A 51,779-nucleotide genomic window follows, 5' to 3' on the forward strand; every position below is an offset into this window, starting at 1 on the left:
TACATGAACTGTGTTAAATTCCAAATTAATTTGGAATTTAACACAGTTCATGTACTTAGGAAGTTAACCAACAAATATTTAAAATAATGAAACGAACACTAATAATGGCAGCTATCGCTTTCGCACCGGGAGTGGTAATAATAACACTCGAAAGAAATACCGATGAAGATCTAGCAATGATCGAAGTGTATCAGGGAAGCAATGTCGTGACTGCGATCATCGCTTCGCCAGGTGATACAATAACTAAGGGTTCCTACACAATTATTTACCACATAAAAAAACAATCATGGAACCATATTACGCTTGCATGATAGATTGACTCGTCTTGATAAAGATGAATATGCCATATTCACTGAGATCGATTGGGATTATTCTACATACCATCCATAACGTTTGTTACAATAAAGGAATGAGTAGTATATTCGGCAAACCAAACTAAAATATTATGGGATTTTTGAAGAATTTATTTACGGTGGATCACAAAAAAAATGTTGAAGCATGCAAGAAGGATGTTGACAATCGTCAAAATATGTATGACTGGGCCAAAAGTGTATTAGATTCTAGAAAGCGGACTCCTGGAAATGTAACCGGTATTGCCGATTCGAAAAAGAAAGTACAAGAATATAAAAAACAGTTGGATATTGCTAAAGGGAAGCTTAAGGAGGCTAAAGAAAAAATGAAAAATTCGAAGTAATACTCAGTCCTAACGTACGTCGTTAGGACTTTTTTAATGGTTTTTATTGACCAATTATCGGCTGTAGCTTATCCCGTAGACGATATTCGATATAGGGTAGAATTGTTTTTGAATGCTTCGAACTAAGCGTCATCACCTGAACACGAATCTTTATTCCAAAAATCGTTTTTCGGGATTTTAGCTTCATGCCAAATGAAGCGCGTTCTGAAGGTTGATCGTAGTGCTGTTTAATCCTCGCATACAAATTTTGGCTTTTCCCTAAATACATCGGTATCCATCCTTCGTGAAATAGGACATTGTCCTGCTGAATAGCACGATGATAGTTGCATCGTTTCGCCTTTATTCCCGGTGTCCATACGACATTGTCTCGCCCGGTCCAAAATTTGGAAAATTTACCAATGTCTTCTTTTACGCACCCCCAGGCTTTATGGTTATCAGGAAGTTTCATGCTGTAGTAATATATACCAGGCGTCCTGGGTAGATTTATAAAGGCCTCGTCGCAATCATCCGATAGATCGAACTCGATCGTATAATTTTGGTCAAATTTTGCACTATCAACTAGCGAATCTAGTTCGCTAAAAGCCTGATTAAATAATTCTTAACATCTTTCTGAAACCATAAATAAGTAGTTTAATAATTGTTGAATGCAAGTATAGGTATTTGTACAGATTTTTTTTATAAAAATCTCGGCACCATAAACGATTGGACACAATGGACACTTGGACATAGTAATTATTATATGTTATTGATTATCTTCATGTTATACACTTTTTACAATGCAATTTTTGTCATGAACTTAGAAATAATTACATATAAACGGTTTTAACCGTTTTGCTCCGCTTTTTATTAATCTTTTTTACAATAAGAAATGTAAAAAAGGGAGCATTATATCGCACGCCTTCTTCTAACATCTTATTGATTGTCCTGATAAACTTTAATTGATACTGGACCTAAAAGACCAGCACTGTGTAGGGGGCTATCCGCTTTGTATGGGTTCACAATAGTCCAGCGTTTTCTTTGATTTTCGGGTAACTGTTGGTCTCCAATAAGACTATTCACCCATGTGTTGGTAACTTTAATAGCTATTGAGTTAGACTGCTCATTGCGAAAATCTGTAATGTCTATTTCATACGGATCAGTCCATACCGAACCTACCTGGGAACCGTTAACAGAGCCGCTTGCAATTGCTATCGCATTTCCTAAGCTCAGTACCCATCTTTGTTTTTTGTCATCGGTTTCAAGATTAGGAAGTTCAACTTCATATGTGGCACTTCCCGAAAAATAATTAACATCTTTGTCAGGATGTTTGGACCAATCCCATAACTGGTCAAATACCTTGGTGAAAGAAGTAGAATCTGGTTTTACAAATGTTACGTTCCACGGCCCATCTATAGGAATCGATTTGATGAGCTTGGGATAATTTCTGGCTGAAGGTGAAGCTTTTTCTTTTTGATTTTTTCTGAATATGATAAATACGCTACCTTGTTTGGGCAACTCAAGAGGGACGCTGATGGTTGTGCCATTATCGGCATATTCCGGTAAATCTCTAACCGTACCTGTGAGGGGATCCCAGGGCTTGATCCACCTAGATTAAACCAGTTACAAAAAAACAAAGGGCAATCCGAATACACGAATTGCCCAAAGTACTGTTGTTTGTAGTTTAGCTTATTTTTCGAGTACGTTTAACACGGCGCTATCATTTCCTGCGGACAGATCCACGGTAAAGACGTACGTTTTACCTGCTGAGAGCATCTTGCCTTCTAGGATTCCTAAGTTTCCCGAGTCGCGGCCATTTGATCCGTCACCTACAAATATCAGATCACTGGTAGATGTTAGCGTCTGAGCTGAATATTCTCCACCCCAGTTCTTTTGATGGAAGAACTTGAAATTGATGCTCGAGGCGTTAACAGTTTCGCCTGCCACCAGGGTAATTTGGTGCTTTTTACCACCGATCGGCGCCATCGCTAAGGCTTTCTCTGTCGTCCAGCCTACGGCATTTGTTAATGCCGGTTTACCGATTCCTTCCCCGATGATCCAAATCGCGCCACTTCCGTCCGGCTGTAGGGTAGCAAGATCATTGCCGTTCATAGGTTCGATGATAAAATATTTACGCTGCAAATCGGCGGTAATCTTATATTTTCCACTTATAGCGGCAAAAGTATACTCCTGACCTTGCTTATTAATGAAGTCCGAATCGATCCACCAGTCCGATAGATCTTCGATTCCATCGATAACCACGGGTTCCCCTTGGGTCATATTGGGCTCGGCGTAGAAAAGGTTATCGTCAATACGACTCATCACGGTCCCGTTTACCGCGTAGGCGATAATGAATGGGGAGGCCTGGAAATTAAAAGTATTAAAGGTGATGCTGTACAGTCCTGAGCTGGAGTTTGAAAATGGAATATCGGTCGTTGAGCCGAAGGCTACCGCTCCACTTTCATAACCGAAAGTCATTTCGCTGTTTTGCGCGCTTGTCTTAGGCGTTTTGATATGTCCTTTGATGGAGAAAGGGAAATCTGCCGCTACGGCGTACTGATTTCTGGCTGTTTTTTCCATTTTGTATTCCCCTTGCTCGGTGACCAAAGTGAGGTAGGGAAAATCTGGACGTGATAAGCTTATTTCGTGCGATTCCTGGGCTAGCGTCTTATTGATGTTCTGTAAGACTATTTTAATCGTTGCTACGGCATCGGGAACATCCTTTAAAAAGGGGATCCATATTTTACCGGTGTAGGTACCATTCTCTTTTGTACGGATTACGGTCTCTTGCACGAGCTCATCGGTGTAGAAGAGTTGCACTTTTACGGTTGATAGCGGCACCTGCTTATCCGATACAGCGATGTCGAAGCTGAGGCTATCGCCAAAGGAGGCTGCCGATAGATCGGACTGCAGATCAATCAGCGGGCTACCGGCAGTCTCGCTGTCGGATTTCTCACAAGCGTATAGCAAGCAGATGGCTACGAGCGAGTAGAACAATCTGAAGGTTAAAGTTTTCATAATTTTTTTCGGCGTTATTTCCATTGGTATGATGCGACAGATTTGACGGGAACATCGTAACTAAAATGATGTGTTCCATCGCTCACTGTTAGTTTTTGAACTTCGTTGGTGTTATTTAATGCTACTAGCGCATAGCTACCATCTAGGTTTTGGAATGCCGTGTATGTCAACCCGTCTGCAGCGTATCCGGTGGCGGCAATTCTTGTTGCACCTGGTTTCACGACCGCGGAAAGGTGGCCAATGATGTAGTAGTGGGAGTTGCGCGTGATGGATTTATAATCGTCGCTGTTGATATCGACGGCGCCATAACATGTTTGGCAACCGCCCGCGCGGTTGGGGCCTCTGTCGGAGTCGAGCATCAGGTTCCACACGATTACCGCGCGGCTCCAGTTGTTGATCGTGCCAAGGGCTACTTCCTGCATATCTTCCATTAGGCGCGTTGATAGGTTCTGACCATCGTTCCAGGTGCCGATGGAGGTCTCGGTGAAGATGATCTCTTTGTCGGGGCGCTGCTGGTGGATATCTAGAAGCTCGGCTCTGTCGCCACCGTAGTTGTGGTAGGCGGCGCCTGCTAGGTACTGCGCTGCTTGGGCGTTATTGTAGATGTTTATCGGATAGTCGTTTTGCGAGTCGATATCATCGTAGTTGTAGTTGTGATCAAAGGCGTATATTTTGGTGTCTAGTCCTGCTTGGCGCAGTTTAGGCCCTAGCGCTTGAGCGATAAACGCCTGCTGCTCTTGCCAGCTCATGTATAGCGATGCGGAGTTCCCTCTATTTAGGGGTTCATTTTGTGGGGTTATCGCCATCACGTGGATCCCTTGCTCGGCGAATGCCTGTAACCATTTCACAAAATAAGAACCATAGTCCTGGTAAAATTTAGGGTTTAGCTGACCGTCGGTCCACGAGTCGTGTGGCTGTAGGTCAGTCAGGTTGTTTACTTTCATCCACTTGGGGCTGGTCCAGGGCGAGCCGATGATCTGCACGTCAGGATTTATCGCTAGAATCTCTTTTAGTATAGGGATGATGTAGTTGAGCTCCTCGTCTTGCAGGGCGAAGTTACCTTCGCCTGGCGTGTCCCAACAGGTGTACTCGGAAAGCGAGAAATCCGAGCAGCCTATCGCTATGCGGATGTAGCTCATGCCGATGCCTTCGGTCTGTGAGAAGGTCTCGGTAAGAAACTGCTCACGGTCTTGCTTATTCATTTTTAAAAGGTTGTAACAGGTTGATCCTGTTATCGCTGCGCCAAATCCGTCCATCGTTTGGAAGGTCGTTGTCGGGTCGAGCGTGATGGTGTTGGGCGACATGTTTTGTTTGTCGCTAAAATCTTGGTACTGGGTAAAAAGATCGTATACCCTATTGTTGGAGGTGAGGACAATCTTCACGTCGCCATCGGTTTTTATGTTTGTGCTATCCGAGGGGGTAAAGCTATCTTGCGTACATGCGGTCGTTGCTAGTACTCCAGCTAGCAAAAAAGGTAATACCATATTTTTTCTATTTATCGTTATCATGGGGTGTATCGTATTAGTTAGTAGCCGGGATTCTGAACTATTTTAGGATTCTGATCGATTACTGTCTGCGGGATAGGGAGCCTGTAAGAAGCGCTGTTAAAAGGATATACCTGTTTTATGCGTCCGGAATCCTTGCCGTATACGGCATTCATTACGGGCTCTACTTTATCCAGACGAACCAGGTCGAACCAGCGCTGACCTTCAAAGGCTAGCTCGAGCCTTCTTTCAGTCAGTAGGGCAGTAAGCATTGACTCGGGCGAGGATTTCACGACGCTCGTTAGTGGCGGCAGCTCTACGCGTGCGCGCACGCGGTCGATAATCTGCGCAGCACCGGCCAAGTTTTGCGATGGCCCTTGTATGAGCGCTTCAGCTTTTAGCAGTAGTATATCGGCATAGCGAAGCTTGATGATACTGCTATATGCCGAGCGGAGCTTAAACATAAATGGGTAGTTGCTGCTGGGGTAGTAGTTACTCCAGCTGGTGGCGTAATAAACGATAGACTCATTCATGCGCACTGCGTCACCCTGGTCGTTGAATGCTTTTATCAGATCGCGCGAAGGGGTTATCCACTTGGCCCAGGTGAAGGAGTTGTCGTAGTTTGTCAAGTCTCTACCAAACATCCATGTCGCCCAGTTGCCGTTACCCGAAAAAAACTGCGCTTCGAGTATCGACTCGCTGGTATTGCGCATTTTGGTGTCCGTTATCGCGGCGTTCATACCGAATAGGTCGTTGTAGTCGGTTGTAAGCTCGAAACCGTCTGCGGCAAGCTCATCGGCATACTGAATAACTTTGTTATAATCACGCAGCGGCTTCTCGGCGTATACTTTGGCCAGCAGCGCTTTGGCGACAGATTTTGAAAACAGGGTTTTATCGCTAGCGCTGCTCTGGGGCGCTGTTTCGATGGCCTCCAGGCAGTCTTTCTCGATCTGCAGGTAGGCTTCCAGCTCCGTATTTTGAGCAGGGAAGTAGTCATCGTACACATCGCCTATTGTTTCGGAGGTTATGTCACCTGCGATGGTGGTAATCACGGGAATATCACCCCATATACGAACCATATCAAATAGTACCAGGGCGCGGAATATTTTGGCTTCACCCTTCATCTGCGCGCGCTCGGCGGTAGTAAGGGCGTTGTCGTCTACCGAATCGATATTTACGATTAATAGGTTTGCTTTAGCGATATCTTCCATATAGCGGTTCCAGTCGCGCAGCAGCACGGAGTTGGAGCCTTCGATGGTGTTGTTTTCAAAAGGAACGACCTCGGCGCCTGTTGTGCCGGCGTAAGCATTATCGGCGTGGGCGTCGGCTATAAGCAATAAGTCGACATACCAATGCTCCTGACGGTCGCGCATCTGGCGGTAGATGGTTTGCAGGTGGTTCTGCACGGCCGCTTTATCTTTAAAGGCGACCTGCTGACCGCTCTGGTCGACCCCTTCGGTCACGTCGGAAAAAGAATCCAGCGGATCGCGGTTTAGCGAGCAGGAGGTGACTAGTAAGACTAGACAGAGGAAGAAAAAATTATATACTGTACGTAACATGATTATTAGCTATTAAAATTCAAGATTAACACCAAACACAAAGGCTTTACTCTGGGGGTATGTACCCCAGTCGATACCTTGTACGGCACCGCTGTTACCCCACTGGTTTACTTCGGGATCCATGCCCGAATAGTCGGTGATGGTAAATAGGTTGCTGACCGAGATGTAGGGCTGCAGGCGGCCGATACCTTTGCTGCGGAGCTTCTCACCGGCGAAGTTATAGGATAGCGATATGTTCTTCACGCGCAGGTAGCTGCCATCTTCCACAAAGTAGGTGGAGTTGCGCATGGTGTAGCCCGCTTTAGGAACGTCGGTTATCTGTCCGGGTACCTGCCAGCGGTCTAGCACCCTTGTTGTCTGGTTTTTGCCATCGTACATGCCTTCGGTCTCCATGCGCGAAGCGTTAAATATATCGTTTCCTACTGATCCTTGCAGCAGCACGCTGAGGCTAAAGTTCTTGTAGGCGAAGTTATTGGTCAGCCCGAAGGTGAAGTCCGGGTTAGGGTCACCGATGTACGTACGGTCAGAAGATGATATCTTACCATCGCCACTGAGGTCTCTATACATCAGCTCGCCCGTCTCGGGGTTTACGCCATCGGATATGTAACCGTAAAAGCCGCTCATGGAGCGTCCCGGCTCATTGCGCACGACCTGCTCGTTGACCAGGTCGCTGGTGTAGGCATCCATGTATATCTGCTGGAGCTCGAGGCTCTCTAGGCGGTTGCGGTTCAGTGAGATATTAAACTCGGTATCCCAGAGGAACCCTTTGGTGAGGTTTTTGGAGCTGATGGAGGCCTCGAAGCCTTTATTTATCATGGCTCCTTCGTTGCGCGTGATGCTGCTCGCTGCTGCGGCGCCCGCTGGGAGCGATACGAACATGAGCATATCGCGCGTGCGTTTGTGGTAATAGTCGAGCGCGAGGGTCAGGCGGTTATTAAAACCAGTGAAGTCGACGCCGAAGTTGGTTTGCGTGGTGGTCTCCCAGCGCAGGTCTGTGGTGCGAAGGTTGGCTTGCGATATTGTAGGCAGGGCATTCTCCTGATCGGTTTTAAACCACTCTACGCGCGATATGTTGTACAGCTGCAGGTAGGCGTAATCACCTATTCCGGATTGGTTTCCTGTTTGTCCCCATCCTCCGCGAATTTTAAGGTCATTTATCCAGGAAACGTCATTTAGGAACTCTTCGGATGATAGGCGCCATGCGGCCGACATGGAGGGGAATACACCCCAGCGGTGATCGGGATGTATTTTTGAGGATCCGTCACTACGCAGGTTCGCTGTAAATAGGTAGCGGCCGTCGTAGTTGTAGGCGGCTCGAGCAAAGTAAGACATGATGCTCCACTGCGAGGCGCCAGAGCCCGTTCCGTCCCAGGAGATCTTATTGGCCGCATTTAAGGTGCGGATCAAATCGCTCGCATAGTGCGATCCATAGATATAGTTGTTGGTATATTTAGAGTCTGTCCAAGATGATCCGGCCATCGCCTCGATGCCGTGCAGACCAAAGTTATTCGTGTAGGTCAGCACGTTATCAAAGGTGAGCACGGTATTCATGCTACGCGTGTCGGATGCCTCACCGCGCTGGTTTCTACCCCAGGAGGTGGAAGTTGGATCGAGGAAGGTGGTGTTCACCGCGTTGCGCCGGTCCATGGTGAATGATGATTTGAACGATAGCTCAGGAAGTAGCGTGAATAGGGCACTTCCGGAGGCTAACAGGCGGTTTTCCTTATTCCTGTTGTTTGCGCTGCGCGCCATGTTTTCCAGCGGGCTGGTGATATTCACGCCGTAGAAGTTCGCATTATACTGATTGGGGTTCATCGGATCCCATATCGGGGCAAATGTTGGGGTGTTGATGGCCGATAGCACGACACCTCCGCGGTTGGCGCCCAGTCCCGTTGTAACGCCATTATCGGTATAGTCCGAGTAGTTCACGTTGGCGTTGACGGTTACCCAGGGGCGGATCTTATTTTCGATGTTAGCCCGGAAGTTATAGCGCTTGAAGAAGGTGCTGTTTATCACGCCCAGTTCATCCACGTAGCCACCCGAGAGAAAGTATTTAAGCTTCTCGGTGCCGTCGGTGATGGATACTTGGTAGTTTTGTATACGTCCTTTCTGGTAGGTTTCTTTAAACCAGTCTGTCTGATCGGAGAGTGTTGGCGGGAGGCTCACCAGGCCTATCTCGTCTTGAAGCTCCGTATACTGCTGGGTGTTTAACACATCCACGTTGCTGGTCACCACATTCTGGGTGATCTGACTGTTGAAGCTGATCTTTCCCTTGCCAGTTGATCCCGACTTGGTGGTGATGAGCACGACTCCGTTTGCTGCGCGTGAGCCGTATATAGCGGCGGAGGAAGCGTCCTTTAGCACCTGCATGCTACTGATGTCTGTGGGTGAAAGAAAACGAATGTTGTCTACCGGTACGCCGTCCACGACGTATAGCGGATCGTTACTACCGTTGAAGGATGTCGTTCCACGCACGCGGATGGACATCTCGCTCCCTGGAGCGCCGTTGGGCTGGGTGACCGCTACACCGGCCGCTTTTCCTTGCAGCGCTTGTGCAGCGCTCGTAATCGGGCGCTCGTCGAGCTCTTCCAGTGAGACGGTGGATACTGCCGTGGTGAGATCTTTTCTTTTCACCGAGCCGTAGCCGATCACGACGATATCTTCGAGTACGTTGTCTGCGGCGGTAAGCTTGATTTCCATAGGGCCGGCGGTGATGGGCAGCGTCTGGGTGTCAAAGCCGATAAAGGATATTTGAATGCTGCTACCCTGCGGTACAGCTGGTAGCGAAAAGCTACCGCCCGCGTCCGAGTGGGAGCTGAGCGAGGTGCCGATTACGGCGACGGTGGCGCCCGCTATGGGCTCACCGGTTAGCATATCGGTGATGATTCCGCTGAGGGGAACATTTTGCTGTGCCCGTGCCGGCCAGACAAAGTAGGCCGAAAAAACGATAAAAAGAAGAATTTTGCTTCTCAACATAGAGAGTACCATAAGTGTAAAAAAATATAATTGTGGGCTTTCATATTTTAGGTTCCTAAGAAAACACCAATACAAATTTAGCAGGAAGATTAATCTTAGGCGCTCTTTTTTAATCACTCCAGGGAAAAAGTAGTTGATTATTCGTGTTAAGGATTTGTTAATTAATTCCTTAGGGGGTCGGCCTCCAGGGTAAATAGTAGTCTGTTTTGGCGGCGGGGAGTGCTATATTTTATCAAAACCGCCTATTAGTAGAACCTTCCGCTCGAAGTCTTCCTTGCTATCTAGGGCATTGTTGCGCACTTTCACGCGGTAGTTGTAAACCGTTTGCAGCGAGCAGCGCAAAAATCGGGCGATCTTTGTGGTGTCGGTGATCCCTAGTTTTATAAGCGCATAGATTCGTAGCTCGGTGTTTAGAAACTCCGCGGCGGGGGGAATAATTTTCTGCTCTACAGCGAGCAGGGCGCGAAACTCAGAGACAAAAGAGGGATAAAGGTTCAAAAAGATAACATCAAAATTCTTGTAGAGTTCGTCCAGGTCGGCTTTTAGCGTGCTATCTGTTTTCAACGCTTTTTTCAGCCCGCTGGTATCGCCATTTAGGAGCTGCTTATAGAGCGTGTTGCGGTAACTCTCATGCTTTTCAATGTAGCTTGAGCAGATCTCAAAAAACTGCGTGATGTAGATCTCTTTAATATGGCTAGCCTCTAATAGTCCAGCGTTGGAAGCTTTCAGGTCGCTGTTAAGCAGCTTTAGCTCGCCGTTTGTTTCAAAGAGTTCTTTTCGTATGCGCTTTAAGTGTTTCTTCTGCCGGTTCACTTTAATTATTCCACCTAGTAGTAATAGCGAGAGCACGCTGATGACCGAGAGCGAGAGGACCAGGAATATTTTCTCCTTGGCCTCCTTTTGCTGAAAGGAAGCATTTATTAGCGGGTAGAAGGTGGTGCTTTCAATCGTTCGGTAGCGCACGTTGGAAAAAATAGCGTCTGCCATGGCCTGCTGGATATAGAGGTAGGCGCGCTCGATGTCCCCATCTTCGTAAAAAGCGAGCGCGAGGCTTTGCAGGGAGGCGTTATCGGTGATTGATAGGTGCATATCGGTGGTGGCTGATATGCTGTAGTAGTAAATCTGCATGTCCAGCTCATCCCTGGTTTTTGCGATCACGCCCAAGTAGTAAGCAATCACGGCGCGCTCGGGCGCCCGCTCGGGCGTGCCGGTAAGCATCGCTTTAAATTTCCTTTCCGCTGCATCTACCTGCCCGTTATAGAGCATTTTTGTGGCGAGCGTTATTTGGTATTTGAGTGAGGCGGTATCGAGTACCGAAAGGAGCGAGTCGCGGTATATCTCGCTGCGCTTGAAATAGCCGCTACCATTGCTGCTTTGTCCGTAATGACTGGAGAATTCTGAGAGCGTAGAAAAGTACAGGGGCAGCAGGGCTGAATCTAGGCTCTGGCGATCGATCTGGCTGAGCAGGTTCTGGGATTCAATGTATTTACCGGCTGAGGAAAATAGTCCGGCCAGCTTTATTTGCGATTCGTTGATCCCATGACGATTGGCGGCTCTCTTTGCCAGGGTAATGTTCTTTTCCAGGTAAGCGATCGCCGAGTCGATCTGGAACTTTTCATACTCGCCGGTAATGCGTTTATTCAGTGTGTAGTGCGCCGGGTATGTTCCCCTAACTAGGGGCAAAGAGTCCTTGAGCGCTGCGATGCGTTGAAGTTTTTCAAGTTTGAAGCTTTCTTTATTTTTAAGCGTGAAATCTAGTTTTGTACGTACGGAATCTGTGTATGCATCTGCAAACCCATTGTGGTGTATTGTAATAAGCAAGATGCATATTAGTAATTTGTACATAACTGGAAATGTCGCTGAAATTCTCCTCGGATACAAAAGTATGAAATTATTAGGTATTCTTTAAAAGGGGGGAGCGTACGCCCCTGTAAGCATGCGCGCGATCATTCGGCAAAGAGCCGACTTACTAATTGTTGGAGAACGAATATTGAGATTAGTTGTGCGGAATGTCGTTTCTACTGTTCTAAGCTATTGCAATAGAAGCCTGGAGGGGCAAGGATTAAGGCGTGGGGGCAAAGCCACTTACATAGACGAAACAAATCGCCGGTTAATACGGCAAGCAAAATAGAATTTTCAGTATCCGTTTTTATTCCATCAGATGTCTAAACTTTGGGATATCGGGAAGTTAACTTTGGGATATCTGCGATTAAATTTTGGATTATCTACGGAAATAGATGATTCGTTGCAGGATAGATAAGAGCTATTATGAGCGTTTGTAATTTTCCTGCAAGTTCAAAACGGGAATAATTTCCTTTACGTACGGGATAGAAATTGTTGCAAAAACATTTTTAGCCTGTTAGCTCGTGCTAGTTGGAAGCGCGGTCTGCGCGAAGGTTTATAAATCTTCTAAAATCAAGGGTTATTGGCGAATTTAAACCTACTAGCATAAATCGAACTAATAAGATGTAAATAATTAAGACGAACCTAATTTTTAAGCGTATATTGAAAATTTAATTTTCTTATCTATCGAGATGTCAAAACGTGAAACAATTGCCATAGATATGGATGGCGTCCTTGCCAATAATATGGCCCATTATTTAGCGTATCATTTCCGTGAAACTGGAATTCGTATCACCGAAACGGAAATTCAAGGTAAACCTGAAGAGCAATGCTTCGAGGATCCAGATGCTGTATATCGGTATTTGGCTATGCCTGATTTCTTTCGTACGCTGCCCATAAATCCTGATGCTCAAGAGGTTGTGCAGCGACTAAATGATCATTTTAATGTATACATCGTATCTGCGGCGATGGAATTCCCGTGGAGCCTAGTCGAAAAATATAATTGGCTAGCCGAACATTTTCCATTTATTAGTTGGCAACAGATTGTTTTCTGTGGAGATAAAGGGATTGTCAAAGCGGATTATATGATCGATGATCATTGTTACAATCTTCAATCATTTTCAGGAAATAGCTTGCTGTTCAACTGCTACCATAATATTAATGAAACGGAGTTTGAGCGTTTAAACAGTTGGAAGGATGCCGAGCGTTATTTTTTTAGTAAAGGGTGAACTGTTTGGAATTTATATACAGCTGTGTTTTCAAAGAATTGGACAAAAAATAAAAAAATGGGGACTACTTGAGTTTATCAACAGGCCCCTTCTACTTTGTAGTTTAGACAGAGGGGCATCAATAGCTATACTTACTTCTATCGAACAGTGTATCCCTGTATTTAGCAATCCCCATATCCGGTAGTTTACTGTCAGAGGCGCGAACTTTCTGTATAAATTCGTCACATTCCCGTTCGGTTAATATCTGTCTGTATAACGCAATACACAGTATATCCATCGTAGTGATGTATGCCACTTGATATTGTTCGCAATATTTCCGGATATCTTTGAGATTACTCGATGCAATTATATGGGGATGATAGCGACAATAGGCTAGGCACGCACTTTCGCCCTTTCCTTTGGTTTTGATTAGTTGAGCGTATTCTCTGAATACATTCAGATCCTTTGCGGGGAACGGAACGATCGAAAGCGCTTTCCAGACTACCATGTTTTCCAAAATAACATTGACAGTTTTGTTTTTTCGTAGTTCCTCGTCGACACGGTCGAGCATCATCATTCTTTGGGGAAACAAGTCGATCAGTGTGGATATTCTACCGGCTTTAACAAAATGGATAATAACGTCCGAATCAAGCAATATGTGGACAACAGTTTTACTCATTTTCTGGCGGCTGTTCTGATGGGTCATAGCCTATCGTTCGCATCAATTCCAAATAATGAGACTCGGAAATTTTTTCATCTTCGAAGAGCTGATGTGCTTTCACACCGTAATCGCCAATTACAAGCCCAGCGTTTCCAGGATTGTATAAATCAACCTGATAACCATAGGCTGTTGCGGAACGTCGTACATCAATTTTATATCGATCATAGGTTATATTGGAAATGATGTCTAAATTTTTCAATCTCTGGAGTAATGCACGTCGAGAAATACTATAATATTGTTCTACTTTCAATACCGTCTCTAAACGAATTGTATCACGAACACTAAGCTCGTTGGAAGGGATATTCAAAGTTAGTCCATCTTGTGGTAAAAGCAGATACGCAGCAAACATATCTGCTTTATATTCTTCAATATTCTTTTTGTCGAATCGCCCCGTTTTGCACGACTGGGACACGAAATTATCTTGAACGAACAAATGGTAAAGTTCGTGCGCTATCGTAAAATGCTGTTTTCCCAAATTATGTTCTTGGTTGACCATCATGAATCGATCTTGATCCATCTTGATTGCCATGCCCGAAAAATCATCTGAAAGTTTACGAAAAACCGTTAACACATTGCATTTTAGCAAAAGACTTTTTAAACGAATGGGTTCAGTATTACTAAACCCGTTGTCCCTTCGAAATCGTATCGCTTTTTGTTGTATTTCATTATCGAGCGTATCAAACTTGAGTTTAGCCATTTGCAAGATTTTTCATTTTCATATAATTCTTCACTACCAATTGAAAATCAGCAATGCTGTTCAAATCTGTAGATGTTAGCTCACTGGATCTAAATGCAAAAACACAATTTAGCGTTTGCGTATTTTCGTCTTCCTCTAGAAGATCAGCCAAATCCATATTAAATAAAGCGGACAAACGTTCCATGTGATCAAAACTGCACTCTCGCTCTCCAGTTTCAATATAACTAATCGTCGGGCGCGGAACACTCAAATAAGTAGCCAAGTCGTCCTGAGTATATTTTAGGCGCTCGCGGATCTTCCTTATGTTGGATCCAATGATATTATGTTCATTTTTTGCCATAATTTTTATCTGTATACAAATATATTAAAAAATACTATATTGTGTATTATATGTAACAAAGTATTTTTCAAACAAATAGTTTAAAAATCCTATTTTATAGTGTTTAATGAGTATTATTGTTTTTTATTCGTTTTACTAAAGTGTGTAATAAATATATTTTATTGATTTTTTGTAACAAAAAGTCTGCACTGGTTTTATAGCGTATAGCCTGTTTCATCAACCGACACCTGATCGACAATGTGTTTCCCTTTAAGAATGAGTTAGCTATTGGATATTGTCAACATCTTTTATTTAGTTTGACAGTATGAACTGGAGCGGCATCCAGTGAGGGAAACGGTAAAAAGAATTGTAAAGGAAAATGCCGTCGCTCTCGGAATAAATCTTAGTTTCGTATGGCCGTTTACTGAAAATAGAATATTTACAATTCACGCTTATGCCGACGAACCCGATCGAATCATATCATCCTGCTCTATTTGCTTACGCTTACAATATTTTAGGTTCCTACGAGGATGCTAAAGATGCGGTTCAGGATGTAACGCTAAACTATCTTACCACACCTAGAGTGAATATAGCGAATGAAAAGGCCTATTTGATTAGGAGCATTATAAATCATTCGATCAACATGAAAAAGCGGTATAAGCGGACCTCCTACCCCGAAAGCTGGCTTCCAGAACCCGTAGAAACCCACGGTGCGGATCATAGAATGAATAGCCGCGAGATACTTTCCTATTCCCTTTTGGTTCTTCTAGAACGGCTTGGTCCAAAGGAGCGTGGTGTTTATATTTTAAAACATGCTTTTGATTATACGCACGAGGAGATCGCTGGAACACTTGAACTCTCGGTCGAAAATTCGAGAAAACTTTTAAGCAGGGCAACACGCAAATTGAGTGGGGTCAGGCCTCAAGAACAGCGTAGCGTGCTGGTTAATTCGGATCTGTTAAATAACTATATCGCGATTGTTCGTGGTGGAGACATTCGCGCGCTGGAGAAAATGCTTTCGGATGATATTATGGCGCATGCAGATGGAGGAAGTAAACTTAGCGTCGTGCGCGAGCTCACCGCCGGGCCTCGTGAGGTCGCACACCTGATGCGGCACGTGTTTGAAAAGTATCAACGTGAGTTTTCTATCGCGTATACTTTTGTCAATCATCAGCCTGCACTTCTATTTTTTAATAAACTGGAACTTGTGAACTGTCAGATTTTTGAGTTTGATCAAGATCAGAAGATCAAACGTATTTATTCCGTTGTAGATCCCGATAAACTAAAAAATTTAAAACTTTTCTAGCTTTTTGTCACGTTTTGGTTAAGCTGCTTGTCTTTATCTGTATATAGACGAAAAGAGCATTTCATAACAATTAAATTGATAGAAATAATGATTACAGTACAAGTTACTTACACGGTGCACGATGAATACGTGCCGACAAACAAAGAAAACATCGCCTTATTCATACGCGATTTTGGGAAGATAAAGTCGAATGCCTTTCGGTATCGCGTATATCAGAAATCGAATGGGAACACTTTTGTGCACATCTCTGAATTTGAAGATGAAGTGATTCAGGCGAAGATTCTTCGTGAGCCGGCATTCGTCCACTTCCAACAGCAGCGGGATCTAAATTTAAAATCTGCCCCGGCGATTGAGTTTTTAAATCACGTTGGAAATGCGGGAATCTTTATGGGCTTTGAGGAAAAGCAAAATTCGGATAGTTGATCGTAACACTAGGCGAATTTTGGAAGAAACAGAAGCTCTATCGAAGAGTATTTTATCGCTAACGAGATAGAAGTTGGAAACATTGGGTCTTTAACGATTTCTTTGGCGTCGGGTGGCTGTTTTTCGTTTCGGGCAACTGGCAATACGCTTTTTTTATCATTACTCAACAAAAGACGGTTCATATAAACTGCTGTAAATCTGCCTTTACAACTGCCTTACCGTCCAATTGTTCTTGATTGTTTCAGCAATATAAAATTCTCTTTTATATTGACTGTCAACACTTTGAAGTAACTTGTATTGGCTTCAACTCAAATGTGCATACAGTGTATGCACATTTGAGAATGTGCGATAAAACTGTCTGTAAAGGTTTATTTGTCTTGTGGAAAAACCAGTTCCGAACTCGGGTTGCAGTTGTTCTGAAAGATTTCTGATAAGAAACGTTCCGTGATCTGCACGTTCTTTCCCTTCTTGTTCTTCTTCAAAGATACGTTTGCCAATATGCCAATACATCAAAGTTCTTTGATAGTCAACTGCTCGTATAGCTTTGTCTTTTGACTGGGCTATTATGGCTTTTTATATCTGTTATTATAGATTGATTTATTTATGAGCGTATTATTCAATTTTTATCATGTTATCATTTCCGAACCATACAGTATCGATCATACATATTGCACGACTATTCTCTAACTATGAGAGTGAGAATACCATAAATAGGATTAAGCAACATTTAATAAATGCCCATTCGCGTGCATACGTCAAGCGCAATTGTAATGTCAGTTTATCTCAAAAGCGTCCGATAGACATAAACCAACGCTGTTCAATCTGATGTACACGGCCCCCCGGGACTAATATGGCGAACAGCGAGCTCTTAACAATGAATTCACAACTTAAAGATTCTGAAAATAACTGAGTTCCCATGTATGGTCATCTTTTGATGCGTGCTCTATGCCGTGGTCAGCAAATACGAGTAGTTCCGAGTTCGGACTTGTCGCTTTGATCGCCGTTCCGTATCCTTTAGGTATGTGAAGCACTTCGGGGTTTTCTGCAGACAATAGCCGTTTCTCAACGGGCAGATCGGCTGAAGCTTGCTCCCAATTATCAATCTTAATAAGATTTATCTCAAAAGCGCCCGATAGGACATAAAACCACCGCTGTTCAATCTGATGTGCGCGCCACCCTCGGATTAATTCGGTGTCAACATTCTTAATAACGTAAAAACGTTTGACTAAGCTCATGTCAAATTCGTTTACGAATCGGATCTGTCCTCTTTCATCTTTGGCTATACCGCCTGGTATGTGGTTGATCATTATTGCGTTTTATTCTTTGTCTTTTCTCGATCGGAATTTTAACTCTATGGCACGCTGCCGACTTCAAAATAGGCTGCTCGATAAAAGAGCATTCCATTGCCTGTTAGAAGCAGGATCGAAATATAAGTGTTTCATTTCGGTGATGCAAGCAGATCGTTTTGTTTCGGGGTTTGCCGGAGTAGAAAATCGACCGGTCAATCAATTCATACAAATTTTGGCAGAACTTTGAAAGTTGTCTGCGCAGCTATGGTGTAATGGATTTAGGTGAGCGAAAGTGTTCCACGTGGCTCAATATTTTGTTGCGAAACGTTTACTTGTTGTTTAATATCTTTTCCAGGTACTGAACTTTTGATTTTTCAGCCTCGACAAGCAGCATGTAGAGTTTTTTGTTCTCTTCGTAGGCTTCTATCAGCTTGTCTAGGGGATTGAAGGTCATGTTGACACTGCCGTTATTTGTATTTGAAGTATTCGAACTTTGATCATGAAACGTATTGAAGTAGTTGATAACAGCATCTTCACTAAAGCTTTCGATTGCATCAGTAGTGACCCCTAAAATACTAGCTACTTGAGCAAGTAATTCAGTTTCGATGGTTTCACTTTTCTCAATATTAGATACGGTCTGTTGAGATACGCCCAGCTCATTCGCCAATGTTTCCTGTTTCATACTGCGCAGTTCACGGATGCGTCCAATTTTTCTACCAATATGGTTTGTGGGGTTCGTTGTGTTCATGATTCAATACTAAAGGGTATTCAAGTGTGAATATACAAAAAGATGTTTATTTTTTGAAATCATAAATCATTTTATATTGATAACGAGATTGATACAGCGGCTGCTCGGGATTTCATTCAGCGAACACTCCATAAGCAGATTTCTCAAAACGAAAAAAATATATTAGTTTTTGTGTCTTATTTTCACAAATAGCAGACTCAAAGTGGTTAGTAACAGAAGAACGGCGACAACCTGGAAGGTGATGGAAAGGTTCACGTTTGCATCTTTTAACGCGCCCCCTAGATACACCATTACACCACCAACAATGGTACTTAGAAAGTTTAAAAAGCCATATCCGGTTGCAATATACCTGGGGTTGATCACTTGGCGCAATAATGGCATCAGGTTGGCATCATTAGTACCCCGAGCGATTCCAAAAACAATCATCGCTAGAACGGCAATTGGGAAGCTCGATGTGCTGGCAAGCAGGAACAGAAATGGAGCACCAATGCAAAACCCCAGTAGGATAACATTTAATCGCCCCTTTATATTTTTCTGCACCCATCGGTCAGCAAAAATGCCACCCACGATCACGCCAATAAAGGATCCAACCTGCATATATCCTGTTGCGGAAATACCAGCACTGCCCAGTCCCAAGTGGAACTGCTCTTTCACAAATGTTGGTAGCCATCCGTTCACCAGCCAGTTGGCCATTCCCAGGATCGAGAAGAAGAACAAAATTATATAATAGGAAGGGATCTTAAACATAGCTTTTAACGCTTCTTTAACGGAATATTCTTCGGGCTGTTTATCATGCTGTCGCTGTTCGTCGGGCTGCTTATTGTCTTTAAGCAAGAATAAAAGTAACAATGAATATAATACGCCAAATGCGCCGAATACATGAAATCCATAACGCCATCCCCAGGCCTGGGCTATATAACCGCCAAGGCCTCCTAATGCAAGTCCGGTATACAGGCCACACATATGGAGTCCTGTTGCTAGCGACTGTGTTTTTCGGGAATGATAGTCGGTGATTAAGGCTAGCGCCGCTGGTATATAGCAAGCTTCACTCACGCCCATTAGTAATCTGGTTACTAGGATTTCAGGGAATGATTGCGTGTACCCTGTCCATAAAGTCACCGCTGACCAAACGCCAACGGAAAAAACAATAAGTTTTTTTCGCGAGTATTTATCCGCTAGGTAGCCGCCAAAAGGACTCACCAGCCCATATGACCAAAGGAAGACGGAGGTTAACAATCCAAACTGAGCATCGTTTATTTGAAAATCACTAACTATTGGGTCACGCATGGAGGTGATCAGCAAGCGGTCGAAATAATTTAGAAAAGCAACTACCCAGAGCAGGGCCACCACTATCCAGGGATAATACGATTTGTTAACTAGAGCGTTCATGGGCAGTTTGCTTGAGTATTTTAAGGTTTATAGATAAGTACTTGATTTGTTCGCACCGCTGGGCGCGCCTCGCCTCCGGGAATAATAATGCTTCCGTTCCATACTACGGCTGAGGTGGTTACTGGCGCATGTACACGGAGCTTCTTGCCGCTGGAATGGGCTTTTAAAAACTTAGGAATCGTGTCGCGAACACTCCACTGGTTTTGCTTGATGTGGTAGGATAGTACATTTCTTGCGAACCCGGGATGTTTCTCGCGAAGATCTGATTGCGCAAGCTTACCGTCATCGCCCGATACAAATAGAATTTCATCCTCTATTACGCCCGCAATTCCAGGATTTGCTACCGCGGTGATGGAGTAGGGTACAGGCGCGATTTTGGTCCAGGATTCTCCGTTAAAGAAAAACCCATCATTCAGGTACCTCCGTTTTGCTTGATGGAGCGAAGCGCCAGAGAAAACATAGAGACCGCTGCTGCTCGCTGCGGCGGCAGCGAAAATTCTTCCTTCCCCCGGCAAATCAGCAAGCTGCTGCCAGCCGCGATCGGGAGCCGAAAGATCAAACCGAAACACACTTTTTGAAGCCTGATTGGCAGGCTGTTCCACCTGTCCACCAATGACGTACCAGTAGTTGTTATATTGGGCAAAGGCTAGATTCGTAAGCGGAACGGGCAGGCTTGGCAGCTTCTTAATCTGGAGGCTGTCACTTGCAAGCGAGATTTGATACGTCTGCTTATAACAAGTAGCGCCGTCACTGCCGCCCGCTATAAAAAAGTTGCCATTAAAGCTTGCTGAGGCGCCGTAACCTAAGGGCATTGGCAGTCGTCCGAGGAGCTCCCAGCTCGCGGTTTCGGTAGAGAGAAAATAAACTTTGTCGGAGTATACTTTATTCCCGTTTTTCCACGGTGGTATGCCACCCTTGAACTGTGCGCCACCGGCGTACACGATGCCGCCTTCCAGCTTTCCGGCGTAGCTTCCGGCAAACCCGAGTGAATCTGGAATAGCGGCGAGCATTCCCCAACTTGCTTTTTGCGCCTGAGCGTCTAGATGCACTGCGAGAAGGAGCGTTAATCCCGCGTGCAACACTATCTTTTTAAGAGCTCCGTGCATAGGGCTAATGTTTGAAAAAATCCGACATCCTCTAGCTCACTTTTAAGCTCACTTTTTTCGGTCGCCGAAAGCGTTCCTAAAGGCAGGCGAGCACTACCCATATCGAAGCCTATCATCTCCATTATAGCGCGCTGGGCTGGGATAGGACCATACTTACCGATCAGTTTGATCATTTTTATCGCCTGATACTGTATGTCTTGCGCTTGCTGATTTTTTTTATCAGCAAATAATCGCATCACCTGGAGGTAAATTGGCGCCGCGTAGTTATAGGTGCTCCCTATTGCCCCCTTAGCGCCAACGGAGAGCGCCGGCAGTAAGAGCTCATCAAAGCCGTAGAGCATATCGTGGTCATCAGCGCAGATCTGCAGGCCGTCTTGATACTCATGGATAGCGGGTGAGGTGAATTTAATACCCGCAAAGTTTGGCGCTGCGGCCGCTATTTTAGGAATCAAGGTTTCTAAATTAACGTTCACGCCGGTGATGTGCGGGATATGGTAGTAGTAATATGGAAGCTCCGGTGCTGCGCCCGCAATTTCGCTCAAACTAACAGTCAGCAGATCCTCGCTCGCGGGCTTAAAGTAAAACGCACAGACCGAAGAAATCGCATCCGCGCCGATTGCTTGAGCATGGGCGGCCAGCGTTTTGGCCTCGCTGATCGAGGTGTGGCCCACGTGCACGATCACCTTCATTCTTTTATTTACCGCCTGGACATATTTTTCGGCAATAGCCTTCCGCTCGTCCATGGCTAAAGATAAACCTTCTCCGTTTGTGCCGCAGACAAAAATGCCGGCTAGGTGCTGATCATACAGATGATCAGCGAGCTTAGGGATGTAATCCAGGTTTACCGATCCATCAGCGTTGTAGGCGGTAAAAGCGGCGGCGAGTAAGCCTTCTATTTTAGTAGCGTTTTTAAATTTCATGAATTTGTTTGTTTTAGTGTACTAAGGGCATCTAAATGCGGGCGAAGGTGTTCTTCCATCCCTTTTTTGAAAGCGTCTTTATCGCCTTTTTTTATCAGCTCGACCAAGTCGGCGTGGCTCACCTTTGGGGTAACTACGCGTTTTTCGATTTTAAGGACATAATCAAACAGCGGCATGAGCATCGACTGGAAGCGCATGAGTGTCTGGTTGCCCGTAATCTCGTATAGTTTCCCGTGGAATGCGATTTCATTTTTTATCCGAAAGCTGGTTATTTTCTGTCCATCATTTTTGACTATCTTCTCGAGCTCATTCAGGTGCCTTTCATTGATACGCATAAAAAGTAAATCGGCCATTCCTAGTTCGAGCACCAAGCGGAGCTCAAAAATATCTTGCAAGGTAGTCGCGTCCACCAGCTGCGGTTGGAGCACTTTCTCTAGACTTCCGAGCACGTCGGGGTGTGCGAGCACCATGCCTATTTTCTTTTTTGTGGTGATAATGCCCAGCATCCGCAGGCGGCTTAGCGCTTCGCGCAGAATGTTTCTGCTGACGCCCAGCGCCTGAGCGATTTCCATTTCTGAAGGCAGTCCATCGCCTACTACCAGCTGCTTTTCTTGCAGGTAGTCGCGCAGCTTAAGCTCGACTAAATCTGTCAGTGAGAGCGCTTTAATAGGTTGGAAGCCCGGTTTCGAGTCTGGTGTTGTCATGTGTGATTATATGTTGTTTTGTTTAATTATTTTTTCTGATAAAACTCGTCGACCTTAATCTTTTGAAATACCATGTCGGCCTGGCTTCCTTCATAAATTACGCCAATCGTCTGTTCGTCCACTGAGGTGATACAGGAGTAGCCGCGTCCACTCCATTCATCGAGTAAAACGATATTCTCATCCGACCAGGTATCACCGTAATCAAAGCTGGCCTGCACGGAGATATGGTCGCGTTTACTGGTAGAGTGTGGGTTACAAAAGAATAATATTTCATTCTTATCTGGAGCGATGTATTTATGTAAGCTCGCCATGCAGGTCGGCATGATCAACGCGTTTAGTGAGCTGAGGTGTATCTGCCAGGTTTCGCCAAAATCTTTCATTGTAGCGACGGCTCTGCCGTTCCCCGGGACGGGTAGCCCTCTATTTCTATTTGTCCGCATGTTGAACATCAGCTCACCAGGTCGTCATACAGCCCGACGGGGTTGTTCCCCGTCTGTCCGAAGCTACTTCTTAATTTCATATAACTAACCGCGTTTTGGTCTTTGAAGAAATCTTCTTCAGAGATGATCCATCCTGCAGAGACCCCAGGGAAAAATCCCCACCGGGTCTCCTTAGCAAACAATGAGGAGCCATTATACCGGAAGGTTCCCATTAGCAGGTAGCAATCTTTGTAGCTATAGTTTACCCGCCCAAAATAGCCTATGAGCACTTGCCGCCATTTGTCACTATCGGCATCCGTTTTATTAGGTCGGGCCGATAGAGAGGGAACTTTGTCGGAGCTGGCACCATTTACGGCAGCAGAAAATTCGGAGAAATCGGTCTGCTGGTAGGAAGATCCGAGCATAGCCGTCAAATCGTGATGCTCCCTAAAAGATTTGTGATAGTCCAAAAGGCCATCAAATTTCAGCCGATCTAACTGTCCGTTACTTTGCTTGGTGGTTCGCAGTCCACTAAACTCGTGTGCTTTTTCAAAATAGCTGTAGTTGGTGGTGTGCGAAAAATTAGATACAACGACCTGTGCTTTTAAATCCTCAAGCAGCTGGTAATCTAAGCCCCCCGATAGCGAGAGCCGCTTATCTTTGTTCTGGATATCACGCGTGTAATCCCACCAAACGGGATTTGGCGACGTAGCATTGTACCCCGGGGTGGGCCTGCCATCAGGATAGTATACCAATTGTGTGGGCGGAGTTGCAAGGCCCCGCGCAATTACATTCATTTGATTTTCAAACGCCGATGACAACGTATTTGAAAAATCGAACATGGTGTTTAAGGTCAGTTTAAACCGGCTGTAATCTGTTCCAAGTGCTACGCCATTATCGTCTGTATATCCGGCACTTCCAGCGTATCTTGCAGTCTCACTATCGCCGTCGAGTCCAACATAATAATTTTGCCACGCAGCATTTCTAAACAGTAGCGACTGGTAATCGTTGTCTTGAAAAATAATGGTCCTTGAGGGATCGAGGGGATCCTGCGTGCTGGAATATCCCGCAGGAACGGACTCCCCCGCTTCTAGGTACCGAGAGGAGTATATTGAACTGGCATCGTTTCCACTACTAGCAGAATAGCCGGAATTGAAATTGTATTCAGGGCTCACAGCAACAGCTGGTCTGACGATTGAAATATAGTCCCTTGCATTCATGAAGTCGATGGTAGGCTCTGGGCTCTGAAGGCATAGTTAGCATCAAAGGTTATCCTTCCGGATGACGATTTTTTACCATTTTTTGTTGTACTTAGTACCACGCCGTTGGATGCGCGGGAACCATAAATAGCTGTCGATGCCGCATCCTTAAGCACTTCGATCGATTCAACATCGTTTGGGTTCACGCCAGAGAAGGAGCGCTCGACCCCATCTACTAAAACTAGTGGATCATTGGTTTTATTGATTGAGGAACCTCCACGAATCCGAAATACGGCATCCGCTCCAGGAGAGTTGTTGGATTGGTAAACCCGCGCGCCGGCTATTTTACCTCGTAGACCTTCACCGATCGTGCTTATTGGGATGTCTTGTATCGCTTTGCCGTCTACTTTCGAGATAGCTGTTGTCAGCGTCTTTCGACTTTGCGTACCATAACCGACGACAACAACTGCATCAATATTTGATTCGGCGGTTTTAAGCACGATTTCTAAACTTTTCTGGGGAGAATTCACTGGATATTTTAAAGTAGCATATCCGATGTTGCTGACCAGCAAGGTTACGGGCAATGATTCTACCTCTAATTCAAATTCCCCTTGATCGTCTGAACTTGTTTGGACTGTTTTTTCTTTAACTCCGATAGTAACGCCATTAATTGGTTGACTCCTCTGGTCAGCGATTTGTCCACCAAGCTTGACTTGTGCAAAAATAGGTAGCAGAAAAGAGCAGCTTAGCGGGCTGATTAACATCGTTTTCATAACAAATGAGTTTATAGTGATTAGTCTATATGTATGACAATACAACAAATATAGAGGAAAGTTTTAGAAATCAAAGTGTCTTTGGTAAAATATTGAATATCAATAGCTCTGAAATTTCTTGAAATTTGATTTAGCGTTATGGGGATTTCTTAACTGTACTGCGATAATGTGCGGTGTTTTGTTACAAACAAATATCGAATAATCTCTACAAAATTATTCTTACCCGGGCCTTGGAAACGTTTGCATGAGTCGTACGGACAATTTTAAACACAGTTAATATAAATTTAACTTGCATATGAAATATTGTTCGAGTACTTTTGTTACTCAATCCTATTATCCAATCATGTTAGATGCATTAATAACATCGAAGACAAGACTTAAGCTGCTGATCAAATTTTTTGTATCAGCAAGTAACACTGGATATTTACGTGGGATCGCGGAGGAATTTGACGAATCAACCAATAGTATAAGAAAAGAATTAAACCAGCTTACAGAAGCTGGATTTTTAGAAAAGAAGCAGGATCAGAAGAAAGTGGTTTATAGAGCGAATATTGACCACCCATTATTTTCTCCTGTTCAAAAATTGATTCATTCTTTTCTTGGGATTGATAAAGTTGTTGAACAGGTGCTTGAACGGGCGGGCGATGTCAAGCAAGTTATTCTAATTGGTCCTTATGCGCAAGGTTTGGAATCGAGCAAAGTAGATATAGTTGTACAAGGAGATGCTTTAGATAAAGAATATTTAAAGCAGCTTGCAGAGAAAACATCAAAAATTATTAATAAAAAAATTTCGATGCAGTTTGGAAATGAAGTAAGTGGCGCTCATATCGTAGTTTATCAAAAACAATTGTCTGTAAAAGAAGTTAGGCCACGTCGATAAGATATGGCATATTTATTGTGTTAAGCGGACTGGACGAGTAGGAATTTGCATTTCATTTTGAAATTTTTAAACGGAGTATACGCGAAGTAAAGTTTATTAAATTTATTAGAACGAGGATACAGGAATTGCACTAATTCGGTAAAAAAGTATGAAAGAAGAGGTAGTAAAAAAGAAAAGAGATTACAATCCGGGTCCCCGAGTCGGAATTACTTTTTCGACGTTTGACTTGCTCCATGCTGGACACATAATGATGTTGGCTGAAGCAAAACGTCAGTGTGATTATTTGATTTGTGGGTTACAAATGGATCCAACGCTTGACAGGCCTGAAAAGAATCCTCCTACACAGACTGTCGTGGAGCGCTATATTCAACTTCGAGGATGCCAGTACGTTGACGAAATTGTGCCATATTCTACTGAGAGAGATCTTGAAGATATATTAAAATCTTTTAAATTGGACGTGAGAATTGTCGGAGATGAGTATAAAGATAAGAATTTTACAGGTCGTGAATATTGCGAAAAAAAAGGGATTGAATTGTATTTCAACAGTCGCGATCATCGATTTTCAAGTTCGGGGTTGCGAAGGATTGTTGCGGAAAAAGAAGCGGAGAAGAATGGGAAAAAATAATTTTGTGTTGAGATTAAATTTTTGAAAAAGTAATAAATCGAATATAAAATAGAGGATTTTGTCCTCGTGATAAATTTAAAAAATGAAAAAAATCGCTATCATCGGTCAAGGGTACGTTGGTCTACCACTAGCAATAGAATTTTCACTCCATTTTCCTGTTATTGGATTTGATATAAATCAAGAACGTGTAAATGAGTTAAACGCCGGAAAGGATCGGACGCTTGAAGCTGATCTAGAAAAGTTGAAAAAGGGACTTAAACTTGCCGAAGAAACCAATTTTGAAAAAGGCTATAAAAGCTCACACTCACTAGACGAGCTCGGGGCGGCGCAGATTTATATTGTTACAGTGCCAACCCCCATAGATCGATATAATTCACCCGATCTTATTCCACTTTTAAAGGCATCAGAAATGTTGGGTAAAGTAATTTCTCCAGGAGACATTGTTATATATGAGTCAACCGTTTTCCCGGGGTGTACCGAGGAGGACTGCGTTCCTATACTTGAACGTTTTTCAGGTTTAAAATTAAATCAGGACTTCTTTGTGGGGTATTCCCCAGAAAGGATAGTCCCGGGAGACAAAGTTAATACGTTAACAACAATTAAAAAAGTTACCTCCGGCTCTACGGTTGAAATAGCAGAGGAGATCGATCTACTTTATAAAACCATAATTAAGGCAGGCACACATAAGGCCCCAAACATTAAGGTAGCGGAAGCCTCTAAAGCTATTGAAAACGCACAACGCGACGTTAATATCTCATTTGTAAATGAACTCGCTTTAATTTTCGATAGAGTAGGAATCGATACGAATGATGTGTTAGAAGCTGCCGGTACGAAGTTCAATTTTTTGAAGTATAAACCCGGTTTGGTTGGAGGGCATTGTATCTCTGTGGATCCATATTACCTAGCCCATAAAGCGACACAATTAGGATATCACCCAAATGTGATTCTATCTGGTCGTCGCGTCAATGACTCTGTGGCAGAGTTTATTGCTTCGAAAGTTATTAAGCTTATGATCAAAAAGGATATCGTTGTGAGTAATGCTAATGCTTTAATATTAGGGGTCACTTTTAAAGAAAATTGTCCAGATGTTCGAAATACTAAAGTAGTTGATGTCTATAGGGAATTGAATGAGTATGGGGTAGCAGTAGATATATACGATCCATGGGCAGATATAGAAGAAGTAAAGCACGAATATAACGTAGATATTTTGTCGGCGTTGGAGTCAGGAAAAACGTATGATGCAATTGTTTTAGCTGTATCCCATACTGAATTCTTAACTATGGATTTAGCACGCTTGAGGAATGAAAAATCAGTAGTATTCGACATAAAAGCTTGTTTGGATCGAAATCTAGTTGATGCTCGTTTGTAATTTATAGAGATGAGAGAAATAACAAAAATAACTTGTATTGGCGCTGGATACGTCGGTGGGCCGACGATGTCGGTAATTGCGCATAAGAATCCAAATATTAAAATTACAGTCGTAGATTTAAATAGCGCACGAATAGCAGCATGGAATGACGAGAATTTAGCTAATCTTCCCGTCTATGAACCGGGTCTTGATGAAATTGTTCGAGATGCACGTCATCGGAACTTGTTTTTTGACACTGATGTTGAAAGGGCAATTGACGAAGCTGATATGATTTTTATTTCGGTTAATACTCCTACGAAGACATACGGAAAGGGAAAAGGCCAGGCCGCTGATCTTAAATATATTGAATTGTGTGCGCGCCAGATCGCAGCTGTCGCCAAAGACGACAAAATTGTCGTAGAAAAATCTACGTTACCTGTCCGTACAGCTGCCGCTCTTAAGAATATTCTTGATAATACAGGTAATGGAGTTAATTTTCATGTGTTATCGAACCCTGAATTTCTCGCGGAAGGTACAGCAGTATCAGACTTATTAAACCCTGATCGTGTGTTAATTGGAGGGGATGACGAAGTCGCTATTGAAGCTTTGGTTAAGATTTATAGGAGTTGGGTTCCGGAAGAACGAATTCTTACTACCAATATATGGTCCTCTGAACTGTCTAAATTAGTCGCTAATGCTTTTTTGGCCCAAAGAGTGTCGAGTATAAATGCTATTTCAGAATTATGTGAAGTAACAGGGGCCAATGTAGATGAGGTTTCGAGAGCCATTGGATATGATTCACGTATTGGTTCGAAATTTTTGAAGGCTTCTGTCGGATTTGGCGGTTCGTGTTTTCAGAAAGATATATTGAATTTAGTATATATCGCCAGAACGTACAATTTGCATACTGTTGCAGATTATTGGGAGCAGGTTATTTTGATGAACGATCATCAGAAATCTCGATTTGCAGAAAAAATTATCCAGACAATGTATAATACTGTTAACGGGAAGCGAATCGCATTTTTGGGATGGGCATTTAAAAAAGATACTAATGATACACGAGAATCAGCAGCTATATATGTAGCAGACTATCTAATGGATGAAGAAGCTCAGGTGGTTGTTTATGATCCAAAAGTTAGTGATAATCAAATTTATAGTGATCTCGTTTCACTTGGTACTCGTTCTCTTGAAGAAATTAAGCGTTTGGTTACCATCGTAAACGACCCGTATGACGCGGTGGGTGACGCTCATGCGGTTGCTATATTGACAGAATGGGACGAGTTTAAAACTTATAATTGGAATAAAATTAAAGGAGAAATGAAAAAGCCTGCTTTTGTTTTTGATGGACGGAAATTGTTGAATAATATTGAAATGAACAAATTAGGGTTCGAATATTATGCAATTGGCGAGTAATCTTATATTAAATGAGTAAAAATATAGTTATCACAGGAGGAGCTGGTTTTATCGGCTCACATGTTGTTCGCGAGTTTGTATTGAAATATCCCGATTATCATATTATCAATATAGACACTCTGACTTATGCGGGAAATTTAGCAAACCTTAATGATGTAGAAAATCATCCTAATTACAGTTTTGTAAAGGCAGACATTACGGAAGCAGATACTGTTTTAAAGATCTTCAAGCAATATATGCCGGATGGGGTTATCCATTTAGCCGCAGAATCACATGTTGATCGGTCAATATCCGACCCTATTCTGTTTGTCATGACAAACGTGATTGGAACAGTAAATTTGTTGAACGCTAGTCGAGAGATTTGGAAAGATGATTTTGGTGGAAAGCGTTTTCATCATGTTTCTACTGACGAGGTTTATGGTACACTTGGGGAAACAGGATTTTTCACAGAGCATACGGCTTATGATCCACATTCGCCATATTCAGCATCAAAAGCTTCATCGGATCATTTTGTCAGAGCCTATCATGATACTTATGGGCTACCGATCGTTTTGACAAATTGTTCCAATAACTATGGACCAAATCATTTTCCTGAAAAATTGATCCCTCTTTGTATTCACAATATTTTAAATGACAAACCTCTGCCTATCTATGGGAACGGGAAATTCACGAGAGATTGGTTATATGTAATTGACCATGCTAGAGCAATCGATCTAGTGTTTCATGAAGGGACAGATGGTGAAGCATATAACGTTGGTGGATTTAATGAATGGAAGAATATCGATTTGGTTAAGGAACTCTGTCGTCAGATGGATACGAAATTAGGTCGTTTAAACGGAACGTCAGCTCAGTTAATAACCTTTGTAGGGGACCGCCCAGGTCACGATCTGCGCTATGCGATAGATGCCACCAAAATTAATAAAGAGTTAGGGTATAATCCATCGGTTACATTTGAAGAAGGACTTTCTATTACAATTGATTGGTACTTGTCAAACGAAGGATGGTTAAATGATGTCACCTCAGGAGATTATCAGAATTATTATCGAAATCAATATCAATAAACATCATAAATTAAGGTATAAATGAAAGGAATTATTTTAGCTGGCGGATCAGGAACACGCCTCCATCCACTCACAATAGCGGTTTCAAAGCAACTTTTGCCCGTATATGATAAGCCGATGATTTATTACCCACTTTCGGTATTGATGCTGGCAGGGATTCGCGATATCTTAATTATTTCGACGCCATATGATTTGCCTAATTTTGAAAAACTGTTTGGGGACGGGAGTCAATTTGGTATTCGATTGACCTACGCAGAACAACCCAATCCAGATGGGTTAGCACAAGCTTTTATTATAGGAGAAGATTTCATCGGGACAGATGACGTATGCTTGATCCTGGGTGATAATATTTTCTACGGAGCAGGTTTTCAAAAGGTACTACGAGACTCTGTAAAGGTTGTCGAAGAACAAGATAGTGCTGTGATTTTCGGATATTATGTAGATGACCCTGAGAGGTATGGCGTTGCAGAATTTGATGCTGACGGGAATGTGACAAGTATCGAAGAGAAGCCTATTCAACCGAAATCAAACTATGCTGTAGTTGGTTTGTATTTTTATCCAAATTCGGTGGTGAACGAAGCCAAAAAAGTGAAACCGTCGCACCGGGGAGAGTTGGAGATAACCAGTATAAATCAGCGATATTTATGTGAATCCAATTTAAAGGTGAAGACTCTTAGCCGAGGATTTGCTTGGCTTGATACCGGGACCCATGAATCATTAACTGAAGCAACAGAATTTGTTAAAGCATTGGAAAAGAGAACTGGGTTAAAAATTGCTTGTTTAGAGGAGATTTCGATGCTTTATAAATGGATTAATTCGGCCGATTTAGCTTTGCAAGTAAGAGATTTAAAAGGAGATTATTTTTCCTATATTAAGAAGCAAGTACTTAGAATTAGTTAGTTTTTTACATGTCACTAAAAAGGAAAACTCTTTCCGGTCTTGTATGGACGATCGCGGATACCTTTATACTAAGGGGCTTGTCGTTCATCTCTACTATTATTTTAGCACGATGGTTAGGGCCTGCTGAATTTGGATTGATTGGTATGATTTCAGTATTTGTTGCTATCGGTACTACAATAATGGATAGTGGTATGTCAGCATCACTTATTCGTAAAAGAGATGCTAATAGCGAAGACTATTCAACGGTCTTTTTTCTGAATCTTGGATTGAGCTTGGTGTTTTATATTATTATTTTTTTCCTAGCTCCGTTAATATCGAGCTTCTATAATCAACCTGTTTTAACTGGCTTAATTCGAGTATATGGACTAAGTTTTATAATTGCAGCTTTTTCTGCCGTTCAGCTGGCAATTTTGAATTCTCGAATGGAGTTTAAAAGGATAATGAAACAAAATATGCCAGGAACGATTGTGGGGGTGTCGGTGGGTATTTCATTGGGTTATTTAGGTAATGGTGTATGGTCAATTGTGTTTATGTATTTATCAACACAATGTGTCCAATCTATAATATTATGGTTGAGATCAGACTGGAAACCCTCTTTAGATTTTTCAAAAAGATCAGCGAAATTTCATTTTGGATTTGGTTATAAATTAATGCTCTCAGGATTACTCACAACCGTGTATCAAAATATTTATAATATTATCATCGGTAAATTTTACTCGGCACGACAATTGGGTTTTTTTGAAAGATCGAAAGCGTTTAATGATTATCCAGTAAATATTTTGACGGGTGTAATGACGAAAGTTACTTATCCGCTTTTATCAAGTATACAAGGGGACACGAATAGAATTTCTCTAGTATACAGAAAGATAATGCGTCTGGCATTCTTTATCACTTGTCCACTTATGTTTTGTGCGGCTGCGATTGCCCATCCTTTGTTTCAATTTGCATTGGGAGATGAATGGCTCTCTGCAGTTCCATATTTTCAGATTCTGTGTTTATCAAGTATATTCTACCCTATCCATGCGTTTAATTTAAATGTTTTTAAAGTTTATGGAAGAAGTGAGATGTTTTTAAAGTTAGAAGTCATTAAGAAATCTATTATTACTGTTGGTTTGTTTGTCGGATTTCAATTTGGAATTATGGGATTGGTCTGGAGTAGTGTAATTTGTAATTATTTAGCTTTATTCATAAATACCTATTATAGTTCCGAAATGATTAATTATAATAGTAAGCAACAATTTTATGATATGTTGCCTACATTTCTGTCTGCAGGAATTATGTTTTTTGTTACGTCTTTTATAATTAATCATATACATGGGATTGCTTCTATTTACCTTGTTGGTGTTGGTGGTTTTGTCAGTTTGGCGACATACTTAAGCCTTAATTTTATCATTAAATCAACGCCGCTATATTATTGTTTAGATCTCCTTAAAAGTAAAAAATTGAAGATATGATACCCGTTACTAAACCCTTTCTTCCACCTGTGGAAGAGTTCAATGCATATGTCGAAGATATTTGGAAAAGAAAATGGTTAACGAATATGGGGCCATTGGCATCGCATCTAGAGACGAAGCTAAAAGACTATTTGAATGTTAGGAATTTACTTTTCGTAACAAATGGAACCATTGCGCTTCAGATGGCAATCAAGGCTCTAAATTTAAGTGGAGAAGTGATAACTACACCTTTCTCTTTCGTTGCTACAACTTCCAGTATTGTTTGGGAAGGATGTACGCCTAAGTTTGTTGACATAGATGATAACACTTTGAATATTGATTCAAAAAAGATAGAAGCGTCAATTACAGCGAAAACATCGGCTATACTTGCGACACATGTATATGGGAATCCCTGTGATGTCGAAGAGATAGAACGTATTGCGAGGAAATACAATTTAAAAGTTATTTTTGACGGTGCTCATTCTTTTGGTGTAACTGTAAATGGTAGGTCGATTTTTGACTACGGCGATATTACGACTTGTTCTTTACATGCGACCAAATTATATCATTCAATCGAAGGAGGACTTTTAGTGGCAAAGAGTCCTGATGTTTTGAAAAAACTATCGTCAATGCGTAATTTTGGAATCTCAGGTTCCGAATCATTTACCGAACTTGGAATCAATGGGAAGAACTCCGAGTTTCATGCGGCAATGGGACTTGCCAATTTGCCATATGTTGATCAAATATATAAGCAAAGAAAGTTGTTAACTGAATGTTATAACGAATCATTAGGTCCAGTGAATGTTTTTAGACCGAAATGGCATGCTCAGTCTGCTTCCAATTATGCGTACTATCCGTTAGTTTTTGAAAATGAAGATGTTTTATTAGGAGTGAAAGCGAAATTAGACAAACATGAGGTATTTTCTCGACGATATTTTTATCCTTCGTTGGCATCTGTGTTGCCATACCTAAAAGAGAGTCCCGAACTACCAATTGCCGACAGTATTTCGTCGAGAGTGCTATGCCTTCCTTTATACTTTGATCTTACGGTTGAGGAAGTTAAACTGATCAGTGCTCTAATAATTAAAGCTATAAATAATATATAATATGGGATTTCTATCTTATTTTCTTAGAAACACTTATTGGATAAACGACTTTCTTAAAGGAAGTATAATTCGTCGACAGTATAACGATATACAATTCATTTTGGAGAAAGGAGAGCAAGGGAAAGATAAAAAAAAGCAATATCTAAGCAGGTTACTTAATCACGCGGTGAATAATTGTAAGTTTTATAGAACCTATTCAGGTAAGCGGATCGATGATTTTCCTGTTGTGAATAAATCAATTTTAATTGATAATTTTGTCGACATATCGATTCCGTCTGAAAGTATTCCCTTTCAAAAAGGTAAAATATTTGTTCAAAATACTAGCGGATCGACCGGTACACCATTTGCTGTACCACAGGATACACGGAAAAGGATGCGGAGAATCGCGGAGTTAAAATATTTCGGAAATAGATCCGGTTTTAAATCACATGATAGATTAGTACATTTAAGAACATGGAATAGATGGCAGAATAAGTCGAAATTGCAATCAATTAGAGAAAACATTATAGCTTTCAATATTGCGCAAATCGACAAAGAGCGATTAAAAGCGCTATGTGAAACAATAGTAAAAAAACACGTAGTGGCAGTTCGCGGATATGCGTCGTCCATAGATTTATTGGCAAAATTTTCAGTTGATAACAATATCAAGATGCCTAGTTTGAAATTGATGATCGCTGGTAGCGAGGCGTTAGAGGAGTCAACAAGAGACTTAGTTCAGACTAAACTAGGATGTAATATTATATCGCAGTACGCAAACGAAGAAAATGGAATCTTAGGACAAGAAGGCAATCCATCTGCTGAGGGGGATCAGTTTTTTTATTTGAATCACGCGTCCTATTACTTCGAGGTGCTTAAACTTCAGGAAGATAAGCCTGCAGAATATGGTGAATTGGGTAGAATTGTGATAACTGATTTATTTAATTATGCCTTTCCGCTGATTAGATATGATACCGGTGATACCGCTATTATGTTGGAAAAAAATGAACATAGTAATGGTTTCCCTATTTTCGAGAAGCTTTATGGAAGACGGCTAGATTTAGTCTTTGATACAAAGGGAGATATAGTATATCCAATGGCACTGGCCCGTATTTTAAAGCATTATACTCAAATCGTGCAATGGCAGTTCATTCAGAATGGGGAAAGTGAATATCTATTAAAACTTAATTGTAAAGAAGATTTTAGAAGTTCAAAGGAGATAATTATGGAGCTCGAAGAGCTATTTGGTAAAGATGCTAATATAATGGTGGAGTTTTCATCCGACATCCCCGTATTGGCGTCTGGTAAGAGAAAGCCTGTGATAAATAATTGGAAACGATGAGAACTGTATATTTGCTTGGTGTTGGACATAATACACCAGTGTTTATGGATTTAGTTGAACAAAGTAGTTGGGAGATAAAAGGTTTGTATCATTTCGACTCTAGTCGTACGGGAGAATATGTAAATAATATTCCGATCCTTGGATCTTTCGAAGAATTGTTTGCACTCGGACAACTTAATGGAAGGAATTTTGTCCTCACAATGGGGGACAATAAATTAAGATCAATTATTGCAAGCAAAATTCGTCTCCAGGGTGGACATACTCCGTCGATTTTTCATCCTTCTACTGTTATTTCAAAGCGTTCGACAATTTCAGAAAAAGGTGTAATTGTAAATGCATTTACAATTATCCAAGCTAACGCTTCGATTGGAGATGATACTATAATCCTATCGGGGGTGAATATTTCACACGACAACAATATTGGTAGAGGTTGTTTTATTGCTGGTGGCGCCATAATAGGAGCATATACTAGAATTGGAGAATTCGTTTTTATAGGGCAGGGATCGCTCACAATTTCGGGTAAGGTCGAGAGCATTGGGGATTTTGCGTTTGTAGGCGCAGGATCGCTAGTCACTAGATCTATTGATCCTAATGTGACCGTTTCTGGACGACCCGCTAGATCTATTGAAAGATAAAATTTGGAAAATGGAAAAACCTTTGTTATCTGTAGTCTGTACAGCTTTTAATCATGAACCATATATTCGGGATTGTTTAGAGGGGTTCGTTACTCAAAGAACTAATTTTGAATTTGAGGTTGTAATTAACGATGATGCGTCCCACGATAATACGGCGGTTATAATTAGAGAGTATGAACAGAAGTACCCGAATATAATTAAGCCAGTTTATCAGAATGAAAATCAATATTCGAAGAAAGTAGGACTTTGGCGGACTATTTTATTTCCGCGAGCAAAGGGTAAATATATTGCGCTTTGCGAAGGAGATGATTGTTGGACAGATCCTCTTAAGCTACAGAAGCAGGTCGATTTTTTAGAAGCGAATCCTCAGTTTTCTTTCTGTGGTCATTTAGTTAGAAGAATTAATGCTGTGGGGGAAGTTATCGACGAGCCGAAATTAAAGAGGGGGGATTGCTATTTTTCTAAAAATGAGGTGTTTCATCAGTATTTTCGTACACTTTCAATTGTGTTTCGGAATGTTAAATTGCCTTATAATCCGTCCTTGTCTAAGGTGTTTAATGGAGACATAGTCTTACAAAGTCTTCTTGCAATACAGGGAAAGGGCGCTATTTTGAACATGATAGGAGGAAGTTATAGAATGCATGAAGGCGGCGTTTATAGTTCGAACTCAATTATAAAGAATCAAATCAAATCTATCAAAACAAGGCGCGTTCTGATGTCCCAATCATTTTTTACATTTGACCAAAAGCTGCATTTGTGGATCGAGATTATGAGAAGAAAACGGAACTGTTTAAAGTCGTGTATTAAAGAAAGCAGATACAATGAGATTCTATCGGTAATTTTTTGTTAAATATTTTGGATATGTTATTTATAAAAAGAATAGATAGTATTTTTTTGTTGTTGCTTATTTTTGCACCATTGTTCGTCGTAATGATTCCTGGAGTATTAGGAATAGATTATGTTTATTTTACTGTCCCATTAAAATGGGGGGTGTTATTTATTTCTCTATTTTTGATAATGCGGGGACTATTGAATAGAAGTTCAACAATTCCATTGTCTAGTATTTTGTTTTTTATCTGTTTCTTTGTAATATATTTGATAAGAGTTTTGTTGGATGTGTATTTATATAAAGTTGAGATGACATTTTATTCAAATTCATTTGACTATATTGAAGGAATAGTGTATTGTTTTTTGACTAGCTTATCGATCATTTTCCTCAAAAGGGTGGATTTTGAATGGGTGCTAAAAAGAGGGTATCTTCTTTATTTTATTGGAATTGTATTATCGGTATTTATCAGTTTAGTGTTGTCGACAGATTTAGTGCAAAGGCAGGAAGGCCGATATGAGGGTACGCAAGGTTTGACATCATTAGTTTATGGACATTTCGGAGTATCATTTGCTTTATTGTCTTTAGTGTTATTTGGACGAACGTCTAATTCAATTATTTCAAAAGTATTCTTACTAGGATGTTTTTTGCTTGGACTATTCGTGATGTACCTGGCTGGAAGTAGAAGCCCTTTGTTAGCTTTGGTTATTTGTTCATTCTTTTTGTTTAAAGACAAAGTCGGATATTTGAAAGGCATATTTATACTCGTGTTTATTTGTGCGTTATTTTTTGTTTTTTCTTTTCAAATAACAGAGATTCTATCCGGATACGGAGGCACATTTTTTGATAGAGTTCAAATGGCAGTTGAAGGAGGGAACTCGTCCGGGCGAGATGATATCTTTAAAAAAGGTGTAGACGAGTTCCTTGCTAATCCACTTTTAGGAAATGCGTTTTTGATTCAGACTTGGGGTATCGGGAGGGGAATATATCCGCACAACATAATTATCGAAAGTTTGATGGCTACGGGGATACTTGGCGGATGGTTGTTTTTAGGTTGGATCTTTAAAAGTTTAAGAGCAGGATTAAGGTTGTTCAATACTAATTCTAATCTCGGCTGGATTTCAATTATTTATATTCAACAGGTGATTTTCGGAATGTTTTCTTTGTCATTGTTTACACATGATAAATTCTGGAATTTTTCGATTCTTACGGTTTTTGCATATCATCATATTTCGAAAACAAAGTTAGACTATGGAAAGGGTTAATATACTTCAAATTGCATCAGTTCTTCCGGCTCATTTTAAAATAAAAAAAAGAGAGAACGATATTTTACTAACTACGGCGCGCCAACATATGCGATTGAATCAAAATGTTAAATATACATTTATTTTAACCGTTCCGTTTTCGTCTTATTTTTTATCGCTTTTATCGCAGAAATGGAAGGAGTTTTATCTTTTAAGACGAATGAAGATATATTCTTATGAGGGTTTTAAAATTCACGTCGTGGCGATTCCCACTTTCAAAAATGATTTCTTTTTTAGAAAAATATTTGCTCGGATTTCCTTTTTGTTTTATCGGAAAACTATTGAAAAAATTTGCATTAACAACGAAATAAATATTTGTCATGCTCATAATATAGGTATTAATGCAGGGCTTGCTTATTTTATTAAATCCAACCTTCGAATACCATTTTGTATAACAACTAGGGACTTAGGTAGAAAGCCTTTAAGCCGTCATGAGAGTCTTTACATTAATGAGTCGAACTCATTAATAAGTATATCCTTTCGTCAGAAAAAAATAGCAGACAGTTTGCATCCCTTATCATATTTGATTCCCCACGGAATTGATGATTCTTACGTTACTGCACGTTCTAACTTTAACGAGAGCGAAGTATTGAAGCTCGTGACGATTTCGCGTCTTTTGGATTGGAAAAATATTGATACGTTAATCCTTGCTCTATCAAAATTAAGTGAACGAAAATTACGATTCATTTTAGATATTTATGGAGAGGGACCTGAATTATCTGCCTTGCAAAAATTAGTCGAAGCAAATGGCTTAACAAATGCTATAAGCTTTAAGGGGGTGGTTAAGCACGCAGATGTTTCGAAATTATTACTAAAATATGATGTATTTGTACTCGTCAGTTATCCTGAAACATTTGGTCGGGTTTATGTTGAAGCGATTGCTGCTGGTCTACCAATCATTTGTTCAAAAAATTCGGGATTAGATGGGTATTTAACAGACAGTATGGAGGGATTTTTTGTAGATCATACCGACGTGGATGCGCTTTCTTCCGTAATCACAAAGTTTTTTGAAGATAGGCTTTTAAAAGTTAAAATGGGTGAGAAGGCTCAGAAAGCTTCCAAAAAGTTTTTTTGGCATAATATATGTAAAAATATTGATGAAGTTTATAATAAAGTAATAGAAAATGGTGTATAATAAAACGTTTAAGGGAGTTTTACTTCTGCTTGTTTTTTGTCATAGCATATTTTTATTCGGACAAAGCAAACGTGATTTTAAAGTTTTTGCGGTGTCCGATAATTATAATAATGAGGTGAAGAATTTTATCAAAAATAATAGTGCTCTTGAAAGTATAAAGATTTTAAAAGGTTTCCAGATTGATCCATATAAGAACGGCGAAATTAATATTAATAGTATCCGAAAAAATCTTGCGAAAATGTATCCGAAAAGTGATGCATCAGGTGTTTTATGTTTAAATATAGAGAATAAGCAGTACCAAAATTTAAAAAATTTTGGTACCAATACGAATGAATATAAGCATGCTATTATTGAATTAAATAAAATGATCTCCACAGTTCGGAAATTTAGGCCAAATTTAAAAATTGGAATCTATGGTATGCCATTTAGATTTTATTATTCGGCACAAAACAAACCAAATATGAATAAAGCACTAGATGGTTTGCTACGTAACTGTGATTATCTTTTTCCATCCATGTATATTTTGTTTACTAATAGTGAAATTGGTGAACAAAAGAATTTGGAGTACTTGAATGATAATTTGGAAGTTGCTTTAGAATATGGTGAGAGGTTAAAAAAGGATGTAGTGCCGTTCGTGTGGTATGGCATTCACACAAATAATAAAAAATTTGGGAGTCAACTAATCCCAAAAGAAACTATGATGAAATTTGTGGACCATATGAAGAGTTATTCGAGATCTGGTAATAATATAAAGGGAATAGTTTGGTGGGATGGACAAGTGACTGAGAACGCAACAAACCCTAGGTTATTAAATAATGAAAAGAAGGTTCTAGATAAGAATAGTATTATATTGGATTATATGTCGGACTTTATAAGTACATTTTAACCTCTGTATCGATCGATGGATAAATTGAAAGTTGCAATAATATTTCCTTATTATGCTCATTATAGAAAACCGGTTATTGACAGCCTAAAAGATGATGTTGAGATAGAATACCATTTTTTTGGTGGGCAAAAGGAATCTCCTCAATTTCGCGGTATGAAATTAATCGACATGTCTGTTAACGATAGGTTTACTAAAATTGAAAATACATGGTTTTTAAAATATTTCTCCATACAACCAGGATTGTCGAGAAAGGTTAAAATCGCAAATTACAATTGCGTTGTTATCTTTGGAGATTGGAAATATCTTTCGACATGGTGGGTTGCTATCATTTTGAGATTTCGACGAGTTCCTACTTTATTTTGGAGTCATGGATTTAGAAAGAACCAAAACTCATTTAATGATATTTTTAAAACTATCTATTTTAAGTTATTTACTGGAGGGTTAGTTTTTGATCAGCGGGCAAAGGATATTTTTGCTGAGAAGGGGTTTAAAGGAGATATAACCGTGATTTATAATTCTTTAGATTATAAATATCAAAAGAGTATATTAGAAAAAGTAAAGGAGGAATCAACCTCAATAATTTCCGATGAAGTTCCTTATATTCTTTTTTCAGGACGATTGACAAGAACGAAAAATCTGGATCAAATTCTTAAAGCGATAGCTTACCTAGATAATCAAGGTGTCTTCGTGAAAGTAGTTTTTATTGGAGAAGGTGAGTTTAAACATGAACTTATTCGGTTGTCGGAGGAGTTAGGGATTGATGCGCGGGTGGCTTTTATGGGGAGTTGTTATGACGAACGAATAATTGCAAATTGCTTTTTAAATGCGAAGGCGAGTGTTATTCCGAGTGCGGTCGGTCTTTCTGCAATCCATGCTTTGACCTATGGCTGCCCTGTGATTACAGATGATAATAATGTTAAGCATGGGCCAGAAGTAGCGGCTATCAGGGACGGCGTTACCGGGAAAATATTTATACAGGGGGATATCAAGGATTTAGCCAAAAAGATAGCGAGTTTCACTCTTCTTTCGCAAGAAGAACGTGATTTTTACGCCAATAACTGCATCAAAGAAATTGAGAGTAGATATACTGCGGAAAATCAACGAAATCTAATAAATTTAAGTATAAAGAAAGTAGTAGCTAAATTTTAATATAATAGATCAGATGAATCGGATTTTAAACTATCTTAAAAGCGTAAATATTTCCATCCCTATTCCAGTCGGAAAGCTCATTGGGCGTATACCGTTTTCGTATCGGCCGGGGATTGGTGTTATATACAAAGAACAATCGGATTTCATTAGACTTTTTTCTGAATTTGAACAAAAAGATAAAGAGAAGTTCATTTTCGATAAATTTTTCAAAGTATTTAAACACGCATATTTAAACGTACCTTTTTATTCTAGTCTATATAAGAATTTCGGTATTGAACTTGGAGATATCAGTTGTTTCTCAGACATTTCGAAAATACCGGTTATTTCAAAACAGGATTTGATCGACGTGCCCTTAGAAGAACGTAGTTTTCCAATTCGTAATAGAATGAAAGTTAATACAGGCGGTTCATCGGGGCGTCCTCTCGCTTTTTATATGGATCCGGTGCGTTATGGAAACGAATGGGCACATATACATTATATATGGGGGAAATTAGGATATCGACCAAATTCTATTAAGCTAGGGTTTGATGGTAGGAGTACGGTCGATAATTATGTTCAATATGATTTTTTGCGTAATACGTTGAGAGTTGATATATATGCTGATCAAGCTGAAGTTTGTTCCCGATTGTATGAAATATCAACGAAATATAATATTGATTTTTTACATGGATATCCAAGCGCAATTTCTGAATTTGCCTCTATTTGTAAATTGAGCCATCCTCAGTTATGGAGCCGGCTTAAATCTACTTTAAAAGGTGCTTTTTTAAATAGTGAATTTCCAGCACCTCACTATAGAGAGAACATAGAGGATACGTTTGAAATAAAAACACAATCATTCTATGGTCATACTGAAACTTGTGTTTTTGCCGAGGAGTCTGAGCGATATAAATATTTAGCCCACCAAACCTACGGTTATGCCGAAGTGGGCAATCAGTTTGGGTATTCTGGAGAATTAGTTGGCACATCTTATTTTAATTTTGCGTCGCCTCTTATTCGGTATAACACACAAGATCTGATTAAGACATTAAGCTTTTCGGGTAAAATATTGCAGAAATTTGAAATTAGCGATGGTAGAAAAGGTGAATATATACTCGATTGTGAAGGAGCGAAGATTCCGCTAACAGGGTTAATTTTTGGAAGACATCATAAATTATTTGAGGTATCCTCTCATGTTCAAGTTAAGCAAACTGCGAAGGGCTTTGCTGATATTTTTTACGTTTCAAAAGAGAAAATTGCTAGGCCAGAGGAGTTATTTGATTCGTCGAATGTCAAAATTCAATTTAATTTCTTAAAAGTTGAGAAGCCAATATTAAGTATTTCAGGTAAAATAAATTTATTAATTAAATGATTAAGATAACTATCGTAGCAGGTGCCAGACCTAATTTTATGAAAATAGCGCCAATAATTCATGCAATAGAGGCGTCAAAAATTGACGGTAATCCGATTGATTACCGACTAGTTCATACAGGCCAGCATTATGATAAGCAAATGTCGGGTAATTTTTTTGCTCAATTAGAAATTCCTGAACCAGATATTAACCTACACGCTGGAGGCGGAAGTCAAGCGGAGCAAACCGCTGCGATAATGGTGGGTTTTGAAAAAGAGTTATTAACTAACCCGACGGATCTAGTTCTTGTAGTTGGAGATGTTACATCTACGATGGCATGCGCCATTACCGCTCAGAAATTAAAAACAAAAGTGGCACACGTTGAGGCCGGAATTCGATCAGGTGATTGGTCTATGCCTGAAGAGATCAATAGGTTGGTAACGGATAGCATTACGAATTATTTTTATACTACTTCTGAAATTGCTAATCAGAATTTGTTGAAAAGTGGTATCAGTGAGGACCGAATTATTTTTGTGGGAAACACCATGATCGATACACTTTTAAAACAGCGTTCACGGTTTATCAAACCAGTAGTTTGGGATGAGAGGGGACTTGTGCAATCCGAATATATTGTGATGACTCTCCATCGACCTGCTAATGTAGATGAGGAATCTAATTTGAGAAAATTAATTGAGACAATTGTTGAATCTTCACACGATATCCCATTAATATTTCCTGTTCATCCTAGAACAGCGAAAATTATCCAGGCGATTGGTGTTAGAGCGCCTAATTTGATTTTAATAGATCCTTTAAGTTATTTGGAATTTAATTATCTAGTAAGTAATGCAAAAGCGGTAATAACAGACTCTGGAGGAATTACTGAGGAAACAACTGTTTTGGGGATTCCTTGTTTGACTTTAAGGGACAATACTGAACGACCAGAAACCGTTTCTTTAGGAACAAACGAGTTAATAGGGACGAATCCTCGGGCGATACCTCCCGCTCTAGAGAAAGTTTTCTCTGGGATGTGGAAGAAAGGGACACAGATTCCGCTTTGGGATGGTAATACTTCAAAGCGGATCGTTACACACATCCTTACAATTAAAAGTGTAAATGATTAACAAGATTATTAGACTATCGTCGACTATTTGGTATTTGAAGCCAACCCAACTTTTTTATCAAATTATTTTTCGATTGAAAAGGAGAAGGACGCTTGTGGATTATAGCCAAGATTTTAACAGCGAACACGTTAACCTTCTTAGGTTCAAAAAGGTAGAAACTGTCGAGAAGACATATTACGGCGATGGTAAATTTCGATTTCTAAATTTAGACATTCAGTTCGGAAATGTTATTGAATGGGACGAAATGCGGTATGGTAAATTATGGAATTATAATCTTCAATACGCTAATTGGTTAGCTCAGAGAGATATAAGTGTGAATGTGAGGCTTGGATTAATTCAATCTTTATACGATAGTTTGAGAGGAGGTTTACTGGAATTAGAACCATATCCCGCGTCATTGAGGATTATAAATGTTATTAAATTTCTGAGCAATGAAAAGTGCATTAATAATGATGTTATTGCCTCGTTGTATTCCGAAATGCATTTTTTATTTAGAAATATTGAATTTCATATTTTAGGTAATCACTTATTAGAGAATGCTTTTGCCTTGGTAATGGGTGGGAGCTTTTTTGGGAAAGAGCAATGGATTGAGAAGGGAACTAGCCTAGTTATGACCGAACTTAAAGAACAAATTCACGAAGATGGAGCACATTTTGAATTAAGCCCCATGTATCATAAGATTATTCTTTTTCGAGTTTTGGAGTTTATAGATTGGTATAGTCACGCAAGTACATTTGACGATAATGTTTTGTATGAAGTTCAGAGAGTGGCAGGTCTTATGATTAGTTGGCTAAATAAGATATCTTTTCGCAACGGTAAAATTCCGAATTTCAATGATAGTGCAGAAGGAATAGCATTTCCTACTAATTGGTTGTTCGATTATGCTTTGAATGATTTGGGAATTAAGAAGATGGACGTCCCTTTAAAAGATTCAGGGTATAGGTCAGTATCAAAGGCACTTTACGAGTGTAAACTGGATCTCGCTCAAATAAGTTCCTCTTATCAACCTGGACACGGCCATTCTGATGCATTGGCATTTATATTGTTCTATAAGGAAAAGCCCCTTTTTGTCGAACAGGGAACATCAACTTATCAGAGAGGAAAGCGGAGAGACTTAGAACGATCCACGGAGGCGCATAATACAGTTGTTGTAAACAATACGAGCCAGTCCCAAGTGTGGGGCGGCTTTCGAGTAGGGAATCGCGCAAAAGTTCGAATACTTGTTGATGAGGAAAATGAATTTAAAGCGGAGCATGACGGTTATCGAAAGGAGTTTGGAATAATACATAACCGACATTTTTTATTTAAAAATGATAAAATCGAACTATTCGATTTTTTAAGCAAGCCGTTTAATAGTATGTGCTATTTTCATCTTTTTCCTGGTCTATTTGCTAATCAAGTGGATGAATCACGTTTTTTAATAAATAACGAGGTTGAAGCAGTCTTTCGTGGGGCATCAAAAATTGAGCTCGAAAGCTATCAATATACGGATCGGTTCAATAATTACCAATCTGCGCAAAGATTTGTGATTCATTTTTCGCAGGAGCTTAACTCACATTTTATTTTTCCTAATTAATTATGAAGAGAATATTATTTTTAACATTCTATTTTGAGCCGGATCTTTGTGCAGGTTCGTTTCGTAATAGTCCATTGGCTAAGGAGCTCGCATTACAAGGGAAGGGGGACGTAGAAATTGATGTAATAACTACTTTACCAAATCGGTATAACACCTTTTCGGTAGACGCACTGGAAAAGGAGACGAGAGATAATTTAACTATTCAAAGAATTAAAATCCCATCTCATCAAAGTGGTATGAAAGATCAGATAATATCATTCAGGAAATTCTATAGTGAAACGAGACGATTAGTAAAGAATAGAAAATATGATATTGTTTTTGCATCTTCCTCTCGTTTATTTACAGCTTATTTGGGAAAAAAAATCGCTAAATCATTAGGTATTCCATTATACTTAGATATAAGAGATATCTTTTATGACACATTAGAAGATGTTTTAGAGAATCGTGTTGTAAAGTCCATTTCTCTTCCTGTCGTAAAGCGAATAGAAAAGGAAACTTTTGATTATGCTTCTCATATAAATTTAATTTCAGGTGGATTTAAACGATATTTTTCTCAATACAAAGAGAAAAACTATAGTTTTTTTCCAAACGGGATCGATGATATTTTTATTGAGGCGAGTCGAGGTGTGGAAATTCAAAGTGAGAACGTTACCTGTAGAACAATTGTTTATGCGGGGAATCTTGGAGAGGGGCAAGGGTTACATAAGATTGTACCTCAAGTTGCAAAGGCTATGGAGGGCAGTGTAAATTTTATTATTATTGGTGACGGTGGAGCTAAAGGTAAACTTTTAAAAGAACTGACCAGGTTGGAGGTAAAGAATGTTGAAGTTCGCCAACCGGTTAAGCGAGACGAACTGTTGAGGATATATTCACAAGCTGACTATCTGTTCGTACATTTGAATGACTATAATGCATTTAAAAAAGTATTGCCGTCTAAGTTGTTTGAATTGGGGTGTTTTCCACAACCGATTATTGCTGGAGTGGGTGGTTTTGCTGCTGATTTCGTAGGTAATAATCTTGAGAATTCGATTTTGTTTCATCCTTGTAATGTTGATGAGTTAGTCGAGAAATTGAGCCAGTATGAATATAAGCGCCTAATCCGAAGTTCATTTGTAGAAAGATTCAAACGAGATATTGTAAATAGAGAGATGGCGAAAACGATATTAAATTATATTTGAAATGAAAGTTGCAATCACCGGTGCTTCAGGGTTTGTTGGAAAAAATTTGATCAAATATTTGCAAAAGAGCGACATACAAACCATTAAAATTTCGTTGCGAAATCCTGAATGGGTAACCCTCCTCCCATTCAATAGCGATGCCTTGATACATTTAGCGGGGAAGGCTCACGATACATCGAATGTTAGTGAAAGCACCGAATATTTTAAAGTTAATCGTGATCTTACAATTAAACTCTTTAACCAGTTTCTTAATTCAGATATTAAGGACTTTTTATATTTTAGTTCTGTGAAAGCAGTTGCGGATTCTGTGGATGGGATCTTGACAGAAGATTACGAACCTAATCCAACAACTGCGTATGGACAGTCTAAACATGAAGCGGAAAGATATTTATTAAAGCAAAATCTCCCAGAAGGGAAACGGCTATTTATTATCCGTCCCTGTATGATTCATGGGCCACATAATAAGGGGAATCTTAATCTCCTTTTTAATCTAATAAAAAGGGGACTTCCCTGGCCCTTAGCATCTTTTGATAATCAGAGATCATTTTTGTCAATTTCAAATTTGAATTATTTAGTTAAAATGATGATATTAAATCGACAATTGAAATCGGGAGTGTTTAATTTTGCAGATGATGAGTCAATTTCTACAAATCAACTGATTTCTCTAATCGACACTGTAGCAACAAAAAATACAAAAATGCTTTGGTTGCCAAAAGGCATTGTTCAATGCATGGCTAGAATTGGAGATGTATTGCCGTTTCCAATAAATTCTGAAAGATTGAAGAAGCTCACTGAAACTTATGTAGTGTCTAACGAGAAGATTAAGTGTGCTTTGGCAATTAACCGTTTGCCGATCAGCGCTGAAGATGGACTAAAAGAAACGATCGCATCTTTTCATGTAAATGGATAGATGTAAGTGTTAATTATAAATTTTTTATATAACATTAATGAAAAATAATCAGAAATGTTGTTTTTGATAAAAAATAAAGATGAGCTACATATATATATTAATTTCCTTGTTTTTTTTAGAAGTCTCTTATTTTTATATTGCGAAGCGGTTTAATATTACTGATAAACCCAATTCGCGATCTTCGCATGATTCCATAACATTACGGGGCGGCGGGGTGATCTTTTATTTCGGATCGTTGTTGTTTTTTATTCTTTCGAACTTTTCATATCCTTGGTTTTTTCTCGGTCTCACTTTGGCAACTTTGATTTCTTTTTTTGATGATATTTTTAATTTGTCCAGTAAAATAAGACTATCTGTTCAGTTATTGTCAGTTTTGTTATTGTTATTTCAATTGGACGTTATTACCTTACCATGGTATTATCTAATAATCATTTTTGTGATCGTGTTAGGAATTATCAATGCCTATAATTTTATGGATGGTATTAATGGAATAACTGTGTGCTATAGCTTAGCAGTTGGAGCATTATTAGTTTTTATAAATAATAGATTCCATTTTATTGATCAAGATTATTTATACTTTAGTATGTTATCCCTGTTTGTATTTGCGTTCTTTAATTTTCGAAATAAAGCAAAGGCATTTGCTGGTGATGTTGGTTCGGTTTCGATTGCGTTCATTTTGTTATTTGCATTAGGGACGTTAATCGTCAAATCAGGAACGCTAATTTATGTCTTGTTTCTCTCAGTATATGGAATAGATGCAGTGTGGACTATAGTGAGACGATTATATTTGCAAGAAAATATTTTTGATCCACATCGATCACATTTGTACCAATACCTTGCAAATGAAGCCGGGGTGAATAGATTGATTATTTCATTTTTGTACGGAGCCCTTCAATTTTTAATTGGTCTGTTAGTTATATTTATCGCTGGTTTTAGTATTCATTTACAGATTGTTTTGTCTGTGATTTTGTTGATAATTTTAAGTGCTATTTACTTGGTGGTGAAAAGTTTTGTGTTAAGAAAATATGTCTTACAGACATCAAAAAATCTATAGACTTTTGACGCCTGAATTCTATTGCAACACTAGCGTTAGTTAGAAAGAGGGGCGATTGAGAAATGAGAATAATGTGATAGTTTTATTATTAATTTATATGTAGTTGCTGGTACAAAATTAAATTTATGGTACAACAATTATTAATAAAAAAACACTATTTTTGTGCACCTTATTTTAGGGTTGGAAAGCTTTTTGCTTATAAAAATTCGTTTAAATTGATAAATGGAAACTTATGTTAAAACAATGGATTAATTTTGGGCTTTGTTCGCTTGTAGTTGCGGTTATTTGTTGCTCGTCCTGTGCTAGCCGCAAAAATATCGTTTATTTTTTGCCTGACTCAGTGGAGTTGAATACTGCATATGAATTAAATGCTCCGAAATTGCAGCCTGGCGATATATTAGCAATTTCGGTCACAGCGGATGATGTTCGAGCTACTCAGCCGTTTAACCAAGTCTCTCCTTATCAAGGTAGTACGATTCAAAATACAAACCCATTTATTCCAACATATTCTGTTGATGATAACGGAGAAATTGATTTTCCTAAATTAGGGAAGATAAAACTCGCAGGGCTTACTAGAACTCAGGCTGTAGACTTACTTCGTAGCGAAGTGGCGCGGTATATTGTGAATCCGGGTATCTCAATGCAAATTCGAAATTTTAAAGTCACTGTGTTAGGTGAGGTCACTCGTCCGGGTACCTTTACTATTGATAATGACCGTATTACAATATTAGAGGCATTAGGTTTAGCAGGAGATTTGACTATCTATGGTAAAAGACATGGTATTTTGGTTATTAGGGAACAAAATGGAAAGAAACAGGAGTTTAGATTGGATTTGAATAAACGAGAATCATTGAATTCTCCTGTATATTATTTAGCTCAAAACGATGTAATCTACGTTGAACCAAATGGTGCGAGAATGCAAACCTCCAATTACACCCAAAATACTTCGGTTTTTGTATCGATTGTAGGTTTAATAATAACAGTCATTTCCGTAGCAACGCGGTAGCTATGACTTTAATTTTACTGGTCATTCATAAGTGAAATCTTAGCAATAAATTGTATGAAGAATACCCCCGATCCTAAAGAAAAGGATTCCTTAGACAAAGAAATAAATTTGCAACAACTTTTTGAACAATATTCGTTTTATTGGAAGTGGTTCTTGCTTTCTATACTGATTTGCTTTGTCGGAGCATTAATATATCTTAGATACGCGCAGCAGATTTATGCAGTTACTGCGAGAATCTTATTGCAAGATGAGAAACAGGCATCGGGTGAGTTGGCTGCACTCTCTGAACTCACTACCTTAACAGGTATGACAGGCGGTGGAGTTGCATTTGTCTCTGATCAGATGGATGTTATGAAATCGAGACGTATTTTGAGGAAAGTTGTGGAGGTAAACAGATTAAATATCGAATATAAAAGTATTGGTAGTGTTCGATCGTCCGAGTTGCTTGAAAATGAATCACCATTGAAGTTAATTTTATTAGAGCCAAGTCATCCTCGGTTGGACTCTGTAAATTATACTTTTTCAATATCTAAAAAAGATGATCACGTCCGTTTTGTTGACGTTAAAAATGGATCTCGAGATTATAAGATTGGAGAGAAATTAACTACCCCTATTGGTGTTATAACTTTAGTTCCTCAACGAGATTTCAATTGGGATAATGAACTTTCAATAAGCTACAAACCTGTTGAGCAAATTATCGATAATTTACTTCAATCTATTCAAATTACTTCGAGTAAGGATAAACAATCGTTTGTTGTAAATTTTTCTTTGAATCATGCACATAAAGGTAAAGCAGAATTAATTTTAGATGAACTTATTGAACAATATAATATAGATGTAACTAATGACAAAGCTCAAGTAACAACGGCAACATCTACATTTATTAATTCACGACTTGATCTAATTTCTAAAGATTTAGAGACAGCAGATTCGAAAGTTGCGGATTATAAAGATCGGAACAGCATGGTCGATATGGGATCGGAGGCGCGTTTATATATGGAGACAGCTTCTGTGAATGAGCAAAAGCTTGTCGAATATCAGACGCAACTGAAGCTAGCCGATCTGGTACGGGAGACAGCTGTCGACACAAACACATTGAATCTTTTACCTTCGAATATTGGGTTAAATGATCCCGCTATACAAGACAATATCAGATCTTACAACGATTTAATCCTTGAGAAGAGCGATTTATTAAAATCAGCAACACCAGACAATCCAGTCGTTGCTAATTTAGATAATAGTATAAAACATGTGAACCAAAATTTGCAGATATCTTTGGATAATTATCGAAGAGTTTTACAAGGAAACGTAAATTCATTGCAAACTCAGATGGAAAAATACGAAGGTAAATTGAGTCAATTGCCAAATCAAGAAAGAGGTTTTAAGGAAATCGCCAGACAACAGCAAATAGTCGAAACGTTATATCTTTTTCTGCTTCAAAAGCGAGAGGAGACTGAAATTAAGGCATCAGCTACTCCCGCAAACATTAAAATAATTGATTTGGCATATGGTTCGGATATTCCAATTGCACCGAGGAAAGCCATTATTGTTATGGCAGCGTTAATACTGGGATTTCTAATTCCATTTGCTATACTGTATATCAAGTTTCTCCTCGATAATAAAATTCATTCACGTCGCGATATCGAAGAAAGATTTAGTTCTCCTATACTTGGGGAAATCCCAACATCAGACCATCCCATTATTGAGGATAATGACCGTTCGTCATTGGCTGAGGCTATTCGTATATTGCGTACCAATATTTCGTTTATGCTTGGGAATAAGAAGGAGGAGTCGTCTGTGATTTATGTGACATCAACGACTTCTGGTGAGGGTAAGTCTTTTATTGCAACTAATTTAGCTAAAATTTTGGCTATGTCTGGGAAAAAGGTCTTATTACTTGGGGCAGACATAAGATCGCCTAAAGTACTAGATTATTTAGGTTTATCTCATTTGCAACATACGAATATTGGGATAACGCAATATTTGATTAACCCTGACATGTCTGTGTCTAATATTGTTATTAAGAAGCCTAATCCATATAATTTTGATATTATTTATTCGGGATACATTGCTCCAAACCCGGCGGAGTTACTCATGAATGGTTATTATGCAGATATAATTGCTTATGGCCGGATGCAGTATGATTACGTGATTGTTGACACTGCTCCAGTTAGTTTAGTTACTGATACATTATTGATTGCTGAACATGCAGATTTGACGATATATGTTGCGAGAGCAAACTATCTTGACAAACGTCTGCTTAATGTTCCGAAAGAATTGTATGAAGAGGGTAAACTTAAAAATATGGCGATCGTTATAAACGATGTTGATTTTAAACGCGGTTACGGATATGGATATGGTTACGGATACGGATATGGAGGTGGTCGCGAAGTTTCACTACGTAAAAGGATATCCAAATTCTTTTACACTTTATTAAGCAGAAAAGGTAGTTCTTAAGAAGAGAATTAATAATTGGATATATCGGAGGGATTGTGCCATCGATTTGGGTCAAACCGTGCCACTTTTGAGATCATACAATTATATGAAAAAGTTATTTTATATCCATCATATTTTTCCTTTACGTAAAGAATCTCCAGTTAGATTTATCCTATGAGAAGAGTTCACAATTCTATCGAGTATTGCGTCTGCTACGGTGCCCTCTCCACCAATAATCTCGTACCATGCTGCCACGGGTATCTGGGAAGATATGATCGTCGATCTCTTTCCATGTCTGTCATCTATTATATCCATCAAGGTTTCCCTGTATCCGGCCTACGAAGTACATATTGCATGATTTAGTTTGTACGACTAGCTTTGC

General features: G+C 40.0%; 49 protein-coding genes. 28 read left to right on the forward strand and 21 right to left on the reverse strand.

Going from position 1 to position 51,779, the window contains the following annotated elements; all coding sequences use genetic code 11:
• Positions 1–86: 86 nt before the first annotated feature.
• Together FM107_RS05260 and FM107_RS05265 are read left to right on the forward strand one after the other, a co-directional pair.
• Positions 87–311 (forward strand): hypothetical protein, encoded by a 225-nt coding sequence (locus FM107_RS05260; protein WP_143559436.1) that lies wholly within the window; start codon positions 87–89, stop codon positions 309–311.
• 134 nt (positions 312–445) lie between these two features.
• Positions 446–694, forward strand: a complete 249-nt coding sequence (locus tag FM107_RS05265; protein WP_086947474.1) for a hypothetical protein — start codon at positions 446–448, stop codon at positions 692–694.
• Positions 695–737: 43 nt separating this feature from the next.
• Here the strand turns inward: FM107_RS05265 and FM107_RS05270 are convergent, their stop codons facing one another.
• From FM107_RS05270 to FM107_RS05300, 7 genes are all read right to left on the reverse strand, one after another.
• On the reverse strand, positions 738–1,142 hold the full coding sequence (locus FM107_RS05270; RefSeq protein ID WP_086947475.1) for a hypothetical protein: 405 nt from the start codon (positions 1,140–1,142) through the stop codon (positions 738–740).
• Between the two features lie 464 nt (positions 1,143–1,606).
• A complete protein-coding gene (locus tag FM107_RS05275) occupies positions 1,607–2,188 on the reverse strand; it encodes a glycosylhydrolase-like jelly roll fold domain-containing protein (protein WP_086947476.1) in 582 nt (193 codons plus the stop codon).
• 171 nt (positions 2,189–2,359) lie between these two features.
• Positions 2,360–3,688 (reverse strand): DUF5125 domain-containing protein, encoded by a 1,329-nt coding sequence (locus FM107_RS05280; protein WP_086947519.1) that lies wholly within the window; start codon positions 3,686–3,688, stop codon positions 2,360–2,362.
• Positions 3,689–3,702: 14 nt separating this feature from the next.
• Positions 3,703–5,172, reverse strand: coding sequence for a glycoside hydrolase family 30 beta sandwich domain-containing protein (locus FM107_RS05285; RefSeq protein WP_256959361.1), 1,470 nt, complete (start codon positions 5,170–5,172; stop codon positions 3,703–3,705).
• 41 nt (positions 5,173–5,213) lie between these two features.
• Entirely contained in the window at positions 5,214–6,731 is a 1,518-nt protein-coding gene (locus tag FM107_RS05290) for a RagB/SusD family nutrient uptake outer membrane protein (protein WP_086947478.1), read from the reverse strand.
• A gap of 12 nt (positions 6,732–6,743) precedes the next feature.
• Complete coding sequence (locus FM107_RS05295; protein WP_256959362.1) at positions 6,744–9,782, reverse strand: TonB-dependent receptor; 3,039 nt, start codon at positions 9,780–9,782, stop codon at positions 6,744–6,746.
• 147 nt (positions 9,783–9,929) lie between these two features.
• Complete coding sequence (locus FM107_RS05300) at positions 9,930–11,552, reverse strand: DUF6377 domain-containing protein (protein WP_086947480.1); 1,623 nt, start codon at positions 11,550–11,552, stop codon at positions 9,930–9,932.
• A gap of 689 nt (positions 11,553–12,241) precedes the next feature.
• On the opposite strand from FM107_RS05300, the gene FM107_RS05305 reads away from it, so the two are divergent.
• Positions 12,242–12,778, forward strand: a complete 537-nt coding sequence (locus FM107_RS05305; protein WP_086947481.1) for a 5'(3')-deoxyribonucleotidase — start codon at positions 12,242–12,244, stop codon at positions 12,776–12,778.
• A gap of 118 nt (positions 12,779–12,896) precedes the next feature.
• Here FM107_RS05305 and FM107_RS05310 read toward each other — a convergent pair whose 3' ends face one another.
• The 3 genes from FM107_RS05310 to FM107_RS05320 are packed head-to-tail and all read right to left on the reverse strand — an operon-like array spanning position 12,897 to position 14,515.
• Positions 12,897–13,436, reverse strand: a complete 540-nt coding sequence (locus FM107_RS05310; RefSeq protein ID WP_143559437.1) for a hypothetical protein — start codon at positions 13,434–13,436, stop codon at positions 12,897–12,899.
• The gene (locus tag FM107_RS05315; protein WP_086947483.1) at positions 13,429–14,175 is read right to left on the reverse strand and encodes an ImmA/IrrE family metallo-endopeptidase; all 747 of its coding nucleotides are present in this window, start codon (positions 14,173–14,175) and stop codon (positions 13,429–13,431) included. Before FM107_RS05315 ends, FM107_RS05310 begins: the two co-directional genes overlap by 8 nt.
• Positions 14,168–14,515 carry a helix-turn-helix domain-containing protein gene (locus FM107_RS05320; RefSeq protein ID WP_086947484.1) on the reverse strand — a complete coding sequence of 116 codons (348 nt, stop codon included), beginning with the start codon at positions 14,513–14,515 and terminating at the stop codon, positions 14,168–14,170. Before FM107_RS05320 ends, FM107_RS05315 begins: the two co-directional genes overlap by 8 nt.
• A 433-nt stretch (positions 14,516–14,948) precedes the next feature.
• Between FM107_RS05320 and FM107_RS05325 the strand changes: the two genes are divergently transcribed.
• Entirely contained in the window at positions 14,949–15,800 is an 852-nt protein-coding gene (locus FM107_RS05325) for a sigma-70 family RNA polymerase sigma factor (protein WP_086947485.1), read from the forward strand.
• Positions 15,801–15,887: 87 nt separating this feature from the next.
• Positions 15,888–16,223: a hypothetical protein gene (locus tag FM107_RS05330; protein ID WP_086947486.1), complete on the forward strand. Its 336-nt coding sequence runs from the start codon at positions 15,888–15,890 to the stop codon at positions 16,221–16,223.
• A gap of 303 nt (positions 16,224–16,526) precedes the next feature.
• Here the strand turns inward: FM107_RS05330 and FM107_RS19930 are convergent, their stop codons facing one another.
• The 10 genes from FM107_RS19930 to FM107_RS05385 form a co-directional block, all read right to left on the reverse strand.
• Positions 16,527–16,736, reverse strand: a complete 210-nt coding sequence (locus FM107_RS19930; protein ID WP_306298636.1) for a DUF1016 N-terminal domain-containing protein — start codon at positions 16,734–16,736, stop codon at positions 16,527–16,529.
• A gap of 374 nt (positions 16,737–17,110) precedes the next feature.
• Entirely contained in the window at positions 17,111–17,530 is a 420-nt protein-coding gene (locus tag FM107_RS05340; RefSeq protein WP_086947487.1) for a WxcM-like domain-containing protein, read from the reverse strand.
• 310 nt (positions 17,531–17,840) lie between these two features.
• Positions 17,841–18,260: a helix-turn-helix domain-containing protein gene (locus FM107_RS05350; RefSeq protein ID WP_086947489.1), complete on the reverse strand. Its 420-nt coding sequence runs from the start codon at positions 18,258–18,260 to the stop codon at positions 17,841–17,843.
• Between the two features lie 162 nt (positions 18,261–18,422).
• Positions 18,423–19,649, reverse strand: a complete 1,227-nt coding sequence (locus tag FM107_RS05355) for an MFS transporter (RefSeq protein ID WP_086947490.1) — start codon at positions 19,647–19,649, stop codon at positions 18,423–18,425.
• A gap of 20 nt (positions 19,650–19,669) precedes the next feature.
• Positions 19,670–20,755, reverse strand: a complete 1,086-nt coding sequence (locus FM107_RS05360; protein ID WP_086947491.1) for a kelch repeat-containing protein — start codon at positions 20,753–20,755, stop codon at positions 19,670–19,672.
• A complete protein-coding gene (locus FM107_RS05365) occupies positions 20,731–21,675 on the reverse strand; it encodes a dihydrodipicolinate synthase family protein (protein ID WP_086947492.1) in 945 nt (314 codons plus the stop codon). Before FM107_RS05365 ends, FM107_RS05360 begins: the two co-directional genes overlap by 25 nt.
• Positions 21,672–22,379: a FadR/GntR family transcriptional regulator gene (locus FM107_RS05370; RefSeq protein WP_086947493.1), complete on the reverse strand. Its 708-nt coding sequence runs from the start codon at positions 22,377–22,379 to the stop codon at positions 21,672–21,674. The genes FM107_RS05365 and FM107_RS05370 overlap by 4 nt, the downstream gene beginning before the upstream one ends.
• A 26-nt stretch (positions 22,380–22,405) precedes the next feature.
• Complete coding sequence (locus FM107_RS05375; protein ID WP_143559438.1) at positions 22,406–22,819, reverse strand: sialidase family protein; 414 nt, start codon at positions 22,817–22,819, stop codon at positions 22,406–22,408.
• 8 nt (positions 22,820–22,827) lie between these two features.
• A complete protein-coding gene (locus tag FM107_RS05380) occupies positions 22,828–24,018 on the reverse strand; it encodes a hypothetical protein (RefSeq protein ID WP_086947495.1) in 1,191 nt (396 codons plus the stop codon).
• Positions 24,015–24,770, reverse strand: coding sequence for a TonB-dependent receptor plug domain-containing protein (locus FM107_RS05385; protein WP_086947496.1), 756 nt, complete (start codon positions 24,768–24,770; stop codon positions 24,015–24,017). The genes FM107_RS05380 and FM107_RS05385 overlap by 4 nt, the downstream gene beginning before the upstream one ends.
• A gap of 343 nt (positions 24,771–25,113) precedes the next feature.
• On the opposite strand from FM107_RS05385, the gene FM107_RS05390 reads away from it, so the two are divergent.
• The 23 genes from FM107_RS05390 to FM107_RS05500 all read left to right on the forward strand — a co-directional run bounded on the left by FM107_RS05390 (position 25,114) and on the right by FM107_RS05500 (position 51,418).
• Positions 25,114–25,650 carry an ArsR family transcriptional regulator gene (locus FM107_RS05390; protein ID WP_179204409.1) on the forward strand — a complete coding sequence of 179 codons (537 nt, stop codon included), beginning with the start codon at positions 25,114–25,116 and terminating at the stop codon, positions 25,648–25,650.
• Between the two features lie 148 nt (positions 25,651–25,798).
• Complete coding sequence (locus tag FM107_RS05395) at positions 25,799–26,275, forward strand: adenylyltransferase/cytidyltransferase family protein (protein ID WP_086947497.1); 477 nt, start codon at positions 25,799–25,801, stop codon at positions 26,273–26,275.
• Positions 26,276–26,357: 82 nt separating this feature from the next.
• Positions 26,358–27,644, forward strand: a complete 1,287-nt coding sequence (locus tag FM107_RS05400; protein WP_086947498.1) for a nucleotide sugar dehydrogenase — start codon at positions 26,358–26,360, stop codon at positions 27,642–27,644.
• 9 nt (positions 27,645–27,653) lie between these two features.
• Positions 27,654–29,036 (forward strand): nucleotide sugar dehydrogenase, encoded by a 1,383-nt coding sequence (locus tag FM107_RS05405; RefSeq protein ID WP_086947499.1) that lies wholly within the window; start codon positions 27,654–27,656, stop codon positions 29,034–29,036.
• An 11-nt stretch (positions 29,037–29,047) separates the two neighbouring features.
• Entirely contained in the window at positions 29,048–30,097 is a 1,050-nt protein-coding gene (gene rfbB, locus FM107_RS05410) for a dTDP-glucose 4,6-dehydratase (protein WP_086947500.1), read from the forward strand.
• Positions 30,098–30,118: 21 nt separating this feature from the next.
• The gene (gene rfbA / locus FM107_RS05415) at positions 30,119–30,997 is read left to right on the forward strand and encodes a glucose-1-phosphate thymidylyltransferase RfbA (RefSeq protein ID WP_086947501.1); all 879 of its coding nucleotides are present in this window, start codon (positions 30,119–30,121) and stop codon (positions 30,995–30,997) included.
• Positions 30,998–31,005: 8 nt separating this feature from the next.
• Entirely contained in the window at positions 31,006–32,451 is a 1,446-nt protein-coding gene (locus FM107_RS05420; protein WP_086947502.1) for a lipopolysaccharide biosynthesis protein, read from the forward strand.
• A complete protein-coding gene (locus FM107_RS05425) occupies positions 32,448–33,536 on the forward strand; it encodes a DegT/DnrJ/EryC1/StrS aminotransferase family protein (RefSeq protein WP_086947503.1) in 1,089 nt (362 codons plus the stop codon). Before FM107_RS05420 ends, FM107_RS05425 begins: the two co-directional genes overlap by 4 nt.
• A gap of 1 nt (position 33,537) precedes the next feature.
• On the forward strand, positions 33,538–34,854 hold the full coding sequence (locus tag FM107_RS05430; RefSeq protein WP_086947504.1) for a phenylacetate--CoA ligase family protein: 1,317 nt from the start codon (positions 33,538–33,540) through the stop codon (positions 34,852–34,854).
• Positions 34,851–35,489 (forward strand): transferase, encoded by a 639-nt coding sequence (locus tag FM107_RS05435; RefSeq protein ID WP_143559439.1) that lies wholly within the window; start codon positions 34,851–34,853, stop codon positions 35,487–35,489. The genes FM107_RS05430 and FM107_RS05435 overlap by 4 nt, the downstream gene beginning before the upstream one ends.
• Positions 35,490–35,499: 10 nt before the next feature.
• A complete protein-coding gene (locus tag FM107_RS05440; RefSeq protein ID WP_086947506.1) occupies positions 35,500–36,339 on the forward strand; it encodes a glycosyltransferase family A protein in 840 nt (279 codons plus the stop codon).
• A gap of 11 nt (positions 36,340–36,350) precedes the next feature.
• Entirely contained in the window at positions 36,351–37,580 is a 1,230-nt protein-coding gene (locus FM107_RS05445; RefSeq protein WP_086947507.1) for an O-antigen ligase, read from the forward strand.
• Complete coding sequence (locus FM107_RS05450; RefSeq protein WP_086947508.1) at positions 37,567–38,754, forward strand: glycosyltransferase family 4 protein; 1,188 nt, start codon at positions 37,567–37,569, stop codon at positions 38,752–38,754. The genes FM107_RS05445 and FM107_RS05450 overlap by 14 nt, the downstream gene beginning before the upstream one ends.
• The gene (locus FM107_RS05455; RefSeq protein WP_086947509.1) at positions 38,744–39,640 is read left to right on the forward strand and encodes a hypothetical protein; all 897 of its coding nucleotides are present in this window, start codon (positions 38,744–38,746) and stop codon (positions 39,638–39,640) included. The genes FM107_RS05450 and FM107_RS05455 overlap by 11 nt, the downstream gene beginning before the upstream one ends.
• Positions 39,641–39,655: 15 nt before the next feature.
• Positions 39,656–40,789 carry a glycosyltransferase gene (locus FM107_RS05460; RefSeq protein WP_086947510.1) on the forward strand — a complete coding sequence of 378 codons (1,134 nt, stop codon included), beginning with the start codon at positions 39,656–39,658 and terminating at the stop codon, positions 40,787–40,789.
• A gap of 13 nt (positions 40,790–40,802) precedes the next feature.
• Entirely contained in the window at positions 40,803–42,137 is a 1,335-nt protein-coding gene (locus FM107_RS05465; RefSeq protein WP_086947511.1) for a hypothetical protein, read from the forward strand.
• The gene (wecB, locus tag FM107_RS05470) at positions 42,134–43,237 is read left to right on the forward strand and encodes a non-hydrolyzing UDP-N-acetylglucosamine 2-epimerase (protein WP_086947512.1); all 1,104 of its coding nucleotides are present in this window, start codon (positions 42,134–42,136) and stop codon (positions 43,235–43,237) included. Before FM107_RS05465 ends, wecB begins: the two co-directional genes overlap by 4 nt.
• A 244-nt stretch (positions 43,238–43,481) precedes the next feature.
• Positions 43,482–44,813 carry an alginate lyase family protein gene (locus tag FM107_RS05475; protein ID WP_179204410.1) on the forward strand — a complete coding sequence of 444 codons (1,332 nt, stop codon included), beginning with the start codon at positions 43,482–43,484 and terminating at the stop codon, positions 44,811–44,813.
• Positions 44,814–44,815: 2 nt separating this feature from the next.
• Positions 44,816–45,991 (forward strand): glycosyltransferase family 4 protein, encoded by a 1,176-nt coding sequence (locus tag FM107_RS05480; protein ID WP_086947514.1) that lies wholly within the window; start codon positions 44,816–44,818, stop codon positions 45,989–45,991.
• 1 nt (position 45,992) lies between these two features.
• Positions 45,993–46,901 (forward strand): NAD-dependent epimerase/dehydratase family protein, encoded by a 909-nt coding sequence (locus tag FM107_RS05485; protein WP_086947515.1) that lies wholly within the window; start codon positions 45,993–45,995, stop codon positions 46,899–46,901.
• Between the two features lie 79 nt (positions 46,902–46,980).
• The gene (locus FM107_RS05490) at positions 46,981–47,955 is read left to right on the forward strand and encodes a UDP-GlcNAc--UDP-phosphate GlcNAc-1-phosphate transferase (protein WP_086947516.1); all 975 of its coding nucleotides are present in this window, start codon (positions 46,981–46,983) and stop codon (positions 47,953–47,955) included.
• Positions 47,956–48,187: 232 nt separating this feature from the next.
• Positions 48,188–48,961: a polysaccharide biosynthesis/export family protein gene (locus FM107_RS05495; RefSeq protein WP_086947517.1), complete on the forward strand. Its 774-nt coding sequence runs from the start codon at positions 48,188–48,190 to the stop codon at positions 48,959–48,961.
• A gap of 54 nt (positions 48,962–49,015) precedes the next feature.
• The gene (locus FM107_RS05500) at positions 49,016–51,418 is read left to right on the forward strand and encodes a polysaccharide biosynthesis tyrosine autokinase (protein WP_086947518.1); all 2,403 of its coding nucleotides are present in this window, start codon (positions 49,016–49,018) and stop codon (positions 51,416–51,418) included.
• A gap of 108 nt (positions 51,419–51,526) precedes the next feature.
• On the opposite strand, the gene FM107_RS05505 is transcribed toward FM107_RS05500, so the two are convergent.
• Positions 51,527–51,712, reverse strand: a complete 186-nt coding sequence (locus tag FM107_RS05505) for an ATP-binding protein (protein ID WP_373407990.1) — start codon at positions 51,710–51,712, stop codon at positions 51,527–51,529.
• Positions 51,713–51,779 lie beyond the last annotated feature (67 nt).

The sequence above is a fragment of the Sphingobacterium sp. JB170 genome (assembly GCF_900163865.1).
In the GTDB taxonomy this organism is placed as follows: domain Bacteria; phylum Bacteroidota; class Bacteroidia; order Sphingobacteriales; family Sphingobacteriaceae; genus Sphingobacterium.

Excerpts from the sequence above, each read along its gene's own strand:
- FM107_RS05430 (WP_086947504.1), top strand. The coding sequence starts at position 33,538 with ATGGGATTTCTATCTTATTTTCTTAGAAACACTTATTGGATAAACGAC.
- FM107_RS05480 (WP_086947514.1), top strand. The coding sequence starts at position 44,816 with ATGAAGAGAATATTATTTTTAACATTCTATTTTGAGCCGGATCTTTGT.
- FM107_RS05445 (WP_086947507.1), top strand. The coding sequence starts at position 36,351 with ATGTTATTTATAAAAAGAATAGATAGTATTTTTTTGTTGTTGCTTATT.
- FM107_RS05280 (WP_086947519.1), bottom strand. The coding sequence starts at position 3,688 with ATGAAAACTTTAACCTTCAGATTGTTCTACTCGCTCGTAGCCATCTGC.
- FM107_RS05320 (WP_086947484.1), bottom strand. The coding sequence starts at position 14,515 with ATGGCAAAAAATGAACATAATATCATTGGATCCAACATAAGGAAGATC.
- rfbA (WP_086947501.1), top strand. The coding sequence starts at position 30,119 with ATGAAAGGAATTATTTTAGCTGGCGGATCAGGAACACGCCTCCATCCA.
- FM107_RS05400 (WP_086947498.1), top strand. The coding sequence starts at position 26,358 with ATGAAAAAAATCGCTATCATCGGTCAAGGGTACGTTGGTCTACCACTA.
- rfbB (WP_086947500.1), top strand. The coding sequence starts at position 29,048 with ATGAGTAAAAATATAGTTATCACAGGAGGAGCTGGTTTTATCGGCTCA.
- FM107_RS05495 (WP_086947517.1), top strand. The coding sequence starts at position 48,188 with ATGTTAAAACAATGGATTAATTTTGGGCTTTGTTCGCTTGTAGTTGCG.
- FM107_RS05300 (WP_086947480.1), bottom strand. The coding sequence starts at position 11,552 with ATGTACAAATTACTAATATGCATCTTGCTTATTACAATACACCACAAT.
- FM107_RS05465 (WP_086947511.1), top strand. The coding sequence starts at position 40,803 with ATGAATCGGATTTTAAACTATCTTAAAAGCGTAAATATTTCCATCCCT.
- FM107_RS05460 (WP_086947510.1), top strand. The coding sequence starts at position 39,656 with ATGGATAAATTGAAAGTTGCAATAATATTTCCTTATTATGCTCATTAT.
- FM107_RS05330 (WP_086947486.1), top strand. The coding sequence starts at position 15,888 with ATGATTACAGTACAAGTTACTTACACGGTGCACGATGAATACGTGCCG.
- FM107_RS05370 (WP_086947493.1), bottom strand. The coding sequence starts at position 22,379 with ATGACAACACCAGACTCGAAACCGGGCTTCCAACCTATTAAAGCGCTC.
- FM107_RS05350 (WP_086947489.1), bottom strand. The coding sequence starts at position 18,260 with ATGAACACAACGAACCCCACAAACCATATTGGTAGAAAAATTGGACGC.
- FM107_RS05325 (WP_086947485.1), top strand. The coding sequence starts at position 14,949 with ATGCCGACGAACCCGATCGAATCATATCATCCTGCTCTATTTGCTTAC.
- FM107_RS05270 (WP_086947475.1), bottom strand. The coding sequence starts at position 1,142 with ATGAAACTTCCTGATAACCATAAAGCCTGGGGGTGCGTAAAAGAAGAC.
- FM107_RS05315 (WP_086947483.1), bottom strand. The coding sequence starts at position 14,175 with ATGGCTAAACTCAAGTTTGATACGCTCGATAATGAAATACAACAAAAA.
- FM107_RS05340 (WP_086947487.1), bottom strand. The coding sequence starts at position 17,530 with ATGATCAACCACATACCAGGCGGTATAGCCAAAGATGAAAGAGGACAG.
- FM107_RS05365 (WP_086947492.1), bottom strand. The coding sequence starts at position 21,675 with ATGAAATTTAAAAACGCTACTAAAATAGAAGGCTTACTCGCCGCCGCT.
- FM107_RS05360 (WP_086947491.1), bottom strand. The coding sequence starts at position 20,755 with ATGCACGGAGCTCTTAAAAAGATAGTGTTGCACGCGGGATTAACGCTC.
- FM107_RS05380 (WP_086947495.1), bottom strand. The coding sequence starts at position 24,018 with ATGAATGCAAGGGACTATATTTCAATCGTCAGACCAGCTGTTGCTGTG.
- FM107_RS05485 (WP_086947515.1), top strand. The coding sequence starts at position 45,993 with ATGAAAGTTGCAATCACCGGTGCTTCAGGGTTTGTTGGAAAAAATTTG.
- FM107_RS05490 (WP_086947516.1), top strand. The coding sequence starts at position 46,981 with ATGAGCTACATATATATATTAATTTCCTTGTTTTTTTTAGAAGTCTCT.
- FM107_RS05285 (WP_256959361.1), bottom strand. The coding sequence starts at position 5,172 with ATGGTATTACCTTTTTTGCTAGCTGGAGTACTAGCAACGACCGCATGT.
- FM107_RS05435 (WP_143559439.1), top strand. The coding sequence starts at position 34,851 with ATGAGAACTGTATATTTGCTTGGTGTTGGACATAATACACCAGTGTTT.
- FM107_RS05305 (WP_086947481.1), top strand. The coding sequence starts at position 12,242 with ATGTCAAAACGTGAAACAATTGCCATAGATATGGATGGCGTCCTTGCC.
- FM107_RS05450 (WP_086947508.1), top strand. The coding sequence starts at position 37,567 with ATGGAAAGGGTTAATATACTTCAAATTGCATCAGTTCTTCCGGCTCAT.
- FM107_RS05500 (WP_086947518.1), top strand. The coding sequence starts at position 49,016 with ATGAAGAATACCCCCGATCCTAAAGAAAAGGATTCCTTAGACAAAGAA.
- FM107_RS05385 (WP_086947496.1), bottom strand. The coding sequence starts at position 24,770 with ATGAAAACGATGTTAATCAGCCCGCTAAGCTGCTCTTTTCTGCTACCT.
- FM107_RS05260 (WP_143559436.1), top strand. The coding sequence starts at position 87 with ATGAAACGAACACTAATAATGGCAGCTATCGCTTTCGCACCGGGAGTG.
- FM107_RS05355 (WP_086947490.1), bottom strand. The coding sequence starts at position 19,649 with ATGAACGCTCTAGTTAACAAATCGTATTATCCCTGGATAGTGGTGGCC.
- FM107_RS05420 (WP_086947502.1), top strand. The coding sequence starts at position 31,006 with ATGTCACTAAAAAGGAAAACTCTTTCCGGTCTTGTATGGACGATCGCG.
- FM107_RS05290 (WP_086947478.1), bottom strand. The coding sequence starts at position 6,731 with ATGTTACGTACAGTATATAATTTTTTCTTCCTCTGTCTAGTCTTACTA.
- FM107_RS05390 (WP_179204409.1), top strand. The coding sequence starts at position 25,114 with ATGTTAGATGCATTAATAACATCGAAGACAAGACTTAAGCTGCTGATC.
- FM107_RS05425 (WP_086947503.1), top strand. The coding sequence starts at position 32,448 with ATGATACCCGTTACTAAACCCTTTCTTCCACCTGTGGAAGAGTTCAAT.
- FM107_RS05440 (WP_086947506.1), top strand. The coding sequence starts at position 35,500 with ATGGAAAAACCTTTGTTATCTGTAGTCTGTACAGCTTTTAATCATGAA.
- FM107_RS05475 (WP_179204410.1), top strand. The coding sequence starts at position 43,482 with ATGCGGTATGGTAAATTATGGAATTATAATCTTCAATACGCTAATTGG.
- FM107_RS05310 (WP_143559437.1), bottom strand. The coding sequence starts at position 13,436 with ATGAGTAAAACTGTTGTCCACATATTGCTTGATTCGGACGTTATTATC.
- FM107_RS05375 (WP_143559438.1), bottom strand. The coding sequence starts at position 22,819 with ATGCGGACAAATAGAAATAGAGGGCTACCCGTCCCGGGGAACGGCAGA.
- FM107_RS05265 (WP_086947474.1), top strand. The coding sequence starts at position 446 with ATGGGATTTTTGAAGAATTTATTTACGGTGGATCACAAAAAAAATGTT.
- FM107_RS05405 (WP_086947499.1), top strand. The coding sequence starts at position 27,654 with ATGAGAGAAATAACAAAAATAACTTGTATTGGCGCTGGATACGTCGGT.
- FM107_RS05505 (WP_373407990.1), bottom strand. The coding sequence starts at position 51,712 with ATGGATATAATAGATGACAGACATGGAAAGAGATCGACGATCATATCT.
- FM107_RS05455 (WP_086947509.1), top strand. The coding sequence starts at position 38,744 with ATGGTGTATAATAAAACGTTTAAGGGAGTTTTACTTCTGCTTGTTTTT.
- FM107_RS05395 (WP_086947497.1), top strand. The coding sequence starts at position 25,799 with ATGAAAGAAGAGGTAGTAAAAAAGAAAAGAGATTACAATCCGGGTCCC.
- wecB (WP_086947512.1), top strand. The coding sequence starts at position 42,134 with ATGATTAAGATAACTATCGTAGCAGGTGCCAGACCTAATTTTATGAAA.